Source organism: Anoxybacillus sp. ST4 (genome assembly GCF_019448545.1).
GTDB classification, from domain to species: Bacteria; Bacillota; Bacilli; order Bacillales; family Anoxybacillaceae; genus Anoxybacillus; species Anoxybacillus pushchinoensis.
On the sequence record NZ_JAHZOE010000012.1, the window covers coordinates 1 to 54,269 of the forward strand.

A 54,269-nucleotide genomic window follows, 5' to 3' on the forward strand; every position below is an offset into this window, starting at 1 on the left:
TCCGCCGCTAACGATTCAAAAGCAAGCTTTTGAATCGTCCGCTCGACTTGCATGTATTAGGCACGCCGCCAGCGTTCGTCCTGAGCCAGGATCAAACTCTCCATAGAAAGTTTATCTCTCTAGCTTCATACGCTTTTCGCTTCGTTCAGTTTTCAAGGAACATCTTTGTCGTTTTTCGCGACTTTTTTAATTTAGCACATCTCATTTTCGATGTCAAGAACACTTTTTATCGCCACATCACGGCAGCGACGATTTTAAATATACCATCTTCTTTTTTTAAACGCAACTACTTTTTTAAAATTTTTTATGTGTTTTCCAAACATGTATGCCCCGATTCCAATGACAATAAGAAGCGAACCAATTCCTTGCGTCAAATAAACTTTTTCCCCTAACCATATATACGCTAACACGATGGCTCCAATTGGTTCGAATAAAATAGCAATCGACACCATAGCTGCATTTACCCATTTGATCGCCCAATTAAAAAGTGAATGACCAAACAATGTTGGGATTATAGCTAACAAAATGAAGCACCACCAGTCGCGTTCATCGTACGAAAAAAATGAATAGCGAAATAATGCTACATATACACTTAATACTATTGAAGCGATTCCATAAACGATATACGTATATGTAATTAAAGAGAGTTGCTTCCGCAAATGTTGACCAACTAGCCAATAACCTGTTACCATAGCACATGCAATTAATGCAAGCAGATCGCCGTAAAGCGCTTCACCGCTCACCCGAAGATCCCCCCATCCGATGATTACACTACCTGAAATGGCGAGTATCGCACTAACCCATTCGTTCATCGCTATCTTTTCCTTAAAAAAGAGAACGCCACCAACAAAAGCAAATAACGGCTGCAATGTAACTAAAACAACTGAGCTTGCGACAGATGTATAACGAAGCGATTCAAACCAAAGGATAAAATGAAATGCAAGCAACGTTCCAGATAATAATGCAAATCCCCAATCTGTTTTATTCATCTCTTTCGTTTCTCTTGTATGTTTGGTCAGGAACAACGGGGTCATGAAAACAACCGCAAAAAAAAGACGATAAAATGCTATAACAGCTGATGGAGCATCTGTAAATTTTACAAAAATAGCTGAGGTAGAGATTGAAAACGCTCCGATAAGTAATGCAACGTATGCCTTCATGCTCTTCATCCTTTCGAATATACTTATGAAAAGGGGGAATGTCTTATGGACGCTCACGTGCTTATGAAACTCGGAATTTCCGCTGTCCTCGGACTTATTATTGGCTTAGAACGAGAACTAAAAAGAAAACCCGTTGGCCTTAAAACATGTCTTGTCATTTCGATTGTAAGTTGTTTACTAACTATCGTTTCGATTGAATCGGCATACACGTTTCCAAAAGCCGCTCATATTAACATGGATCCGCTGCGTCTCGCTGCTCAAATCGTATCAGGTATTGGTTTTCTTGGGGCCGGCGTTATTCTCCGGCGTGGAAATGATAGCATTTCCGGTTTGACAACCGCTGCGCTTATTTGGGGAGCAGCTGGTGTCGGTGTTGCTGTTGGAGCAAACTTTTATATTGAAGCTATTCTCGGTGTTATCTTTCTTATCGCTAGCGTTGAGCTCATCCCGCTTGTAACAACCGTCTTCGGACCAAAACAACTGAGAGAAAAAGAACTTTCTGTCAAACTGATTGTATTAGATGCAACAAAAATTTCAGAAGTAATCGACGCTATTAAACAAAAAAATATTCGCATCAAAACTGTGCGCATTAAAGATTTAGACAACGGAAATCACTTTGTTGAGTTAAAGGTATCCGTTGATCAAAAGCGGGCAACGACAGATGTATACGAATTTATTCATCAAATTCCTTCTATTCGGGGCGTCGATGTTGAGAATATTTAACTTGAAAATGATTATCATTTAGATTAGTATATATGATGATACTTACACTTAAAATACATTAGGTGGCGAACTACATGTCCTTTATTTTCAAAAACATGGAGCTTTGCTTTCTTATGCGTCAACTCTCAATGGAAGACGAGTTCACTTTTCTTCATTCATATCGCGTTACAAAAATCGCTTTATCTTTCGCGTCATTTTTAAAGTTGACAGATCAACAAAAACGTGAGCTTCAATTCGGAGCACTTATTCACGATATTGGCAAATTATATGTTCCTGCTCACATTTTAACGAAAAAAGGGAAACTATCGAAAGAAGAATTTGATGAAATGAAAAAACATCCTTTGTTCGGCATACGGGTACTACAAGATTACCATGTTTCAACTGAAATTTCTCACATCGTCTTATATCACCACGAACGCTGGGATGGGAAGGGGTATCCAAACAAACAAAGCGGAGAAAATATTCCCTTTCTCGCTCGGCTCGTGTCTTTAGCCGATTCACTCGAAGCGATGACCGGCATTCGCCCGTATCGCACATCACTCACATGGGAAGAAGCTTATGAAGAGATAAAAAAAGGGGCAGGCACACAATTCGACCCACGATTAACCACTTCTTTTTTGTTATGGATGGAAAATCACGTGATTCCTATTGAACGAAATACAGAAACAATCATGCAAACGATCTCAATCATCTCATAACATCCATTGACGAAAAAGCAAAATGCTTTTACAATGAAAGCGAAAAGGGGCATTAGCTCAGTTGGGAGAGCGTCGTGCTGGCAGCGCGAAGGTCACCGGTTCGAGCCCGGTATGCTCCATAGAAAAAACCCTTGCCACGCAAGGGTTTTTTCTTTTACTCTTCCGTCAATTCCTCCACTGGAACGGTATGGCGTTCATGTTCCCTCCCACGCATATGTACGGTGGCTGTTCGGCTTGCTTCATCGTACCCATCAATCCAAACAGATTGACCGTGATAACATACACGAATATCATCTGGGGAAGAAACGATTTGCTTGATGCGATTTATATCCAATTTCATTCCCTCCTTTCGTTTATATCGTTTGTTTTTGTAGAAAAAATATGTAAGAAACGAGATTTTCTCGTCTACAATGATAAAAACAGGAGGGAAAATACATGAGATGGTACGAATTTCTCGCTTCATATTGGCGGCTTTCTCCGCTCGCGCGCATCATACTAACAATTACAACGATCATTTGTTTATTTGGGATTGTCATTCATATCGTGGAGCCAAAAACATTTTCAACAACATTTGACGGAATATGGTGGGCGCTCATCACAACAACAACTATCGGTTATGGGGATCTCGTTCCGAAAACTGTCGTTGGTAAAGTTGTCGCCATCGCTCTCATTTTGCTCGGCACCGCGTTCGTCTCAGCTTATTTTGTTACGCTATCTGCGAAGGCCATTTCAAAAGAAAACGCTTTATCAGCTGGGGAGCTCCCTTACACAAAAGGTCAACATATTATTTTAGTTGGTTGGAATGAACGGATTCGCCAACTGCTCACACTCCTACCTCCCCATGTGCCATGCCTAGTCATCGACGAAACATTAAAACGTTGGGATGTGCCGAAGCACATTCATTTTATTAAAGGAAATCCGACCCACGATGATGTATGGAAAAGAGCGAACGTTTTCGACGCTCATACCGTCATCATTACTGCGAACCAACATAAAAATGAAACAGAAGCCGACTTAGCATCTATTGTCACTCTTTTGACAATTAAAGCACTCCACCCCGATGTATATACTGTTGTGGAAGTATTAACAACACCGCAAGTCGATAATGCAAAACGAGCGGGAGCCGATGCAGTTATTGAAACGAACAAATGGATCAGTTTTTTAATGACAAATTGTCTTTCAGCCCCAAACATATTAAACGACATGGAACAGTTGAAAAAACATCCGATCAAGCGTTTAACTGTTCACGATGAATGGGTCGGCATGTCATTTCATACATTGCTGACCGAGTTAAAAAAGGAGGGACTGTTGCTCATCGGCATTGCAAACGAGCAACAAGTGACGATCAATCCACAAGGCCATACAGCCATTCAAAAAACAGATGAACTCATTGTATTAATGTAATAACCGATCTTCTACATCTTTGACAAGCATCTTTGCCATCGATACATATTTTTCTGGTACAGTTGCATCGGGGTCTTCTGGTTCCGAAAACTGATTAAACGAGGCGCTCACATTTCCAACATGCACATTGTCATCTAATCCACGTTGATATTTATGACATAGAACGTAAGGACGCTTAAACTGAACTGTTGCCCCATACGAATCCAACTGTCCGTCTACAGCAACAAATGGGAGGCGTAAAAATTGATAACCAACATCGTCCGCCATTTTATAGTCGAACGAACCGTGATCATAATCCCAATTTCCACCAATAACATACCCAAGCGGTGTTAATTGTTGTTCCAACACATTTAACAAAAATGTTTTTCCTTCTAGTCTAGACGGAATTTCAATCATTTGTATCACTCCTCCTTTAGTTGTATCATACCCAAAAAAAGAGCTCTCCCTGCACGCAGGGAAAGCTCTTTTAAATTTAATTATTTCAATCGCTTTTCAAGCTCTGCCTTTTTCTCTTCGTATCCTGGTTTACCGAGCAAGGCAAACATATTTACTTTGTATGCTTCTACCCCCGGTTGATCAAACGGATTCACACCAAGTAAATATCCGCTCATCGCGCACGCCTTTTCAAAGAAATAAACGAGGTAACCAAACGTATACTCATCTAATCGCGGTAATGTAACAACTAAGTTCGGCACGCCCCCATCTGTATGAGCCAACAACGTTCCTTCAAACGCTTTTGTGTTGACGAAGTCAACTGTTTTTCCTGCTAAGTAGTTTAAGCCGTCTAAATCATTGTCCTCTGCTTCAATCGTTAACTCATGGCGTGGCGTTTCTACTTTTAACACCGTTTCAAACAAATCGCGACGACCTTCTTGCACATATTGCCCTAAAGAGTGAAGGTCAGTTGAAAAGTTTGCTGAAGCCGGGAAAATCCCTTTCTGATCTTTTCCTTCACTTTCGCCAAATAATTGTTTCCACCATTCTGCAAAATATTGCAATGCCGGTTCATAGTTAATGAGCATTTCAATTGTTTTCCCTTTGTTGTAAAGCACATTTCGCACCGCAGCGTATTGGTAAGCAATGTTTTCTTCTAACTCTGATTTACTGAAATCTTCACGTGCTTGCGCAGCACCTTTCATCATCGCTTCAATATTCGCTCCGCTTACTGCAATCGGCAATAAACCGACAGCTGTTAAAACAGAGTAGCGTCCTCCAACATCATCTGGGATAACGAACGTTTCATATCCTTCTTCCGTCGCTAACGTCTTTAATGCCCCACGAGCGCGATCAGTCGTCGCATAAATGCGCTTGCGTGCCTCCTCTTTTCCATATTTCTCTTCAAGAAGCTTACGGAAAATACGGAAAGCAATCGCTGGCTCCGTCGTCGTTCCTGATTTTGAAATGACGTTAATTGAAAAATCTTTTCCTTCAAGTAAATCCATCACGTCGCGCATATATGTAGAACTGATGTTGTTGCCGACAAAAATAATTTGCGGCGTTTTCCGCTTTTCTGCCGGAAGAGCATTATAAAATGAATGTTGCAACATTTCGATTGCCGCGCGAGCACCTAAATAAGAGCCACCAATTCCAATAACTAACAAAACATCAGAGTCTTCTTGAATTTTTTTTGCTGCTTGTTGAATGCGGGCGAACTCCTCTTTGTCATACGCAACAGGAAGGTCAATCCACCCTAAAAAGTCGTTGCCTTGTCCTGTTTTCTCATGAAGAGCATGGTGCGCTACTTTCACTGCGTCACGCAAATACGTTAATTCATGTTCACCAAAAAACGATAACGCTTTCGAATAATCAAACTGAATATGCGTCATGTACGTTTCCTCCTCAAAGATGGTATCCTCTTTCACTTTAGCGAAACAAACAAAGAGAATCAAGTTAGCAAAAAACATGTAAACGGATTCATTTTGACATTTTTCGTACGTTACAAAGAAGCTTGTAAAATCGCCATGACGTCACGATGATCTAGCTTTTTAAAATTTCCAAATGGACCGAATGACATCGCCTTCTCCGCTATAGTTGGCAGTGAATGCTCACCAATGTTATAGTCTGCTAATCGGTGCGGTGCACCTAAACGATCCCAAAACGCGCGAAGTTTTTCGATTCCTTCTAGCGCAATTTCACGATCTCCTTTCCCTTCTGGATAAACGTCAAACACGCGAACAGCTAGCTGTTTAAAGCGTTCAACACGTTCATCAAGCACATATTTCATCCAGTTTGGAAATAAAATAGCTAGTCCACCCGCGTGTGGAATATCGTGCACAGCCGATACAGCATGTTCAATATTATGTGTTGCCCAATCCCCACGCAGTCCCATACGCAAAATTCCATTTAAAGCCATCGTTCCGCAATATAAAATTGTTTCGCGATGATCGACGTTTTCTAAATCTTCGATGAGTTTCGGCGCTGTTTCGATAACTGTTCGTAAAATCGCTTCACACATCCGGTCTTGTAACGGCGTGTTTGAGGCATGATGAAAATATTGTTCTAATACGTGCGACATAATATCAACAATTCCATATACTGTATGATCTCTCGGGACGGTTGTTGTATAAACAGGATCTAAAATTGAAAATTTCGGAAAGACAGCTGGACTGCTCCAACCGTACTTTTCTTTCGTTTCCCAATTCGTAATGACAGAATTGGCATTCATCTCTGATCCTGTCGCCGCTAACGTCAACACCGTACCGAGCGGAAGGGCGTGTTGAACCGTTGTCTTCCTCGAAATAAAATCCCATGCATTTCCATTATACAATGCTCCTGCCGCAATCGCTTTCGCACAATCAATGACGCTTCCACCGCCAACAGCTAAAATAAAATCAACCTTCTCTTCACGACATATATCAATCCCTTTTTGTACAGTAGATAAGCGTGGATTTGGCTCAACCCCGGCCAACTCTGTCCACGACTTATTCAATGAACGTAAAATAGATACGACATCATCGTACACACCATTCTTCTTAATGCTTCCTCCACCGTATACGATTAAAATGCGCTCATATGGAGCAAGCTCTTTCCTTAATTGTTCAACTTGCCCTCTACCGAAAATTAACTTTGTTGGATTATGAAAAATAAAATGTTCCATCCAACCCCCTCCTTTTTTTTCATTATTTCTAAAATAAACAAATAAGTAAAGAAACTTGCATTTTTTCTTTCTTTATCATGCATACTTCATAAATAATAATCCATTCTATAAATGAATACGATGTTTTGAAGGAGGATGAACATGAGTACGTTACAACGAATCGCACTATTGCTTACTGTTATTGGAGCACTGAACTGGGGGCTCATTGGCTTTTTCCGCTTCGACCTAGTAGCGGCCATCTTTGGGGGACAAGCATCTGCGTTTGCTCGTATTGTTTACGCCCTCGTTGGGATTGCGGGGCTAATCAACCTCGTATTACTGTTTAAACCGACCGAAGAAATCGGACGTACAGAACCAAAAATGTCTAGAACATAAGCAAACAACTCACCGGTCATTCGGTGAGTTGTATTGTTTTTTCGCTTCGGCAATCCATTTTTCTAGTTGAATTTTTAACGGCTGGAATCCTAACGGGGTTTCAATATTTGTCGCATCATGATCGACATCCCGTAACGATAAGCTAATCCGTTTTGTTCTTTCATCAACGGCAATAATTTTTACGCGCACACAATCCCCAACGTCCACATAATCATAAATATTTTTTACATATCCATCGGTTATTTCTGAAATGTGAATTAATCCTTGTGTCCGTTCATCGAGCGATACAAATATGCCATACGGTTGTATGCCTGTCACAATACCGGTAACGATCGCACCTTCCTTCCACTCCAATTGAAACACTCCTCGTTTTTTGAAAAATTGTAACATAATTCGCTTAAAAAGTGTTAATTTTGTACACGAGTACAAATAGGAACATGGTATGATAAATATGTACATGAATTTTTGAGAGGTGGGAGAATAAATGAGCGCAATTGGTGAAAATATTCGCATGTATCGAGAACAGCGAAATATGTCACAACAAGAATTAGCGTTGAAAGTACGTGTAGGGGTAGCAACAATTCAAAAATATGAATCAGGTGAGCAAATTCCTGATACACCGACAATTTTAAAACTTTGTACTGCACTTGATGTACCTGCATCTGAATTGTTAGAACGTGCCGACCTGTCCAATTCCTCCGTGGTCGATCCTGAAATCGAATATTTAATTAAAGAAATCGGCATTAAGCGGGCAAAGCTCATTTTACGAAAAGCAAAAGAATTTAGCGAAGAAGACTTTTTACGCGTCATGCAAATGTTGTATGAGCTCAAATACAATAAAGAAAGCTGACAGCTGCGTCAGCTTTCTTTATAGCCGTTCAACAAATCGCTTCATGCGTCGGATCGCCTCTTGTAATTGTTCAAGCGATGAGGCATATGAACAACGAATATACCCTTCTCCGCTCGCCCCAAACACGTTGCCCGGAACGACGGCTACTTTTTCCTCTAGCAATAAACGCTCGGCAAATTGTTCTGACGTCATGCCTGTCGATTGAATAGATGGAAATGCATAAAACGCCCCACCTGGCATATGACATGAAAGGCCGAGTTCATTTAATGACTGAACAAAAAAGTTGCGCCGTTGTCGATAGCTCTTTTTCATCTGTTCGACATCATCTGCTCCATTTCGCAACGCTTCAATAGCGGCATATTGCGCCATTGTTGGCGCACACATCATCGTATATTGATGAATTTTTAACATGGCTGTAGCTAAATCTTTCGGTGCAGCAATAAATCCTAGCCGCCATCCCGTCATCGCAAATCCTTTCGAAAAACCGTTAATTAAAATGGTTCGCTCTCGCATATGAGCGATCGCAGGAAAACTTGTATATTGTTCGTCGTAGCATAACTCCGCATAAATTTCATCCGAAATGACAAGCAAATCATGCTTTGCCACAATGCGAGCAATTTGCGCAAGTTCTTCTGCGTTTAGCACCGTTCCTGTTGGGTTATTTGGTGAGCAAATGATTAATGCTTTTGTTTTCGGAGTGACGACTTGTTCAATTTGCTCAGGTTGTAGCTTAAATTGATATGTTCCACTCGTTTGAACCGGAATCGGTACGCCGCCAGCTAATGAAACAAGCGGGGCATATGAAACGAAGCTCGGCTCAACGACAATCACTTCGTCACCTGGATTAACAATAGCGCGAAGGGACACATCGAGCGCTTGGCTTGCTCCGACCGTCACAATCAGTTCATCTACCGGATCGTACGACACACGAAAGCGACGTAATAAATAATCGCTAATTTCTTTTCTCAACTCCAATAAACCAGCGTTTGCTGTATATGACGTATATCCTTGTTCTAATGATAAAATACACGCTTCGCGTACACCCCAAGGCGTAATAAAATCAGGCTCACCAACCCCTAGCGAAATGACCCCTTCCATACTTGCCGCTAAGTCAAAAAAGCGACGAATACCGGATGGCTTGAGGCGAGAGACCGTATCAGATAAGTACGATTTCGTTTTTTGCATCACGGAGCCACCACTATTCTTCGATCTTGGTCACCTTGCTCGAATACGGTACCGTCATGTTTATATTTTTTTAAAATAAAGTGGGTCGTCGTTGAAATAACAGAATCAAGCGTCGATAATTTCTCAGAAACAAAATGAGCAATTTCAGACATCGAACGACCCTCGATGACGACAGATAAATCATAGGCGCCGGACATCAAATATACAGATTTGACTTCTGGGAAGCGATAAATACGTTCAGCAACCTCATCAAATCCAACACCCCGCTTCGGCGTCACTTTTACATCGATCATCGCTGTCACACCTTCGTGCCCATCCACTTTCCGCCAATCGACAATCGTTGCATACTGCACAATGACTTTCGCCTCTTCTAATTTTTTGATGATCTGTTCGACTTCCGGAATGGAGAGCGAAACCATTTTTGCGATTGTATCCATCGGCAACCGAGCATCTTTCTCTAACAGTTCAACAATTTCAATTTCTTTTTCAGTCAATTTCACATCAATCCCCCCTACGATAAATTTTCACACAATTTAGAAAGAAATGCACGCGTTTTTTCCAAAAAAATGAGCAAGACGACATCGCCTGCTACTACGGTTTTTTGATGACACCGCAAGCGATTCGTTTGCCCGCATTTCCTGCTGGTTGGGACATGCCGTCATCTTTCCCTTCATGAACGACAATAGATGTCCCATCTTTTGTGAACAGGCCGTTCTTTTCCTCCGATAAATCTACATTTGGTGCCATGAGCTGCACTTTTACCGTTCCATCTTCTTTCACAATTAAATTCGGCAAATCACCCGCGTGTGCTCCCTCTGGATGAAGGAGGCCGTGTTTTTTTCCTTCTGGGTTAAAATGCTCACCCGCCGATTGAAACTGCGGCGGCGAACAGGCTCCCTTGTCATGAATATGAATCGCATGCTCTCCGGGTGGCAACCCTTTTAAATCAATGTCTAGTTCCACACCTTTCGGCTTCTGTGACAAGCTAATCGTGCCGAGCGAGTCACCATCCTCATTAATCATATGAACATTAACATGTTTTACTTGTTCCTCTACACAACCACCGATAAGCAATAAACCAATACATACGATGACTTGACGCACAATAAGCCCTCCAACTACATATTTACAGCTTATTATGCCCTTTTTTTGTCCGTTTAGTCATCGATTCGTTGTTTTTGGAGCTGTTCCTCTAGTTGTTTTGCTTTCTCTTCTTGGCGTTTTGAAACTTTTACAATTACCTGCATCGTCAATACTGCAGCAATAAAAAACGCTGTGAACGAGATGGCAGCCGGAATGTATTCCGTTTTGTCTTCTGGAAAATATAGAAACAATCCAAATATGATGTGAACCATACGATCAACCTTTCCTCATATCATCTTGCTAATTATATCATAAAGGCAATTGTATCACTTCGCAAAAAGGAATATAATTGGATTCGTAAATAAAAAAGGGGGGCGTGTTCGTTTGAAAAACGTCGTAATCCACAAAGTTATCACATTTGTATTCACGGAGGCGCAATTGAGGGGGTATTGGAACGAACAAAAACAAAAAATTCCATTCGAATCTTTAACAAATGAGCAGTTGATGGTGTTAGCTGAAGATATGCTAGCGAACTCTTCTCATAGCCAACTTGAACAACATATTTTAGATCACGGTTGGCGCGTAAAAGAAGAGACAGAAGGACAAGTGGTCGCAGAGGACGACTCACGCGAACATGTGCATGTCGAAGTCGTTGATACAACGAAACAAGGGTCTCCATCAACAAAGTTATTTATCGACCGCTTATCGCAAATCGAATGCGCAAAATGCGGATTTTCTTTTTACATCCGCAATGTAAACGCTGACACAGCACATTTAACATGCCCAAGTTGCCTTCAACCATTAAAATGAAAAAAGAAAGGAATGACAGATCGTGCATGAGGCAATCAACCATGAAGTAAGTAACTTCCAATATTATGCAGCTATTGCGATCTTTTTGGTCACATACGCCATTATCATTTCAGAAAAAGTGAATCGCGCTGTGATTGCTTTATTAGGTGCCGCCTTTATGATCATTTTCGGCATCGTCGATTTACATCAAGCGTACACTCATCACATTGAATGGGGAACGATTACACTTTTAATCGGCATGATGATTCTCGTAAGCATTACGAGCAAGTCTGGATTTTTTCAATATGTAGCAGTAAAAGCTGCGAAAGTGGCCAAAGGGAGCCCTATTCACATTTTAGTGATTTTGTCATTACTCACAGCTGTTCTTTCTGCATTTCTAGATAATGTAACTACGGTGTTATTGATTGTTCCGGTTACATTCTCAATTACACGTATGTTAGAAGTTGACCCTGTTCCGTTTTTAATTTCTGAAGTACTTTTTTCAAATATCGGTGGAACAGCGACAATGATCGGAGATCCACCAAATATTATGATTGGTTCTGCAAATAAACATTTAACATTTAATGACTTTTTATTTCATTTAGGTCCCGTTGTTGTCGTGATTATGGTTGTTATTATTTTTATTTTGTATATTTTTTATCGCAAAAAGCTTCAGGCCAATGCTGTGCTCATTGAACGACTCATGAAAATTGATGAAAAACAATACATTAAAGATGCTGTGCTATTAAAAAAATCCGTTTCAGTCCTTGGGTTAACTATTTTAGGTTTCACCCTTCATTCCGTCATTCACGTTGACGCAGCAGTCGTTGCGATGACAGGAGCTGTCATTTTAATGCTCATCGGGGTAAAAGAACATGATTTAGAAGAAGTATTTGCCTCTGTCGAGTGGACAACCATTTTCTTCTTCGCTGGATTGTTTACGCTCGTTGGAGGACTTGTAGATATTGGTCTCATTAAAAGCTTGGCGGAAAAAGCACTAGAGGTGACGGGTGGCGATATTCATTTTGCGTCTTATTTAATTCTTTGGGTATCTGGAATCGCATCAGCAACCATTGATAATATTCCGTTCGTTGCAACAATGATTCCGCTTATTCAAGATATGGCTGTTGGCATGGGGCTATCTCCAGACGCTGCGCAAATCGATGTATTATGGTGGTCGTTAGCACTCGGTGCTTGCTTAGGTGGAAATGGGACGTTAATTGGCGCATCAGCAAACGTCATCGTTGCAGGAATCGCCTCACGTGAGGGACATGGATTTAGTTACTTCGATTTTCTAAAAATCGGAGCGCCGCTCACGCTCGTTTCATTGCTTATTTCACATGCTTATATTTTCATTCGTTACTTTTAAAAACGCTCGTCTTTGAGCGTTTTTTTCTTTCTGTCATATACTGCTTGCAAGGAGGGAAAAAATATGTATCCAAACGTTGATATTACACAATTTACTCAATCCGCAAAGTCGGTACAAAAACTGCTAAAAGATGCGGCGGCCATTTCTACAAAAATTGCAAACGATCCTATCTTTGCGAAGCAGTTGATGGAAAAAGCACAACAATCGAAACAAGAAGACGTGCAAAAACAACTTCAATCGATTGGTATCGAATCTGAAATGAACATTTCGTTCAATCCAAATACGATTCATATTACACTTTCCCCAAAAAAAGGCGAGTCGCCTTGTTGCCAACTCACCTTTTTTCTTTACTGGCGATAATTCGGTGCCGCCATCTGTTTTTCACCAATATGTGCCGCATCGCGCAAATCATATCCATCATCCGTTTCACTAACGTGAATAATATCTTCTTTCGCCCCTAATCGATTTGCGCGAAGCAATTGTTCTTCTTCTCTCATTATGATCCCCTCCGCACTGTTATATTGTGCAAATTCATTTCATTTATGTGTTGACATATTTTGTTTTATCAGCTACGATTTCGTTAACAAATAAAAAAAGGAGGTTAACAAATGCGAGCGAAAGACTTAACATTCATTGCCATGTTCGCAGCATTCATGGCGATCGGAGCAAACATCACCTCATGGGTTCCTTTTCTCGTTATCGGGGGCGTTCCCATTACGCTACAAACCTTTTTTTGCGTATTAGCCGGGGCGATTCTCGGGGCAAAACGCGGCGCGATCGCGATGACTGTTTATATGCTCATCGGACTGTTTGGTGCGCCTGTTTTCGCGCGCTTTAGCGGAGGGTTCTCGTCCATCGTAACCCCGACGTTTGGATTTATCCTTTCTTTTATTCTTGCGGCTTACGTCACTGGATTGCTTGTTGAAAAAAGTACAAAACGTTCGATGACGCAATTTATTACAGCAACTATCATCGGCATGATAATTAACTATGTTGTCGGAACAAATTGGATGTACATGGCATTTACATTATGGGCCGATGCACCGGAAGGATTCTCATACACAATGGCATGGAGCTGGATGCTCGTTCCACTTCCAAAAGATATTATTTTATCGATCGTTGCTGGCATGATTGCACCGCGCATTTACAAGGCGTTAAACGACCATCAAACATATAACAAATATGTCGCCTAACTAAGGAAAAGGAAGTTCGGTTACAGCCCGACTTCCTTTTCTTCTTTCTTTATATATTGTTGCCGAAACACTTGCATCGATTCATTTTCATTCAGTGCAATCATCTCTTGCTCCGATAATGTCCCATCTCCGCGTTGGACGACATATACGTTTACTTTTTTCTTTCCCCAATGCTTATATACATCATCTACTGTTTCATAATATAGGTCAATTTTATGGCCTTTAATCGCTGAACCCGTATCAGCAACGACGCCATATCCGTATCCTGGAATAAATAAAATTGTTCCAATTGGGAAAACATTCAAATCAGCGGCAATCGTTGAGTATAAATCACGCTTCACGCGTACACCCGAATATGTAATTCCATAACTCGGGTGATCGGGCGTTTTTCCCGTTGACTCTACTCCAGCCGTATACCCTGTCGCTACAACAGTGACGGACGGGTATTGCGACCAATCGAAAGCCTCTTCTAGCGTTAATGATTCATTCGTCGTTTGTTGTGATGATAGTTGCGTCACTCGTTTTTCATTTTTACGAAAACGATCTGCTACATATTCATACGTATGTGTTGAAAATAATGATTTGAACGAGAAAAAAGAAAAACGTGAATGGGATAACCAATCGGATAGCGTCTTCGCTTCAACGCCCGATATGGATTGAAATGTCGTCATGAACGCACATAGAAACAATACAACCATGGTCGTTCGTCTTAACCATTTTATGCCCATTTATTCACTCCTCCCACGGTTGTATTTCTTTCCAATAACGAAACAAAATATACATCACCGGGAAAAGAAATAAAAAACCTCCACGATCGTGAAGGTTTAAAACATACGATATCCTTTTTTTCTTAACGTCTGAATCACGACACCAGAAACGATTGCTCCCACAATACCGCTACTTAAAATGATTAAATCCGCGCTCGCTAGCGATCCGATTCGTTCCTTTACATGAGCAAAGGAGTCGGACGGATTTGTCACGTAGTCAATCAAAGAAATTTGATCAATCCAAAACAATAAAACGAACGGGCTTAATATCGCCATCGTCCATGTCGTTCGTAAAATCATGTTTAATAAAAAGCCAATACCAAAAAATAAAACAAAAAATAACAAAATTGAAATGAGTAAAACCGGAATGCCCATCTCCATGCGTTTTCACCTCCAATACACCATTTTAAGTGTACTGAAAGCGAAAACATGAGTCAATTATTGCTTCATCGCCATTTCATTTTTTTCTATTCCTGTTCCTTCGCAATGATGGCACGTTTCGGAACCGCCAACTGCAACATGCACATAACCGTTTCCTGCACAATACTGACACGTTGTTTTATTCATATTCCTCACCCTTTTTCTTAATTTTCAGATAATTATACATAAAAAGAAACGATTTGTAAAGAAAAAGGGGCGAAAAATTGCTTCGCCCATTTTTATAACAACTTAAATTTTCCTTTCTTCGCGACGAGTGTCGGACCACCGATTAAGAAGAGCGCACGGTTGTCGATTACTTTTTTCATCACGCTCGCCTTTGCTCCCCAAATTTTCTTACCAAATACAACACCAATCGCATCATCGTGACCGAGCGAACATACCGTTCCTTTTAAAACAGGTTTAAACGGTTGCAATTCACCTTGACCGCGAATGAGCACAGCTAAGTTTTTCGCACAAACTTCTCCTTGCTGCATAGCAATTTGAGCGGTTGGAGGATATGGACGATTTGTTTCTTCGTTAATAATTAACGCACAGTCCCCGACAACGAATACATCTTCATGTCCCGGTGCTCGCAAAAACGGATCGACTTTCACGCGACCGCGCATCGCTTCAAAGCCAGATTCATCAATAACGCGGCTTCCGCGCACTCCAGCTGCCCATACAACTGTTCCAGCCTTAATTTCTTCCACTTGATCATCTTTGCTAACGATAATGCCTTCTGGTGTGCACTCTTTAATCGCTGTACCGATTTTAAATTCAACACCTTTTTTCTCAAGAACGTTCACCGCATATTCAACAAGTTCTGGGTCAAAGCCAGGGAGAACGGTCGGCGCTGCTTCGACACAAATAATGCGAACTTTATTTGGATCAACATCGTATTCACGGCAAAGCTCTGGCACGCGGTTTACAAGTTCACCTAAAAACTCGATGCCTGTAAATCCTGCGCCGCCAACGACAATCGTCAAGCGCTCATCGCGCTTCTCTTCTTCTGTGCCATATGTTGCAAATTGATATTCAATATGCTCACGAATTTGACGAGCAGCATTGACGTTGGCAATCGAGAAAGCATACTCTTTTAGCCCTTTAATTCCGAACGTTTCAGACTCAAATCCAAGCGCAACGACTAAATAGTCATACGTTAATGGCTCATGATTTTGGAGCAACACTTGTTTTTCTTCGAGGTTGATTTTTTCAACCGTATCTTGAATGAATTTTACTTTACTTTGATCAATAACATCAGCAATCGCATAGCGAACGCGCTCATGGTGCAACGTTCCAGCAGCAGCTTCATGCAGCCATGTTGATTCATAATGATAATCATGTTTGTTGACAAGCGTAATGCTTGCTTCGTTGACGCCAATCATTTTTTGTAAACGCGTCACAGTCATTAATCCACCATAACCTGCACCTAATACAACAACATTTGGCTTTTTCAAGCGAATCACTTCCACCTTTTCTTATTTTTTTTAGCTTGTGCTTTTTGAACGATTTTTATCGTTTAGAAAGTTTGTGAATTTATTCACGAAATAGACCAAAAAAATACAACGTTTTGTAACAAAGTTGTCATTTCTACGTTAACATCTTATTCTTTTTTTCTCTCTTTTTCAAGAGTTATTTGTTCAATTTTTGGCCATAATTTTTATCGAACGCATGTCGAAATTTTCAAAACAACAACAGCGTGTAACCATTTTTTATGGTATGATAATACGTGAGAATTTACGTTTTAGGAGGAATGAACGTGAAAGAAGATCGCAAAGTGTATGATATTACTATTATTGGTGGTGGTCCTGTCGGCCTGTTTACAGCATTTTACGGTGGCATGCGCCAAGCGAGCGTTAAAATTATCGAAAGCCTTCCACAACTTGGCGGCCAGCTTTCTGCGCTTTACCCAGAAAAATACATATATGATGTGGCAGGTTTCCCGAAAATTCGCGCCCAACAACTAATCGACAACTTAAAGGAGCAAATGAGCAAATTTCATCCAACTGTTTGCTTAGAACAGTCTGTTGAAAAGTTAGAAAAACTGGAAGATGGTACATTTAAACTAACGACAAATAAGGAAATTCATTATTCAAAAGCGGTCATTATTACTGCTGGAAACGGGGCATTCCAACCTCGCCGATTAGAACTCGAAAGCGCCGTACAATATGAAGGAAAAAACTTACATTACTTTGTTGACGACTTGAATAAGTTTGCTGGTCAACGTGTACTAGTTTGCGGTGGAGGAGACTCTGCAGTTGACTGGGCGCTTATGCTCGAGCCGATCGCGAAAAAAGTAACAATTGTGCATCGTCGTGATAAATTCCGCGCGCATGAACATAGCGTCGAAAATTTAATGAATTCATCTGTTGATGTAAAAACACCGTTCGTCCCTGTTGAATTAATCGGAGATGAAAACGGTATCAAACAAGTTGTTCTAGAGGAAACAAAAACGAAAACGCGTGAAACAATCGATGTCGATGCAGTCATTGTCAACTACGGGTTCATTTCATCGCTCGGACCAATTAAAGAATGGGGCTTAGAAATCGAGAAAAACTCTATTAAAGTGAATTCCAAAATGGAAACAAATATTCCGGGTGTGTATGCTGCAGGCGATATTTGTACATATGAGGGAAAAGTGAAGCTCATTGCTTGCGGATTCGGTGAAGCACCAACAGCTGTCAACAACGCAAAATCATATATCGATCCAAGCGCAAAAGTACAGCCTCTTCATTCTACATCGATGTTTGAATAAGAGAAAAAGGCCTCTATATGGGGCCTTTTTAACATTCCTCAGGCGTACCAGCATGTGTTGCCGTACGGAACGATGAACCACAACCACATGAAGCGATCGCGTTCGGATTATGAATCGTAAATCCCCCACCCATCGCTCCTTGCTCGTAATCAATCGTCGTTCCTTTTAACACAAGTGCACTGTCCTTGTCAATCAATATACGTAAACCGTCTTGGTCAAACTCGTAATCATCTTCACGCTTATTATGATCAAACCCCATCGCATAAGACAAACCGCTACATCCTCCACCATAAACACCGACACGGAAATAAGCGTTTTCTTCTCCGCTTTCCTTCATCATCTGTTTCACTTGCTCAACCGCTTTTTCTGTCAATACAACGATTTGTTCCATCACTCACCACTCCTTTTAATAATAGTATACACCTGTACAAATCGTTTCTGCTCCTCCACGCATAAAAACATCGCCGTTTTCTTTCCACGTAATATACAAATCTCCACCAGCCAAATGTACGACCGTTTCTTCATTTCGTTTCGTTTTTCCATTCAACACTGATGCTACAACGGCCGCACATGCTCCTGTACCGCACGCTTGCGTCACGCCAGACCCTCGCTCCCATACACGAAAATGAAGCTCGCGGTCATTGACCACTTCTACAAACTCGACATTAATTCCTTCTGGAAAGCGAGCATCTTTTTCGATGATCGGCCCGAGCGTCGTAACTGGAGCTCGCTCAATATGATCAACATAAAACACCGCATGTGGGTTGCCCATTGATACACCCGTCATGTAATACGTATGCCCCGCAAACTCGATCGGTTCATTAATGACCATGTCTTTTTCTTTTCCAACCATCGGTATTTCTTCGCGAGATAACCGCGGTCTCCCCATATTCACTTCCACGCTGCTTACCTTTCCATTTTCAACGAAAAGGCGCGCTTCAACAAGACCTGATAACGTTTCAATCGCAAATTGTTCATCGCGAACAATTCCATGCTCATATGCGTACTTTGCCACACAACGCAATCCATTGCCACAGTTTTTCCCTTCTGATCCATCGCTATTAAAAATACGCATTTTAACGGGAGCCACATCGGATGGACAAATTAAAATGAGTCCATCCGAACCGATTCCTGTGTGTACATTGGCCACACGTCTAGCAATATCGGGTAACTCCTCTTCTAATAAACGTTCTTTAAACATATTCACATAAATATAACTATTTCCTAATCCATGCATTTTCGTGAATGAAAAACTTCTCATATTACGCCTCCACCATATATGTTTAATAAAACTATACATCGTGATGATAAACGTGACAACTTTTTTACAAATAAACAAAAAGTCACAAGCAATAACGGAAACATATAGTATAATGTTACTATCAATCATATAAGGCGGGGAACACCATGGATATTTTATATGATCGTAACGTCACGTGTCTCGTTTGTAAACAAACATATACAACGAAAAAAGTTCGTTCACGTTTCATTCGTCCCATTCAGCACGATACTGACTTTTGTTCACATTACGCGAGCGAAGAAGCAAATCCGCTTTTATATTATGTACACGTTTGCCCTCATTGTGGATTTGCAGCAACAGAAGAATTTTCGACATATTTCCCCCCTCGCACGCTTGAGACGATCGAACAACATGTACGCGCCAATTGGCGTGGGAAAAATTACGGTGGAGTGCGCACATTTCGTGATGCAGTTGATACATATAAACTTGGCATTTATTGTGCAACACTGAAAAAAGAAAAGCATATCGCGATTGCGGGGCTTTATATGCGCCTTGCATGGTTGTATCGGTCGAAGCAAAAGCATGAAGAAGAAAAGCGATGTATGCGTTTCGCACTCGAACAATACGTTGCTTCTTATGAAGCAGACGACTTTGTTCATACGCATATGTCCGAAGTACGTTTATTGTACTTAATCGGAGAACTGTATCGCCGACTAGGCAATGAAAAACAAGCAATCATTTATTTTTCCCGTGTTATCGCAAGAAAAAAAGAAACGATTGAAAAAGGAATTGTCAATATGGCCTACGACCGTTGGCAAGACATTCGCGAAGAAAAAAAGGGGGCGCAATAGCCCCCTAAAACATTGGATTTTCCTCAATATATGCATAAATCTTTTCAACAAGTTGCTCAGCGTCTTCTGCTGTCACAATCTCTCCATTTACCATCGCAAACAACATGTTCGCGCATTTTCCACAATAGCCTAAACACCCATATTCGATAATATCTAAATTTGGATCTTTTTCAAGTTGCTCTAGCGCACGTTGTGACCCATTTGCTAAATTGCTTATACAAAACTCCACGATTGGTTGTAGCAATGTGTTCACCTCAATCTTACTATTGTAGCACATTTACAAAAAATCATGTAATATTCACATATAAAAATCATCTTAATTAGTCACGTTTTTCGAAAAAATGTTGTTATTTTGTCACAATTTCGCTATACTTTTAATGGTCGAATTTTATCAAAAGGGGAAAGCTTCCATGAGAAACCTCGTGCTACTTGGTGGCGGATACGGAAATATGCGTATACTACTCCGCATACTTCCAAATTTACCAGAACATATTCGTGTTACGCTAATTGATCGCGTTCCATATCATTGTTTAAAAACAGAGTATTATGCTTTAGCTGCTGGAACGATTAGTGACCAGCACATTCGCGTCCCATTTCCAGAACACCCTCGCCTATCGTATATATTCGGCGAGGTAAAAAAAATTGATTTACATCATGAAGTCGTCCATCTTCAAGACGGATCGTGTATCCCATACGACGATTTAGTCATCGGGTTAGGCTGTGAAGATAAATATCACGGTGTACCTGGTGCAGACATTTTTACTTATAGCATTCAAACTATCGATAAAGCAAGAGAAACGTATCAAAAGTTGAACAATCTCCCACCGCATAGCATCGTTGGAATTGTCGGTGCTGGATTAAGCGGTGTAGAATTAGCAAGTGAACTCATTGAAAGTCGTCCTGATTTACACGTAAAATTATTTGACCGTGGCACGCGCATTTTGTCTATGTTCCCTGAACGATTAAGTCGTTACGTCGAGCAATGGTTTCATTCACACGGTGTCGAACTCATTCGCCAATCGAACATTACAAAGGTTGAAGAACATACGCTGTATAATCACAATGAAGCGATCCACTGCGACGCCATTGTATGGACCGCCGGCATCCAACCGAATCGTGTCGTTCGTGAACTTAACGTCGAAAAAGATAGCCAAGGGCGTGTGTTACTTACGCCACGACACCATATTCCGCATATGGAAAACGTATATGTTGTTGGAGATTGCGCAAGTTTGCCGCACGCTCCGAGTGCACAATTAGCTGAAGGACAAGCAGAGCAAATTGCTCAAGTATTGCAAAAACGTTGGAAAGGTGAAGAACCGCCGAGCGAATTTCCGCCAATTAAATTAAAAGGTGTTTTAGGATCGTTAGGGAAAAAACACGGGTTCGGCCTCGTTGCTGATCGTCCGCTGACTGGACGCGTCCCACGCCTCCTGAAATCAGGCGTACTATGGATGTATAAGTACCATAACGGATATTGAGATGAAGGGCGAATTACTCCGCCCTTTTTTCTATCGCTTCATAAATGTTTTTTAATTTTGGATTCCCTTCATCAACCATTTCTCCATCAATAACAACAACCGGATAAAATAAATCTTCGTCGATTACTTTTTGCGCAAATTGACGCTTTTCATCGTCTTCCGGTGGCGAAAAAATATCAACATAAACGAACTGAAACGCACGATTCGGATATTTTCGTGAAACTGCAGCTTGAATCCATTCATACGTATCTTTTGATGACGGGGCACCGACACAAGAAGCACAAACTGTATCCGCTCCGTACACACATATTTCAATCATATTCATTCTCTCCCCTGGAAAAAAGTTAAGTAACGTTAATAGATTTTTTTCATCATGATGATTATAATAAAATTAGTGAAAGGAGTCGATGAAAATGGCAGATCAAGATATTAAACAACAAGTGCAAGAAGTATTAGATAAACTTCGTCCATTTTTACTTCGCGATGGCGGAGATTGCGAATTAGTCGATGTTGAAGACGGTGTCGTAAAACTTCGTCTTCTTGGCGCTTGCGGAAGCTGCCCAAGCTCAACTATTACATTAAAAGCTGGTATTGAGCGGGCATTGCTTGAAGAAGTTCCTGGCGTCGTTGAAGTAGAACAAGTATTTTAACGACAAAAAGGGGGTCCAAAAACGTTGGACACCCTTTTTCCGTTAGGAAATGTTTATTTTTCTAACGCCATTTTATATACGCAACTACCCGTTGTCTCTACGGACAACATACGTACGTCATCGTGAGGGAATGCCGCTTGTAGGGCATCATATACTTCTTTTCCACACCCTTGTTCAGCAAAACAAAGTACAGTCGGACCTGCGCCGCTTAATGCGACACCGAATGCTCCACTCCGCTTCGCCACGACACGCACTCGTTTCAATTCAGGTACGAGACGTTTCCGATATGGCTGGTGAAAAAGATCCGCATCCATCATCTCACCTGCCAGTGACCAGTTTTGTGTCAGCAATGCGGCAACGAGCACATTTCCGACCGCACTCGCCTCTACTGCCTGCGCACGTGTGAACTCACTCGGAAGAACGGTACGTGATTTTTTCGTCTCCAGTTCATACGTCGGAATGACCGCAATGAGATCTATCGGGATGTGCGGAACGTGCACAACATGCGTACGTTCTTTTACATAGCTACCAATTACTAACCCTCCATATAAGGAAGCGCCAACGTTATCGGGGTGCCCTTCATATGTGGTAGCTATTCTCATTTTTTCTTCTTGCGACAAACTGAGACGTCCAAGCTCATTGGCCAACTCAATAGCTGCCACAATCGCCGCAGCACTACTTCCGAGACCGCGTGTAAAGGGAATGTTGCTTGACACAAACACGCGGCAAGGAGGGAGCGTAACACCATACTGACTCGCCAGCTCATTTGCTACTTGATAAATTAAATTGCTTTCCCCAGTCGGAATACTTTTTACTTCATTTGTTTTCGGGACGAATTCCCATGTTGTTGCACGCACTACCTCTAACGTTAAATGAAGCGAAACAGCTAATCCGATCGAATCAAAACCGGGTCCGAGGTTGGCAGTACTTCCCGGCACAACAATTTTTAACATTTCACCGTCATTCATTGGAGAACAGCCCCTTGAATGTGAGCAAACACGACTTCCTCATCATTTGGCAGTACAGTCGGTTGAACGTTCATCGCTTCCATCGCTACATTCGGATCTTTCAATCCGTTTCCAGTTAGCACCGCAACAATACGGCTGCCTTTTTTAATTTCACCGCTTGCCACTTGCTTCATTACACCAGCTATCGATGCACACGAAGCAGGCTCTGCAAAAATTCCTTCTTCGCGCGCAAGCAAACGGTACGCCTCCAAAATTTGCTCATCTGTTACCTCATCGATTTTTCCACCTGATTCGTTGGCAGCTTGAACAGCGTATTCCCAACTAGCTGGATTACCAATGCGAATCGCCGTTGCAATCGTTTCAGGATTTTCAATTACTTCATTTCGCACAATGGCAGCTGCACCTTCAGCTTCAAAACCTCGCATTTGCGGCAATTTCGTTCCATGTTTTTCATGAAACTGTTTAAACCCTTTCCAATACGCCGTAATATTTCCCGCATTCCCAACTGGAATGGCAAGAACATCAGGCGCCTCCCCGAGTTGCTCACAAATTTCAAAAGCGGCCGTTTTTTGTCCTTCGATCCGATACGGGTTTACTGAATTAACGAGCGTAACCGGAGCCATCTCACTCAAACGGCGTACCATTTTTAATGCATGGTCAAAGTTCCCTTGAATTGCAACGATTTCTGCACCATACATGACCGCCTGCGCCAACTTTCCGAGCGCGATTTTCCCATCAGGAATGATAATAATGCAGCGCATATTTGCTCGTGCAGCATAAGCTGCCGCTGCTGCAGACGTATTTCCTGTCGATGCGCAAATGATTGTATCGCTTCCTTCCTCTTTTGCCTTCGCCACCGCCATAACCATTCCGCGATCTTTAAACGATCCTGTTGGGTTTGCTCCTTCTGTTTTAACGTATAATTCCACACCGAGTTTTTCTGATAAGTGAACAAGCGGGATAAGTGGTGTATTCCCTTCATGTAACGATAACATCGGCGTCTTGTCTGTGACCGGCAAGTAGTCGCGATAATGATGTAACAATCCCCTCCACATTACAATGCACCTTCCCCTTCTACTCGATAAGAACTTTTCACTTCTTCTACAACTTCTAAATCTCTCAACTGCTGTAATACATCACGATAGTCTTTTAACGATGCTTGGTGTGTAACGAGAACAATTTCGGCTAAATCTTTTTGATTTAATGGCAATTGTAAAATTTTTTCAAAGCTCACTCCTCTTTCCGAAAAGAGCGATGTAATTTTTGCAAACGCCCCGACTTGATCTTTTACATGAATGCGTAAAAAATACTTCGAATATATTTCGCTATCTTCTTTTAACTGCTTATCGTATTGTGGAGTGACTGCACTTCTTCCATTCACACCAAGACGCATGTTTTTCACGACAGCAACGAGATCAGATACGACAGATGTCGCTGTCGGCAAACTGCCTGCCCCTGGACCGTAAAACATCGTCTCGCCAACCGCCTCACCGTAAACGTAAACCGCGTTATATTCATCGTTTACCGACGCAAGCGGATGCGTCTCTGGCAACAACGTCGGCTGTACACTAACTTCGACTTTATCGCCGTCTCGATGGGCAATACCGATTAATTTCATCGTATAACCGAGTCGTTTGCTATAGTTTAAGTCTTCTTCCGTAATCTCCGTAATCCCCTTCACGTACACATCTTGCAAATCGATGTTCATCGAAAAACCAAGTCGAGCTAAAATCGCCATTTTTCTTGCTGCGTCTAACCCTTCAACATCCGCCGTTGGATCGGCTTCGGCGTAACCGAGTGCCTGCGCCTCCGCTAATACTTCATCGTACGCGCGGTGGAATTTGCTCATCTTTGTTAAAATGTAATTCGTTGTACCGTTAACAATTCCCATCATTTTTGTAATTCGATCAGAAGCTAACCCATCTACGAGGCTGCGCAAAATCGGAATACCGCCAGCTACGCTCGCCTCGTAAAACAAGTCACAGCCATGCTCAGAAGCAACGGAAAGTAATTCTGTTCCATACAATGCCATTAAGTCTTTATTCGCTGTGATGACATGCTTCCCATTTTTTAATGCCGTTAGTATATATTGACGCGTCTCTTCGACGCCTCCCATCACTTCAATGACAACATCAATGTCCGGATCATGAATCACTTCTTCTACATTTGTCGTTAATACCGCCTCCGGCAAAGCGACATCTCGCTTTTTATCGCGGTCGCGAACGGCAACCTTTTTAATTTCTACAGGGCAACCGACTTGATGCATTAATTTATCTTGATGGTTTTTAATGATTTTAACAACACCACTACCAACCGTCCCTAATCCTAATAATCCGACTGACACGCTTTTTACCATCTTCCCCACCTCTTGTTTTTCTGTAGTGAACATTTGTTTTTATATAGTAGACATTATAGAACATCTCCATTTCATTTACAATCCTTATTTTCACTATCGTATCATATGAAAACGTTTTATGTTTAAAAATTTTCTAAAAAAATAAAAAAAGAGCCTATTGGCTCTAACGCACAGGTGTATATGGTTCTTTTCCTTCCAAGACGGCCATTACATTGCGGCAACATACATGCATCATTGCATATCTCGTTTCTTTCGTCGCACTTCCTATGTGGGGGAGTGCAACAACATTTGGTAGTTGCAGAAGCGGATGATCAGAACGAATCGGCTCTTGTGCGAACACATCTAACCCTGCGCCGGCAATGCGTCGATGAATTAACGCATCATATAGCGCTTCTTCATCAACGATCGCCCCGCGTCCTGCATTAATAAAAATGGCTGATGATTTCATTTTCGCAAACGCGGCACGGTTAAACAATTGATACGTTTCGTTCGTCAACGGAGCTAAACAGACGACAAAATCAGATCGCATCAGCAATTCATCAAAAGAACAATACGTCGCATCAAGCGTCTTTTCTGCCTCAATATTTCGCGAACGATTATAGTACAGCACGCGCATATGAAATCCTTTTGCTCGATGTGCAACAGCCTGACCAATTTTCCCCATGCCAACGATTCCTATCGTTTTATGGTGAACATCCGTTCCTGCAAGTAAAAGAGGGCTCCAGCTTTTCCATTTCCCCTCTTTAACAAACTCGGCTGCTTCAATTAATCGTCTCGCTGTTGCTAGCAGTAAAGCAAATGTTAAATCTGCTGTCGTTTCTGTTAACACATCAGGAGTGTTACAAACGATAACTCCATATGTTTTCGCTGCCTCTACGTCGATATTGTCGTAGCCGACCGCTACATTTGCCACTACGCGAAGCTTCGGACTTTGCTTCAGCAGCTCCTCATCAATGCGATCAGATAACATCGTAATTAACGCTTCTGCCTTGCTCGCCTCCTCAAGCAATACGTCGCGCGGCACAGCGATGTCCTCATGCGGCCACATGTTCACATGATATTTGTCACATAACGGAGCAACAACATCGTCTGGTAGTTGTCTCGTAATAAAAACGTACGGTCTCCCCATAACCTCGACTCCCTTAAACATACTTTTCACTTTATTTTACCATATTTATAACCAATCGAGCCGAGGAATAGCTATCGTCGTGATATCATGGAAATGCCGAAGTTTTTGTTCGTATCCGTCGATCTCTGCAAATATTTGTTGCAATAATTGCCCATCACGCCCATGTTGCGATCCGTAGTAATTTTCAATCGCTTGGAAATAGTGGATTGGCATTAATAAACGGGCATAAATCATACGCCATGAAAATCGGCTAAGCGATTGAATATGCTCATACGTTTGTAAAAAGTGAACAACTTCTTTATCTTCTTTTTTTAGCAACCATTGTGTTCGAATCCATTCCGACAGATCTCGACTCGCATGGTCAAATACCCAATCTGTCGGCACTTTTCCATCTTTCCACGTTTGTAAGGAGAACTGCTCATGGCAAATAGTTGGCATGTCGCTACGCATCGGAACTTCATCTAACTGTGTATCAACAACATATTGAATGGCATTCTCGGTCAAACCTAAATAATATGGAAACGTCTCAATAAACTGCTTATCCACCTCACTTTTTTCAGATGATTTCACTTGCAACTCCCAAAACTGCTCAAGTTGATCGATGCGCTGCCCCCACAGTTCTCCCCATTGCCCAAATCGACTTCGCGATGACACCGCATACGGATATGTGCGTCCGCGCTGATGAAATAAGGCGAGTTGTTGGGCGACATCCTCTGTTTTCATTCGGCTTTCTATTTTCCACACGCTCACTCGTTTTCCTTGCAACGTTCCAACAAACTGACCTGTTTTCGTTGGGAGCAACGTCGCAACCGTTTCATCACCTTGTGCTCGCATATACATCGCCATGTAATATAATTGCTGTATGTCGCTTTCTTTCTCATTTGTTGGCACGGCGACATATATATCGTTTCCACTATGAATCATGAAGCGTTCGTCTACTGGCTTGATCTGATCAATACGAAAATAATAATCCATGCACATCCCTCCTTCTTTCATGTATATGTTTAAAAAATACGTATAAACTTCATATGAGAGAGGAAATACACGCACGTTTCATAAAAAGAGCACATACATTGTAAAAAATAAAAAAAGAAATAGGTGAAGTGGATGGAGGAAAAGAAAATAGGGAAAATGGAGCAAATTGCGCGACAATGGCTTGCTGATCGAGGTGTAACAATCGAGCATATCGCTGAGCTCGTTTATTACTTGCAATCGAAATATCATCCGGATTTGAAAATGGATGAATGCATTCATAACGTCAACCGAGTCATTGCGAAACGCGAAGTACAAAACGCCCTATTCACCGGCATTCAACTCGACATATTAGCAGAAAAAGGACTGTTACAAGAACCACTGCAATCGTTTATTGAAAAAGACGAAGGGTTATATGGGGTGGACGAAATTTTAGCTCTATCCATCGTCAACGTATACGGTTCCATCGGCTTTACAAATTACGGATACATTGATAAACAAAAACCAGGTATTTTAAAACAACTAAATGATAAATCGTCCGGTCAATGTCATACATTTTTAGACGATATCGTCGGGGCAATTGCCGCTGCCGCTTCAAGCCGTCTCGCTCACCGCGCAGCCCATGTCGAATAAAAAAGGTGCCTTAATTTGGCACCTTTTTTATATACGTTCCATCCACTCTTTTAACGAATCGACAACATATGTTGGTTGTCGATCGTACGTTTGCAACATCTCCTTTGTCGTTACACCCGTATGAACGAGAAGCGTATCCATTCCTGCGTTCATCCCCGCCATAATATCGGTGTCATAATTATCCCCAACCATTAATATTTCTTCTTTTGGAACACCAAGTACTTCAAGTGCTTGCTCCATAATAATTTTTTCTGGTTTGCCAATAAAAATAGGCTTTGTTTGTGTCGATACAGCAACAACAGATGTGAGAGAGCCATTCCCAGGTAAAAGCCCGCGCTCGGTCGGAATGGCGATGTCTCCGTTCGTCGAGATAAACATCGCCCCGTTGCGAACAGCTAAACAAGCGATTGCTAACTTTTCATAATTAATGCTACGATCAATGCCCATGACAACCACTTCAGCATCTTCGTTCGCAAATGTAAAACCTTTCTCCTCAAGCGCTTGACGAATACCATCTTCTCCAATGACATAAACAGAAGCGTTTGGCTTTTTTTCATAAATGTAATTGGCAGTTGCTTGACTTGTCGTAAATACTTGATCTTTCGTTGCCGGGATATCAAATCGACGCAGTTTTTCTGCCACCTGTTCTGGCGTACGCGAAGAATTATTCGTTACAAACAAATATGGAATTCCTTTTTCATGAAGACGATGGACAAATGCGCATGCTTCTTCAATCCGTTCTGTTCCACGATACATTGTACCGTCCAGATCAATTAAATAACCTTGGTATGCTTTCACTTTCGCCACTCCTTTTGACAACTTGCACGTTCAAACTTTAACGCAAAACAAATGCACTTGTCAAAGAAGGAGCAACGAATGTCAACGATTGTTCATTTTTTTCGTTTAATATGATAGCGGCACGCATCATCGCCGTCCGCTAAACACGTCTTCGGTACAATGTCTGCCTCATGAATAAGCGTTTCAAACAGCTGTCGCTCACATTCACAAGCAATCGGATACGCTCGAGCTACTTCGGCAATAGGACAGTTATGTTCGACTAGCTCAAACGAGCCGTCATCATGCTGTAATAACTCCGACATATACCCTTGCTCGTTTTGAACTGCAACGAGTTCTTTTATTTTTTCATCAAACGATTTATCGCCGAGCTGCTGCTCATACAACTTTTTCATCCGTTCTTGCCGGTTTTGAAACAACTCGACTACCATGTGCTTGCCGCCCATTTGTTCCAAATCAGCTAAAAAGTCAAGCATCGTTTGCTGATAATGGCGGGGAAACCGTTGGTGTCCTTTAACACTTAATTGATATACGTTTGTCGGCCTTCCCATCGGTTGACGAACGAGCGTCGATTCAATAAGCTCTTCTCGTTCAAGTGCGGTCAAATGACGGCGTACAGCCATTTCTGTAATTCGAAGTTGCTCCGCCATTTCACCGACCGTTAGTCGCTTTTGCACTTTTAACATATTCAAAATTTGTTCTTTTGTGGAAGAGGTTTTTTTTCGCATCATTTTTCACCCACTTCCATTTTACACGATTTACCCCTATACACACAATTTTTAAACATTTTCGTTTAAAAAGGCAGACACAGGGCCGAGTTCGTTCTGTAAATACGAGCGAATAGAAGGAGGGAACGATTGGAGAACATGTTTATAACGTTGTAACACCTCCAACAATTCGGCATGCGGTACGTCGATATACTGTTGAACAAGCTTTTTACGAAAATGGATGATTTGTTTTAATGCCTCGCCTTCCTCAGCGGAAACAACACGTTCATCAACTAAAATGTCAATGATGTCCTCATAACTTCCCGGATCGCGCATAATAAAACCGTCGATCATCGCATTTCCCACATCAATGATCGATTCAATGATGACGTGTCCGATACGCTCAAGAGCGAGCTTTTCGATCGGTGTGTGAAACGATTGTTCGACATAGCGAACAGTTTGCTCCATATATGTTAATGTTTTTTCGATTTTTTGACGATCGACAAAATACATCTCCCATCTTCCTTTCTGACTTTTTCCTTTATTGTAGCATAGCGCTTTCTTTTACACATCTAACATATTTTTGATAAGATGAAGAAGCAAACAAAAACGGATGGAGGATTTTATATGGAGAGGTTCTTTTTATATGATGAGACAGTTGATACGAAAACCCGGTTCGTCAGCTTCGTTGGCAAAGAAGAGCGATTTGACTTAGCGATCGTCCAGACAGACCGCTTCTATGGAAAAGTGCTCGTACTCGATTTACAAAGCAACCGATATGCCATTATCGGTTCAGATGACTTGCAACAACCGGGATATATTGAACATGTATACCATTTAAACGAAGAAGAGGCAAACGAATTGAGAAGTTTTTTACATGAAATTGTCGGTTAAGTGGAACGCTATGCAAAAAAGAAAGGAAGAGCGTACATGGCCGATGAAACATACCATGATTTTTCAACAGTAGAGGCGAGAAAAAACTTTCTCGTTCCAGAGACGCTGCCAGAAGGCCCTTATGGCGCCCCGCGTGGTGAACATGAACCTGTTCAAAACAAAAGTACACCTTGGCAAGAAGGACAACGATACTACAGTGCGTTTAATTACGAATATAAATCGCTTCACCAAAATATTCCGCGCCAAGATCCCGGGGCTCATCCGGTACATGATGACCCGGATGAAAATGGGCAACAACCATACTCATGAAAAAATAGGTCAGGCGTCCTGACCTATTTTTTCACCTTTCGCAATACAAAATACGCACAACCAAAATTACAATATTCAAACAAATATTCAGATAACGTACTTATTTTCGTATCATATGTCGCCTTTTGATTGTGGTCGTCAAAAAAACCACGCAAACGAAGTTGATTGTATCCCCAATCCCCAACAATGTAGTCATATTTATTTAAAATGTCTGTATAACGTGCCCGAAATGCTTCTTCATTAAAACCGTTGCGTACATTTTCTACAAGTTCGTAGCACGTATTATGAATACAAATCATCGTCCTCACCTCTTCTTTCCATTTCTATCATAAAACATGTCTTTCCCCCAAGCAATGACCATTATGAATTGCTAAATAAAACGAATAATAAAAAAGAAGGGGGGAGTTGCTTTGCGGAAAACATGGATCATCACAGGAATAAGCGCCATCGCTTTATTATCGGGGTGCGCTGGAAATGAATCGACGTCTTTGTATGAAAAAAGCGGAACGACGATTAACGTTCGCTCACGAAACGATTTATATAACGAGCATGGTGTGCGAAACGGACTTGATTCACGTCTAACAAATTTCGGCTACGTCCGTCATCAAAAAAGCCCCATCCCAGGGGACACAACACAATATGCAACCATACCTGTATTAAACCGTGAAAATGTCGCTGATTTAATTAGCAAATTGTGCACACAACTTCCAAACGTTTATGATGTCGGAACACTCGTTACAGATGATACTGTCTTTGTTGTTTACAAAACAGACAGTACGAACCGATTCGAAACGGCCGATCAAGTGAAAAAAACAGCCATTTCTGTCGTGCCGCGTTATTATCACGTGTATGTTTCGGATAATCCGCGCATGTTTCAAGATATTGAACGCTTTGGCCGTTTAGATGCAAATAGTCAAAATGTCGATCAAGTTTTACAACAGACAATTAACGAAATGCTTAAATCGCCTCAAGGTAAAAAAATAAGTAGTGGCGAAAACGAAAACGGTTTGCAACGCGAAGAAATGAATATGATGCAATAAGAAAAAGGATGTCCCGCTCAAACGAAGTGGGACATCCTTCATCATTCACTCCGCTGCCTTTGCTGATTGCACTTGTTCATCGGCGTGATAAGAGGAGCGAACGAGCGGACCAGACTCACAATGACTAAATCCTTTCATTAACGCAATTTCTTTTAATTCCATAAACTCGTGAGGATGGTAATATTTTTCTACTTTCAAGTGTTTCTTTGTCGGCTGTAAATATTGACCGATTGTTAAAATATTCACACCGACCGCCCGCAAATCATCCATCGCCTCCAAAATTTCTTCCTTCGTTTCTCCAAGACCAACCATTAAGCTTGATTTTGTTGGGATATCAGGCTGCATTTCTTTTGCGCGGCGTAAAAATTCAAGCGAACGTTCATACGTTGCGCGTGCACGAACACGTGGAGTAAGACGACGGACGGTCTCGATATTATGATTTAAAATGTCAGGGCGTGCATCCATTAACGTTCGTAAGTTTTCATATACGCCTCCCATATCCGACGGCAACACTTCGATCGTCGTTAACGGATTTTTTCGGCGAATGGCACGCACCGTCTCCGCAAATACAGCTGCTCCCCCATCTTTCAAATCGTCGCGAGCTACCGCGGTAACGACAACATGTTTTAAATTCATTAAGCGAACAGATTCAGCTACACGCTCCGGCTCTTGCCAGTCTAACTCAGTAGGCAATCCTGTTTTGACGGCACAAAAGCGGCAAGCACGCGTACATACGTCCCCTAAAATCATAAACGTTGCCGTTCGGCGAACAGCCCAACATTCATGAATATTTGGGCAACGCGCTTCTTCGCATACAGTATGCAACTGTTTTTCACGCATCATTTTTTTCAAGCCCGTATAATGTTCATTTGTATTTAACTTTATCTTTAACCATTCTGGTTTGCGAAGGTGCTGTTCTTTTGTCGACATCATTTTCACGCTCCACTCGTTAATATACATTACTCATTATACGAGTTATTGCTTTACAATACAAAACAGTTTGTTTTTCCAACATTTTTTATTTATGAAAACAGTCGATTACCCCAAACTAATGATATGAACTTCGGAGAAAGGAGCAAGAGTGCGTGAGAACATTATGGTGCATCATCTTTCTTCTTTTCGTGCCGTTTCAAGCATTTGCAGCTGCACCAAATGATTTATATGACAAGCGAATGGAGCTTTATAAAAAAGCGGAAGCCATTTCATTTATTCCGTGGTATTATTTTGCAGCAGTCGACCAGTACGAACGTAGCATTCGGCAAGCGCGGCGCGACTTACCAAAGCCGACAGGAGTAATTAGCATTTATATTCCTCCAGAACGATGGTCAGGGCCGCTTAATTTTAATCAAGAAGATCAAAATCCATTCACAATTAGCCAATTCGGTGGAATGGGTATAGATGGAAATGGAGACGGTTTCGCAGATCGAACAAATGATGAGGACGTTTTATTTGCTTTTGCGCGTTTTTTACGGTCATACGGAACAGATCATACGCATATAAAAATGGCGCTATGGGATTATTATGAACGAAGTAAAACGGTCGATATGATTTTAGGGAAAGTAAAGTTATATAAACATTTCGGAACGCTCCAACTCGATCAATACGCGTTTCCCATTCCGCACCGCTTTGAATATAGTTATCGAAGTACGTGGGGAGATGCACGTGGGTGGGGAGGGCGCCGCATTCATGAGGGAACAGACATTTTTGCTCACTACGGCACGCCGGTTCGTTCTACATGTTATGGCATCGTTGAATTAAAAGGTTGGAACAAATACGGTGGTTGGCGCATCGGTATTCGCGACATCAACAATACGTACCACTACTTTGCACACTTAAACGGATTCGCCAACAATTTAGAAGAAGGATCTATTGTGGAACCTGGTATGCTTATCGGTTCAGTTGGAAGCTCTGGTTATGGGCCACCCGGAACGTCAGGTAAGTTTCCACCTCATCTTCATTATGGGATGTATAAAGATAATGGCTATACAGAATGGTCGTTCGATCCATATCCTTATTTAAAACAGTGGGAAAGACAAGAACGAATGAAAAAGAGATGAGGCATTTTGCCCCATCTTTTTTTATGACTGACGGCTCTTCTTCACTGCATGAGCGACGCTAGCGAGAAATCCACCCCAAATGACGACCATACCGACAAGCATCATAACGAGTGCACTTGTTTGCATTAGCTCGAAACCTCCTTATCCGCCGGAACAGAAAGCGCTCCGTCTTTCCAACGCTTCACTGAAAGTACAAATCCGAGAACGATGACAAGCGCCGCAATCGTCCATCCGTATTTAACAACGAATAACGTATCGTATCCTCCATAATTTTCTTTCACGTTCGTTTTAATGCTATCGAACATCATATAGCCTAGTACAATCGGTGTAATCACAGAGAGCGAAACTTTCCACCACGCACCTACCATAATATCTGATACGCTGTTTGCATGTGTTTGAAGCGCATTGAGTTGTTTTAACACCCATGCGATAACAATCACTTCGATTAGACCGACAAGTGCAACACCGAAGTTATTAATAAAATAGTCGACAACATCTAAGAAATATAATCCACCGTTTGTTGCAAACACGAGCGCGATTAACGCCGCTAATCCGCCGCCACCAAGAACGGCTTTCGTGCGAGAAATACCAAACTTTTCTTGAACTGCCGCTACATATGTTTCCGAAATGGAAATGAGGGATGACAAACCAGCTAACGTTAGTGAAAGGAAAAATAACACGCCGAAAAATTCATTAAACGCTGGAAATTGGTTAATAATTTGCGGGAAGACAACAAACGCTAACCCGACGCCCCCTTTAACGACTTCACTCACTTCTACACCTTGTTGGTGAGCTAAAAAACCGAGTACGCTAAATACACCAATACCGGCTAACAGTTCAAATCCTGAGTTTGCAAATCCTGTAATAAAGGCGTTGTTTGTAATATCTGATTTTTTCGGTAAATAACTTGAATACGTAATCATAATAGCAAATGCAATCGACAAGCTAAAGAAAATTTGACTGTATGCAGCAACCCATACTTTTCCGTTCATAATTTGATCCCAATTTGGCTTAAAAAATGCGTTCAATCCTTCAACTGCACCTTCTAGCGTGACCGCGCGAACGACGATAATAAAGAATAAAACAACGAGCGTTGGCAAGAAAATTTTATTCGCTAACTCAATTCCTTTACGAACCCCTTTATATAAAACAGCTAAGTTAATGACCCACACGAGAACAAGCGGAATAAGAACAGCTGGAACTATGCCTCCGAATGTACCTGGCGTTTCTGCTAATTTTAAATACTCACCGAATAAGAAGCCTCCTGTATCTTCTCCCCACTTCGATGTAAAAGCGAAATACGTGTAAGACATCGCCCAAGCAATAACGACGGAGTAATACGTCGAAATAACGAATGAAATAAGTACTTGCCACCAACCGATCCATTCCGTCCCTTTGCTTAAGCGAGCAAACGTTAATGGCGCTGACCCTCGATACTTATGCCCGAGCGTAAATTCCAATATAAGAATTGGAATACCTGCCGTTAATAAAGCGAATAAGTACGGGAAGAAGAACGCTCCTCCACCATTTTCATATGCGACAGCTGGAAACCTCCAAATGTTTCCTAAACCAATTGCCGAGCCGGCCGCTGCCAAAATAAAACCAGCACGCGTACCCCATTGTTGACGACTTTCCATAGATAAATGACCTCCTTAATCCATTTTTATCTTTACAGAGTAACAGACGAATAAGTGCAATACCACCACCTTGTTCGATTATTTTAATTTTTCAGACTTTTTTGTTTCGTTTAGTTTTAAGTATAACAATGGACAAGCCTTTTGTCAAAATAATATTTTAAAAAATAAAATTTTCAGAATTTTTTATTGTTGAATAGGAAGTTCAATCGACGTATTTCCTTCCCCTCCCTGATTGTAAAATTGCGGAACTTCGCCTTGAATAATTTGGATAGCGACAGGAATGTCGTTTTGAATCGTCGCTGTTTTCGTCGCAAATGGAATAATAATTTGCACGTTCACTTCAATATGAATTGCTATTTCTATTAAAGCATTGTTAATCCCAAATGGACGAATATTTTTGTTGACATCCGAATGAACGTCCCCAATGACGTAAAAACGAACCGGTATACGCGGACCTAAATTTCCTAATAGGACATTGTTTGTTGCTTGTCCGAGAGGGATATAATAAATAATCCCTTTTTCCTTTTCCGTTTCAACTTGCACGTCTGGAAACTCAAGCGCGGATAGTTTTCCTTCCGATGCTGCTTTTAAATTTCGCTGTACGCGGTTTGTCGTTTTTGCTAATACACGATTGACTACTGTTGCATTAAAGTCAATAGCAGAAATTTTTCCTTGCCCATCTTTTTCAATGTTAATGAAGTTTTCGACGTTGAAATCGTCCTCAGCAATTTGTTGACTAATGGCATTGTTTATCACTAAGTTCGCTAGGCGACGCGTTTCTTTCTCGGCGATCGCCATAAGCGTCGGTTCAATTCCTCTATTAATGAACCAAAGGCTCGCAACAGTCGAAACAATAAAAAAAACGAACGTGATTAAAAAAATATAACGGACGGGTAGCGGTTTTCTTCTTTTACGCAATTGTTGATACAACAAAAATCCCCCCTCTCACGCTATATGTATGCGGTCGAGCAGGGGATTATTATTTTATTTCATGAGAAGCAAGGCGTCTTTTCCTTTCATTCCACGTGAGATACCTAGCTGTTCGGCCGCCAATGTCACCGACTCAAGCGGCGCTTCTAACAGCTGGTCAATCGTTCGCACTCCTACTGCTCTTCCTGCGATAATTCCTCGGTCGCGCAATTTATTGTTTAATAGCGCCACATCTAATGCCCCGCACATAATATATCCTGTATCGTTCGCAACAGCTAACAACGTCGTTTTAGGCAACTGAACAGAAATTGCTGTAAACGGTTTTCCGTCAATCCATAACGGTCTAACCTCAACCATACATTTCACGCTCCTTTCCTTTATTCAATGTATGAATAAAAGAAAGAACGGTGCCTATCATGGATACATGTTTTTTAACTTCCATGCAAGCACATCTCGCAACATTTCCGGCATATAATATTGTTTTTTTGCACGATATATTTCTGGATACAAATGACCGAACGTAAACATATCAATCGTCGCCACCGCATACGTTTTTTGCTCATCGATTGGCTGGTCGTGAATAAAAATGCGGCGCACATGTTCTTGACCATCAATTAGCTGTTCTTTTTCAATTGTGATGCGATCATATGCCATTTGTCCCATCACTTCCCCGCGGAATCCGAATCCTCTCACACGCAACTGTTTCATCTGTTCTGTTTCCGCTTGTAAAATGACTTCTTTCAGTTCACTTCCGCGCAAATATACTTTGCACGGATTAATCGGATGCGGACAAATGCGATGAATGTCCCCTCTCGTTACGACACCTTTTGGGAGCGAAGCAAGCAACACACCTGCATTCACCATCGCCACATCACCTTCACACCATTCGTTTAACGCCTTCGCCAGAAGCGACGCGAATGGGGATGGTGAAAACCAGTCAATATGTAAAGTTTCAGGCAAATAAACAACTGGCTGTGCCAATGCGTTCGTCGCTTGTTCGACCATATGATGTAATTTTTGTTTTGTTTCCATACATTCTTGTTCAAGAGCATCGATATGTTTCACATATGCACGTGCATCAACTTTCCGGCTTTTTGTATCAACCGTCAACGTCACACATCCGACGTAATGCGCAAATTTCCCAGCCCCACAAAGCAACGTGTTGTTTACACGTTTTCCGCATTCAAATACATGATGCGTATGCCCTCCTAAAATTGCTGTCAGTTGCGGAAACAGATGAGCCATTTTTTCATCATCACTTATCCCTAAATGAGATAACAAAATGATTGCATCCACTTTTGCCGAAAGTTCATCAATGAGCTGAGCGACGGTAGCGAACGGATCAGCAACGCGCCATCCGAGCAGCTCATAAAACGTCTGAAATGGGACGGTCACTCCAATGAAAGCTATGCGCGCACGTCCGAATGTCATAATGATATACGGTTTCATCCAACGGGGACGCTCTCCGTTTTGATAAAAAACGTTTGCGACGAGCACAGGAAAGGTAGCATGCTCGTACAGCTTATCTAGTTGTTCATGACTTAGCGTAATTCCTTCATTGTTTCCAATTGTGACGGCATCGTACGCCACATCGTTTAAAAGGGCGATATTAGCTTTTCCATCCGACGCTTCTGTGATCGGATGAAATCGATCAATAAAATCACCAATATCTAGCAAAACCATATGTTCACTTTGTTTTTTATGCTCGCTTCTTTTTTTTCGTAAATAATGCACTACTTTTGGCCAATGTTCAAAATGGCTATGCACATCGTTTGTATGATAAATATGTATCATCTCTTTCAATGTTTGCAACACACCTTTCCCTCTACTAGCCAAGTCCTTGCACGATTAAACGAACCCCAAGTAAAATGAGCACGATCCGCAGTAGCGTCACAACTGTTTTTCCTTTTAGTCTCCGATTAAGCCATGCGCCACATTTTGCACCGACCCATACGCCCGGGATGAGCGCAAACGCAAACGTCCATGCGACATTTCCCATCCATACATGTGTCGATGAGCTAACAATGGATGACAAAAAGACGATAAACATCGATGTCGCTACCGCCACATGAGGAGGAAATAAAAACAATAACATCATCGCAGGCACCATGAGCGAACCGCCACCAATGCCAAAAAACCCGCCGACAAAGCCAACAACAAACGCAATGAGCGTAGCGATGAACGGATCATATCCGTATGTCACTTCCTCTCCTTCGTTCGTGACATACGTGCGCACAACAGGAAACGTTCGTGTTGCACGCGGTGAAAAACGCGATTGAAACATAAGCAAAAATGAAACAGCAATTAAAAACAGTCCAAAGTAAAGCGAAAAATGATGCATATGAACATGTTGATTTACCCATGCCCCTAACATGGCGCCCGGCCCACTGCCGATGAAAAAAAACAAGCCGCTTTTATAGTCCACCATTTTATGCTTCATATATGTTAAAGTTGACGACAATCCATTAAAAATAATTACAACAAGCGACGTGCCAACCGCGACTTGTGGTGAAATGGCCGGCAACATATGAGCTGCACTTAAAAAAAGAAGCGCTGGAACGATAATGACTCCCCCTCCTAAACCGACAAGACTGCCGATCGTTCCTGCTAAAAAACCAATAATTAAAAGAAAAAAGTACTCCATGTTCATCCCCCATTATGAAAACAAATCGAGCTGTCTCGGTGCTAAATTTGTATATTCAATTTGAAGAAACTGCAACAGCTGTTTCGCATTATCAGCCGCATCACCACCCGAATTGTTGTTAAATAATACGTAAATATGTTCACATTTTGTTTGTAGCATTCGAATATGTGTCGCCCATTGTAACAGTTCTTGCTCGTTATATCGGTACAAATAACGAATGGCACGCCAATTTTCATCATCGCGTTTATTCCAACCAGCGACATTTCGTCCGTGTAGACGAATAAGTGTTTTATGCTTGTCTGTTGGATAAAGAACGGTCGGAACCGAACCTTCCCCTGCTTGCGGTTCATCACAAATGCTATGAATCCATCGCTCTTCTTCCATGAAGCGCAGCGTCTTTTCATAAAAAGGCGGAGAAAACCACGATTGATGACGAAATTCAAGCGCAACGGGCACATCTTTCATTCGGTCACGACACCAACGCAAATAACGTACATGCTCTTTTTTGCAGTCAAACCAAGGTGGAAATTGAAATAATACCATCGCCAGTTTCTTCGCTTGCTGAAACGGCTCAATCGACTGCAAAAATGCGCTAAACATGTCATCTTTATTCGCATACGGGATGTCGCCACGCTGATGTCCCGTCATTCCTTGATACGCTTTGACGATAAATTGAAACGAAGACGGCGTTTCCACAATCCATTTCTCTACATTTTGTCGTGGTTGAATGGCGTAAAAATACGCATCGACTTCAACAGTTGGAAAATGGGCAGCATACGCTCGCAACTTATCTTTTGCTGCTAGACGAGATGGATATAAACGGTCATGGTCGCCCCATCCCGTTAATCCGACATAAATCATATTCATCACCTATATTCATCTTACCATAACATACAAAAAAAGCCGATGATCCGCTCTATGCAGATCATCAGCTATGAATTATCCAATACTACCTTCCATTTCAAACTTAATGAGACGGTTCATTTCAACCGCGTATTCCATTGGCAATTCTCTCGTAAATGGCTCAATAAAGCCCATGACGATCATTTCTGTCGCTTCTTGTTCGGAAATGCCACGGCTCATTAAATAAAATAGTTGTTCTTCCGATACTTTCGATACTTTTGCTTCGTGTTCAAGCGAAATGTTGTCATTTAAAATTTCATTATATGGGATTGTATCAGATGTTGACTGATTATCCATAATGAGCGTATCACACTCGATGTTAGAGCGAGAACCGTCCGCTTTTCGCCCGAAATGGACAATGCCGCGATATGTTACTTTTCCGCCTTGTTTTGAAATGGATTTAGAGACGATCGTCGACGACGTGTTTGGTGCTAAGTGAATCATTTTTGCACCAGCATCTTGATGTTGACCTTTACCTGCAATCGCAATCGAAAGCGTCAAACCGCGCGCCCCTTCTCCTTTTAAAATGACGGCTGGATATTTCATCGTTAATTTTGAACCGATATTTCCGTCGATCCATTCCATCGTTGCGTTTTCTTCGCATACGGCGCGTTTTGTAACGAGGTTGAAGACGTTGTTTGCCCAGTTTTGAATCGTCGTATAACGACAATATGCTCCTTTTTTCACGATAATTTCAACGACCGCACTATGCAGTGAGTTTGTCGTGTAGACAGGCGCTGTACAGCCTTCAACGTAATGAACGTGCGCCTCTTCATCGACGATGATGAGCGTCCGTTCAAATTGCCCCATATTTTCCGAGTTAATGCGGAAATATGCTTGCAATGGCGTATCCACTTTTACACCTTTTGGAACGTAAATAAATGAACCGCCAGACCAAACAGCTGAGTTGAGGGCTGCAAATTTATTATCTGTCGGTGGGACGACTTTCGCCCAATGCTCGCGGAACAACTCCTCATTTTCTTTTAAAGCAGAGTCTGTATCTTTAAAAATAACACCGAGCTTTTCTAAATCTTCTTTCATGTTGTGATATACAACTTCCGATTCGTATTGTGCGGATACCCCAGCTAAATATTTTTGTTCCGCTTCCGGAATACCGAGCTTATCAAACGTCGCCTTAATTTCTTCAGGCACTTCATCCCATGAACGACCAGACTTTTCTGATGGCTTGACGTAATACGTAATTTCATCGAAATCTAAACTGGATAAATCGCCACCCCATTGCGGCATCGGCATGCTGTAAAAAATATCTAAAGATTTCAAGCGAAATTCAAGCATCCACTCTGGCTCATTTTTCATGCGTGAAATTTCTTCAACAATTTCACGCGTTAATCCGCGCTCAGCGCGGAATACAGATACGTCTTTATCGGCGAAACCGTACTTATATTCACCGATTTCTGGCATTTTTTTCGCCATCTCGTTCGCCTCCTTGTTTTATGACTATCCTTGCTGCTCATTCAACCCTTTTTCCATCGCTTTCCATGCTAACGTTGCGCATTTAATGCGTGCCGGAAACTTCGATACCCCTTGAAGCGCTTCAATGTCGCCTAAATCGATCGAATCATCGTAATCTTTTCCTTGCATCATATTTGAAAAAATAGTCGACAGCTTAAACGCTTCTTCAATCGTTTTTCCTTTAATCGCCTCCGTCATCATCGACGCAGATGACATCGAAATGGAGCAACCTTCTCCTTCAAACTTAGCATCAACAATTTTCCCATCTTCTACTTTCAACGTTAAGTGAATACGATCTCCGCATGTCGGATTGTTCATGTTAATATCGACGTGCTCGCCTTCCAATACGCCGCGATTTCGCGGGTTTTTGTAATGATCCATAATGACTTGCCGATATAACGTATCTAAATGGCTATTAAAAGACATAGCTAAAATACTCCTTCGTTTTCTTTAATGCTGAAACGAGTATATCAATTTCTTCTTCTGTGTTATACAAATAAAAACTTGCCCGTGCAGTCGCGGTCACGTTTAACCATTTCATGAGCGGCTGTGCACAATGATGGCCAGCTCGCACCGCAATGCCTTCCGCATCTAAAACAGTGGCAACATCGTGTGGATGTACCTCATCGATATTAAACGTCACAAGCCCTGCCCGTTCTTTCGGACCGTAGATGGTTAATCCTTCAATAGTGGAAAGTTGTTCAAGCGCATATTGCGCCAAGCGATGTTCATGTTCGGCAATATGATGTAAACCTACTTGCTCAAGAAAATCGATTGCCGCCCCTAACCCGATCGCTCCTGCGATAATCGGCGTACCCCCTTCAAACTTCCACGGGAGCTCCTTCCATGTTGACTCATACAAGCCGACAAAATCGATCATTTCCCCACCAAATTCCACCGGCTCCATTTGCTCAAGCAAATGTTTTTTGCCATATAACACGCCAATGCCTGTCGGTCCGCACATTTTATGCCCAGAAAACGCATAAAAGTCGCAATCGAGCTCTTGTACGTTCACTTTCATATGCGGCGTGCTTTGTGCTCCGTCAACGACCATGACAGCGCCGTGCTTATGGGCAATTTGTGCAATTTCCTTCACCGGATTGATTGTGCCGAGCACGTTTGATACGTGCATGACCGCAACAATTTTTGTGTTTGGCGTGACTGTTTGTTCTACATCTTCTAAACGAATCGTTCCGTCAGGCTGAAGCGGAATATATTTTAATGTCGCACCTGTTTGTTTAGCCACTTGTTGCCACGGAATGATGTTACTATGGTGCTCCATATACGTAATAACGATCTCATCGCCGGGGCGGACGTTCGCTCGTCCATAGCTAGCTGCCACGAGGTTAATCGCTGTTGTTGTCCCGCGTGTAAAAATAATTTCTTCCATCGAAGCAGCACCGATGAAGCGGCGCACTTTTTCGCGCGCCCCTTCGTATGCGTCGGTTGCCTTCGTACCGAGCGTATGCACACCGCGATGAACGTTTGAATTATATTGACGATAATAATTGTCGATCGCCTCAATGACTGGCAATGGCTTTTGTGACGTCGCCGCGCTATCTAAATAAACGAGCGGTTTACCGTTTACTTGTTGATCTAAAATCGGGAATAGTTGACGAAGTTCTTTTACGTTCATCACTTAACTTTCCTTTCGATCACTTCAATTAATTGTTTTTTCACACGCTCAATAGGAATTTCATTAACGACAGGTGCTAAAAAGCCGTGAATAATTAATCGCTCAGCTTCTACTTTCGGAATGCCGCGGCTCATTAAATAATATAGTTGCGTCGGATCAACACGACCAACAGATGCGGCGTGGCCTGCTGTCACATCATCTTCATCAATTAACAAAATCGGGTTCGCATCTCCGCGCGCTTTTGGACTTAACATGAGCACGCGAGACTCTTGTTCAGCGTTTGATTTCGAGGCACCGTGTTCAATTTTTCCGATCCCGTTGAAAATTGATGTCGCTTCATCTCTCACGACACCGTGCTTTAAAATGTATCCTTCCGTATGCTTGCCGTAATGAATCACGCTCGTTGTAAAGTTTTGCACTTGCTCACCGCGGCCCACAACGACCGTTTTCGTATCGCCAAGCGACCCATCACCAATGAGGCGCGTCACGTTTTCTGAAATCGTATTCCCGTCATTCATTAAGCCGAGCGCCCACTCAATGCGCGCATGACGACCTGTGATTCCGCGACGGTTCACGTACGTTGTCGTCCCTTTCGCTAAACTATCGACCGCACCGAAAAATACGTGAGCATCGTCAAGCGCAAACACTTCCGCAACGATGTTGACGATCGCTTCCGAACGTTCGCATGTTGAAATGTAGTTTTCAACGTACGTCACTTTACTTCCGACATCGGCAACAATAATGACGTGGTTAAACAGCGCTTCCGCTTTTTCATGCACATATACCGCCTGCAAAGGAACGTCGATTTGAACGTGCTTTGGCACATATACGAACACTCCACCGTTGACAAGCGCCGCATGAAGGGCAGTAAGACGGTGCTCATTTACTTTGACGCCGTCCATAAAATATTTTTGTACAAGCTCGCTATGCTCGCGGACAGCTGTTGCTAAGTCTGTGAAAATAACACCTTTTTCTTTTAATTCATCAGCAAGCGATACGTATGCACATGTATGATCACGCTGAACATATACGTTTTTTTGCTCCTCAGCTATATCGATGAGCACTTTTACTTGTTCAGGTAGCTCTTCTAGCGAAGAAAGCGGCGCGCTCTCAACGAGATGAGCAGAAAATTGTGTGAAGTTCCAACGATCGATTTTCGTTTTGTCTGGCTTCGGTAATGGCAATTGTTCCGCTTGCGCAAGAGCTTGTAAGCGAACGTTTAAAAGCCAGTCCGGTTCTCCGCGCCCTTCAGAAAATGAGCGCACATACTGTTGGTCGAATGGTAGTTTCGTCTCAATCATCCTAAATCCTCCTAACGCTTACGCTTCTTGCTCAACGACTTCATCTTCAATGCCTAGCTCTCTTTTAATCCAATCATATCCTTCTGCTTCAAGACGTTGTGCTAATTCTGGACCGCCTGATTTTACGATACGTCCTTGCATCATGACATGTACGTAATCTGGTGTAATGTAGTTTAACAATCGCTGATAATGCGTAATGATTAAACAGCCAAAGTCGCTATTGCGCATGTCATTTACACCTTTTGCGACAACTTTTAATGCATCGATATCAAGACCTGAATCAATTTCATCTAAAATAGCAATTTTCGGCTGCAACATCATAAGTTGTAAAATTTCGTTCCGCTTTTTCTCCCCGCCCGAGAACCCTTCATTCAAGTAGCGGTGAGCCATATCTGGATTCATTTCTAAAAACGCCATTTTTTCATCAAGCTGACGAATGAATTTCATTAATGAAATTTCATTTCCTTCTCCACGACGTGCATTAATCGCTGAACGAAGAAAATCAGCATTCGTTACACCGCTAATTTCGCTCGGATATTGCATGGCTAAAAAGAGACCAGCACGAGCACGCTCATCTACTTCCATTTCTAATACGTCTTCACCGTCTAATGTAATGCTCCCTTTTGTTACTTCATATTTTGGATGGCCCATAATCGCCGCCGATAATGTCGATTTTCCCGTTCCGTTCGGTCCCATGATCGCATGGAACTCGCCGCCTTTAATTTCAAGGTTAACCCCTTTTAAAATTTCTTTCCCGTCAATTGCAACGTGAAGATCTTTAATCGTTAATGTTGCCATAAAAAAATACCTCCAGTTTCACTTATGTTCATAAAAACGTAATTCTCACTTTATTCTCATTACAATTTTATAACAGATGAAAAGTATTAGCAACCTTATTGCAAGCATTTTGATACTTTTTTGTTTCAAAAGTTTGCTCGTTTTATCACATATGTAAAAAAGGTAGGGAACCCCTACCCTTTAATGCATGCGAGTAAATTCATCGACACATTGTCGAACGAGCGTAACGGACTGGCTCATCGTCGCCCCTCCAGCTAAAGCAGATGCGACAGCACACGCTTCAAATATTTCTTTCTCTGTCGCCCCTTCATCGATGCACCCTTTCGTATGATAAATGGTACAATATTCATCTTGTTTAGCGACACTAATCGCTAGTGCGATGAGCTGTTTTTCTTTTTTTGATAGCTCCCCTTCGGCGAAGCAAGCTTCCGTAAATGCGTTAAACGCTCGTCCAACATGAGGCATTTGTTGTGTGAACGTGCCTAACCCTTGCTTATATTCGTGTAAACATTGTTCCATCGACATATGCACTCCTCCTTCCTTTTTATCATGCGTCGTTTTCGAGAAAATATAAAAGGACGCCCGAATGGACATCCTTATTTCGTTGCTGGAATAACAGCACCATTATATTTTTGTAAAATGAAGTCTTGAATTTCCTTTGATTGCAACACTTCAACAAGCGTCTGAATTTCTTTACGGTTTTCGTCACCTTTACGAACCGCGATAATGTTCACGTATGGGTTGTTTCCTGGCGATTCGACAGCGATCGGATCTTTTGCTGGATCTAAACCGGCATCTAACGCATAGTTGGCGTTAATTAATACCGCATCTCCTTCATCATTTTTATACACTTGCGGAAGCAATCCTGCCTCAACATCCGCTTCAAATACTAAATTTTTCGGATTTTCAACAATGTCATCAATTGTTGCTTTCGTCTTATCGACACCTTCTTTTAATCGAATTAGTCCTTTTTCTTCAAGCATCGATAAAATACGACCGTGATCAGCAACAGAGTTACTCATAATGATTTTTGCACCGTTTGGTAGCTCTTCAAGACTTTTGTATTTTTTTGAATATACGCCAATCGGCTCAATATGAATACCGCCTGCATTCACAAAGTCATAGCCATGTTCTTTCATTTGAGCTTCTAAATAAGGAATGTGTTGGAAATAGTTTGCATCTAACTCTTTATCCGCTAATGCTTTGTTTGGTAACACGTAATCTTGGAACGTCACAATTTCTAGTTCAATTCCTTTTTCTTTTAAAATTGGTTTTGCTTTTTCTAAAATTTCTGCATGTGGTACGTTTGATGCACCGATGACAAGCTTGTTCGCTTTTTCCTCTGCACTTTCATTGTTTCCGCAAGCAGCGAGCGCGAAAACGATCATGGCAGCAACAAGTAAAGAGAGCCATTTTTTCATTTGTTTTTTCCTCCTTTTATCGTTTATCTATTTTAGAAGTGACAAAGTCACCAACAAACTGAATGATAAAGACGATGACTAAAATGAGCACTGTTGCAACGAGCGTCACATCGTTATTGTTACGCTGGAATCCTTCCAAATAAGCTAAGTTCCCAAGCCCCCCAGCACCGACAACTCCCGCCATCGCCGTATAGCCAACGAGAGCGATCGCTGTAACGGTAATTCCAGATACAAGGGCAGGAAGCGCTTCAGGGAGGAGCACTTTCCAGATGATTGTCGTTGTCGTTGCTCCCATCGCTTTTGCCGCTTCAATAACCCCTTTATCAATTTCACGAAGCGCAATTTCAACCATGCGCGCATAAAATGGAGCCGCTCCAATAATGAGCGCCGGCAGTGCCGCATTGGCACCAAGAATCGTACCGACAACAAACTTAGTAAACGGGATGAGTAAAATAATTAAAATGATGAACGGGATCGAACGGAAAATGTTAACAAACGATGCGATAACGCCGTTAATGATACGATTTTCCCATATGTTTCCCTTTGACGTTAAAAAGAGTAACAATCCAAGCAAAATGCCGAGCACAAACGTCGCCGCAACTGAAATAGCTGTCATATATAACGTTTCCGCTGTTGCCGCCCATATTTTATCCCAAACGACGTTCGGAAATAGCTCATTCCACATTCGCCAACACCTCCACTCCAACTTCTTGCTGGCGAATAAAAGCGAGCGCTCGCTCGATTTCTTCATTCGCACCGTCTAAATGAACGAACAACACCCCGTATGAACCGTGATGCGTTTGCGAAATTTTCCCTTGCAAAATGTTCACGTTCAAATCAAATTGTCGAATGATGTGCGTGATGAGCGGTTGCTCAGCTGCTTCGCCGACAAATGTAAGCTGTACAACTTTTCCATTTGGATATCGCTCAAGAAGATGCAACATCGCTTCTTTCGTTTCTTCCGGCTCAGTTACTTGTTGAACGAAACGCTTCGTAATCGGCTGCTCCGGCTTACGAAACACGTGAAGCACTTCACCCATTTCAACGATTTTTCCGTTTTCCATGACCGCTACACGATCACAAATTTTACGAATGACGTGCATTTCATGGGTGATTAATACGATCGTTAAACCGAGACGTTTATTAATGTCGACGAGCAAATCTAAGATGGAATCTGTCGTTTGTGGGTCGAGCGCTGACGTCGCCTCGTCGCACAACAACACTTTCGGATTGTTCGCTAACGCGCGTGCAATGCCGACGCGCTGCTTTTGTCCTCCGCTCAATTGCGACGGATACGCGTCTTCCCTTCCTTGCAGTCCGACAAGTTGAATTAGTTCATCAACGCGCTTCATTCGCTCCTCTTTCGGGACGCCGGCAATTTCGAGGGGGAATGCAATATTTTCGCGCACTGTTCGCGACCAAAGTAAATTGAAATGTTGGAAAATCATGCCGATTTGCTGGCGCGCTTGTCGCAATTGTTTTCCGCCAATTTTTCCGATCTCCTTGCCATCGACGATGACTTCGCCGCTCGTTGGCTTTTCTAATCCGTTTAATAACCGAATGAGCGAACTTTTTCCTGCACCGCTATAGCCGATAATGCCAAAAATTTCTCCTGCTTCAATATGCAAGTTCACACGATCAACAGCGGTCACATGTCCACTTGCTGCTTTGTACACTTTTGTTACATTCGATAATGTAATCACGTTGCTGTCACCTTCCTTCCATGAAAAAAGCCTTTCTGCTCAAGAGAACAGAAAGGCGCGAATCGTCCGTTCTGTCTCTTATCTCTCAAAGCAAACGCTTTGTGTGAATTGGCACCATTTCAGCAGCGCTGACGGTTGCCGGGTTTCATCGGGCACATCCCTCCACCTCTCTTGATAAGAGCGCTTTTAAACGCTTTATTCAGTTAACGTTTTAATATGTTTGAGGATCATTTTAAATTACAAAGGTGAGTATATCATCGAAAGAAGGACAGTGTCAATAAAAATTTTTCAACTATTTCCCCTTCATAATCAAGTGAACTGAATATATAGCATGAGAAACCACTACTCTTTGGATGTCGGACTACGAACAAACCCGCCGCTTTGTTAAAATGCAAAAGACTGACCCAACACGCATTAGCGTTTCAGATCAGCCTCTTCAGTTCAAAAAATGAAGTTAAACTTTCCAATTGCAGGCATACATAGTTACATGCCAAACGAACCCTTTAATTACACTCTTCTTTTGTAATTCTAATCGTTACATACACTTTATGAAAAGAGTCATAGTAGTCAGCTTGTGCAACACTAGATGTATACCATTTATCAACTAATTTTAAGTAAGAATCTGTATTCACTAAAGAATAAATTCCTGTAATAGTAGAGGACTTAGTGGTTAGATTTCGATCGTACGTAACTGTCATCGTCACTGTACCATACATACTCTGAACCGTTTTTGTTTCTTTATTTCCTCGGATAATAGTATCAAGTGGAGTAATTTTTGATTTTGAATTGCTTAATTTCGCTATTGAACTCCCTACTGCAGGAGTAACTATAATTGTTACATTACCCTCTTTATATACTCGTTTCGGGAGCGTACTAGCTTCAGTAGTAATTAACGATCCAAAAAACCCATCTAATAACAGAGTAACAGTTAATGCTAGGGTAGGGACTAAAATAAGCCTTCTAAATTTACTTTTCATTATTTTCTCTCCTCGCATAGTCCAATTGTAATGCTAGTTCTCCGCTACTTGTCCATAATGAGATAGACTTGTACATTAGCGTCAGTTAAACATCGGTATCATGAATATTAAATAGAAATTTTTATTTAGCTGATTACTCACCATAGGTATACCGTATTGTATAAAAATCAGACATTCTTTATTTCAACTTATACATTGCTTACACTCCTCCGCTTCTTCTCAAAAATTAGCTGATCAGCTATTTTCAATTTACCAAAAATAGAAAAGAAAAAAATCCGTATTTTCCGCCAATTTTTTGGCGAAAATCCGCCAATTCCTTTAAAACAAATGACAAAGTTTATTAAATGAAGTAGAATTTAGGAAAAGAGTAGAGAGGGAAATCGCATGACTATTCGTACATTGCTTGTTGATTCCGATCCTGTCTATTTGCTTGGTTTGGAAAAATTGTTGGAAAACGAAAGTAGCATAACGGTTGTCGGTTCTGTTTCTTGTATTGATTCACTAGAGACTCTCATACATATACATGTACCAGATGTCATTGTGATAAATGCGCATATGCACATAATAAAAGCATTTGACTGGATAAAAAATGCGAAGAAGACACACCCTATGATAAATGTCATTATGCTATGCAACTATCCACCACTTGCCTTATCTGCGTATGAGGCAGGTGTATCCGTGATATTATCAAAAGAAAAAGTTTCTACTCATTTGGCACATGCGATTCGCCACAGCAATGGAGGAGAGAGACTTCTTTTACTTGACAGTGAAGCTACATGTCACATGACAAGTTGTTTGACAAAAATTGAAATAGATATATTACAAATGTTAGCAGATGATAAAACAAGTGTACAAATCAGTGAACATCTAAATATGAGTAAACGAACGTTTGAACGGCACCTTTCTTCTATTTTCGAAAAATTGGGGGTTTTGTCACGAACAGGAGCGGTTGCTCAAACGCTGCGGTTACAACTCATAAAATGAAAGGTGCTAGTCGAAAAATCTAACTAGCACCTTTCATATTTACACCCGCGAATACATCGACCGTACCCCTGTCGCCGCTTCAATCGCTTGTTCTAAGTCTTCGATTAAATCATCGACATTTTCAATACCGACCGATAAACGAATCATATCTTCTGTCACACCGGATGCTTTTAAGTCTTCTCCACTTAATTGTTGATGCGTTGTACTTGCAGGATGAATAATTAAACTTTTTGCATCACCGACGTTGGCAACATGCGACCAAAGCTTAACGTTGTTAATTAACGTAGCCCCTGCTTCACGGCCACCTTGAATGCCAAAGACAACGACTGCTCCTGCCCCTTTTGGCATATATTTTTTCGCTAGCTCTTTTGCTGGATGATTGTCATGTTCAGGGTACAACACCCAATGGACTGCTGGATGGTTGTCCAAATACTCGACGATTTTTCTCGTATTGGCAATATGTTCTTTCATGCGGACATGCAACGTCTCCAGTCCTAAATTAAACTGAAACGCGTTGAATGGGCTAATCGCCGGACCTAAGTCACGCAACAATTGCACGCGCGCTTTGACGATATACGCCGCCGCACCGATGTCTGCGTATACGAGATTATGGTAACTTGGATCTGGCGCCGTAAACGCTGGAAACTTCGGCGAATTCCAATCAAATTTTCCACCATCGACAATGATACCACCTAACGTCGTTCCGTTACCAAGCAACCATTTCGTTGCCGAATGAATAACAATATCCGCTCCGTGTTCGATTGGCCGGCAAAGATACGGTGTAGCAAACGTATTATCAATAATGAGCGGAATGCCTGCTTCATGCGCAATTTCCGCAACCGCCTCAATGTCTAACACATGCAGGCTTGGGTTGCCAATTGTTTCGGCAAAAATCGCTTTCGTTTTCGGCGTAATGGCAGCACGGAAATTTTCTGGATCAGACGGATCGACAAAATGGGTCGTAATGCCGTATTTCGGTAACGTATTCGCAAACAAATTGTACGTCCCTCCATACAGCGTAGAAGCAGAAACGATATCATCTCCCGCTTGAGCGACGTTTAATATTGCCATCGTAATAGCAGCCATGCCACTCGCTACCGCTAAAGCACCAATGCCCCCTTCAAGTTGAGCGACACGCTCTTCAAACACCGTTACCGTCGGATTATGAATGCGCGTATAAATGTACCCAGCTTCCTTTAACGCAAACAAATTGGCCGCATGCTCTGTGTTATCAAACAAATACGCATTCGATTGATAAATTGGCACTGCACGCGCTTTCGTTACTGGATCCGTTTGCAATCCGCCATGAACAGCAATCGTTTCAAATTTCATCGTTTCTCCCCCTGAAATGATTTATTTATGAATATTTTGAATTTTAACACGATACATATTGCTCGTCAATGAACAACATCGTACGGTTTAGCAAGAAAAAAAATCGACTCTAACAATAAAATGTGGCGAAACGAAGCTGTGACGGACAATTCATTTAACCGAAGTTGTTGTTGGAGTTTTAACGAACCTTGTAATAATGACATCATCGCTTGTGTTGAACCACGAATCGTAATGATCCGTTCTCCACCACCCGTTTCGACACGCTGAATCCCTTCTTTCGAGACGCATAATAATACTTGTCCGCTTTCCCATTGCAATTGAATGTATATAGGTTCATTTGGCAAAATCGGCGCTAACATATGCATACAACCGCCCCCGCTTTATTTATTGTTGTATTCCCTTTTCCATACGGAGACCGTCTGTTCCTTCTACAATCGCTCGACAATTCTCTCTCTTTTCCGCTCATTTCCCAAGAAATATGTCGAAAGCTGGCTTATTCAGCCAGCTCCCTCAATGTTTCGTATAAATATGGAACAGAATGGAACGCGTATATTTTTTGTACAAGCTCGTCACGTTTGAAAACAAGTAAGCACGGAACACTTTCAATTTGCCATTGCACAGCTTTTTCGGGAACATAATTTAAATCGTGACGCTCAAAAGAAATATGCGGTAACAACTGTTCAAGCACATCGACCATACGACTTGCCACTTGACACGTGCCGCACAATGGCGTGAACATATAAACAACCTTCACAACGATCACACTGCTTTCTACAAATATTGTGCGTGTACATCAATATTTGCACTTAATAGTACAACAGCGATATGATGTTTCGGAGCTGCTGCCACTTCGCGATACATTTTATCGACGTATAAATGTTCAGCTTGTGGAAACTCGCGGCGAAGTTGACGGCGCAGTTTTTCTCCTGCTTCATCAGAATCGACTAAAATGTACACCTCTTTATCGTACAAAGCATCAATTAATTCATCAAGTTTGGCGGTGCCGAGCGTTCCGTTCGTACAAATAATTTCTACCGGTTCACTAATAATGCTCTCAATTTTCTTTTTATCTGAGCGCCCTTCAACAATAATTACTTTCTCTACCTCAACAATCGCCATCGTCATCACCTTGCACATTCATTTATGTATTATTATATTCGCTACCCGTCTCTTTTTCTCCTTTTATCAAATAGAAAAGGACAGCGATGTGCCGTCCTTAACACCAACCACCTTCTATGTCACAATCGACGTATTTCGCATATGGGTTTTCCGTCACTGTCACACTTTTTAACACGCGCCCACCGCGCTGTTCATATCCATGTTTCAGCTGAAACTCATTTGTTGCGCGCACAAATTCCCCAACGCATTCATTGTCGTAAAACAATTGAAAATTACCATGTTCATTTAATTTACCGATCACATCTTCGGTAATATCCATCATTTTTTGTTTTAACAAAAAAGACACCCCTGTGTTATAGGGTGCCCTATGATGTGTGTTTTACTCTTGATTAATCATTTGTTCGTATTGTTCAGCAGTAAGTAAGTTGTCCACTTCGCTCATATCACTCGGCTCAATAACGATCATCCATGCTTTGTCATACGGTGATTCGTTAACGTACTCTGGGTTGTCGTTTAACTCTTCATTAACTGCTACGACTTTTCCGCTAATCGGTGCATATAATTCAGACACAGTTTTCACCGATTCTACGCTACCAAACGGCTCATTTGCTGTCAGTTGCGCACCGACTTCTGGCAATTCAACGAAGACGATGTCGCCGAGCTCAGATTGTGCAAAATCTGTAATCCCAATGCGAACTGTATTGCCTTCCACACGCGCCCATTCATGTTCTTGTGAATAACGTAGCTCTTTTGGAACGTTCATCATTAACCCTCCAACATATTGTTTTCCCTTCCATCATACACGATTTTCGACACGATTTCACGATAATTTAAACATTTCATGATATTTTTGTTCGTCAAATCCAACAATGACTCGCTTGCCATCTGTGACGATCGGACGTTTAATTAACATTCCGTCAGATGCCAGTAGTTGCAACATTTCTTCCGTGTTCATCGCCTTTAATTTATCTTTTAACCCGAGTTCACGATACTTCATACCGCTCGTGTTAAAAAATTTTTTTACACCCAATCCACTTTTTTCGTATAACGTCCGTAACTGCTCTTTAGATGGAGGGTGCTCAACAATATGTATCGCTTGTACGGAAATGTTGTTGTCATCTAACCATTTTTTTGCCTTGCGACACGTTCCACATTTTGGATACCAATAAAACGTAACCATCTTCTCACCTCATCAATATATACGATAACAAAGCGAAAGTACCAGACGCATCGTCTGGCACTTCCATTATTACACAACATATCGTTCCGCTTCAATTAATGCTGCTGCCGCTTCACGTTTTTTCGCTATGACGTTGATTGGCGTATGACGTGTTAATTTACGCAATGCGGAAAGCATCATGCGCAACACGTCACCTTGTTCGACAGCGACGATCGTTTCTTTCGCATGCGCTTCAATTTCATAAAATGCTTCTTGGCAGAAAATTTGTGTGTACAATACTTTTT

The 54,269-nt window shown here is 41.8% G+C and carries 73 protein-coding genes, 1 tRNA gene, 1 rRNA gene and 1 riboswitch (1 of these 76 running past the window's edge); of the genes, 20 read left to right on the plus strand and 55 right to left on the minus strand.

Annotation, left to right across the window (positions count from 1 at the left end; genetic code table 11):
- A 16S ribosomal RNA gene (locus K1I44_RS08890) occupies nt 1–107 on the minus strand; the annotation flags it as partial.
- 147 nt (nt 108–254) lie between these two features.
- Nucleotides 255–1,160, minus strand: coding sequence for a DMT family transporter (locus K1I44_RS08895; RefSeq protein WP_219985955.1), 906 nt, complete (start codon nt 1,158–1,160; stop codon nt 255–257).
- A gap of 45 nt (nt 1,161–1,205) precedes the next feature.
- On the opposite strand from K1I44_RS08895, the gene K1I44_RS08900 reads away from it, so the two are divergent.
- The 3 genes from K1I44_RS08900 to K1I44_RS08910 all read left to right on the plus strand — a co-directional run bounded on the left by K1I44_RS08900 (nt 1,206) and on the right by K1I44_RS08910 (nt 2,700).
- Nucleotides 1,206–1,883, plus strand: coding sequence for an MgtC/SapB family protein (locus K1I44_RS08900; RefSeq protein WP_003398734.1), 678 nt, complete (start codon nt 1,206–1,208; stop codon nt 1,881–1,883).
- Between the two features lie 113 nt (nt 1,884–1,996).
- Nucleotides 1,997–2,581: an HD-GYP domain-containing protein gene (locus tag K1I44_RS08905; protein WP_255573348.1), complete on the plus strand. Its 585-nt coding sequence runs from the start codon at nt 1,997–1,999 to the stop codon at nt 2,579–2,581.
- Between the two features lie 46 nt (nt 2,582–2,627).
- A tRNA-Ala gene (locus K1I44_RS08910) sits at nt 2,628–2,700 on the plus strand.
- A gap of 35 nt (nt 2,701–2,735) precedes the next feature.
- Here the strand turns inward: K1I44_RS08910 and K1I44_RS08915 are convergent.
- The gene (locus K1I44_RS08915; protein ID WP_003398736.1) at nt 2,736–2,915 is read right to left on the minus strand and encodes an H-type small acid-soluble spore protein; all 180 of its coding nucleotides are present in this window, start codon (nt 2,913–2,915) and stop codon (nt 2,736–2,738) included.
- Nucleotides 2,916–3,016: 101 nt separating this feature from the next.
- Here K1I44_RS08915 and K1I44_RS08920 point away from each other — a divergent pair, with 101 nt between their 5' ends.
- Nucleotides 3,017–3,985, plus strand: coding sequence for a potassium channel family protein (locus K1I44_RS08920; protein ID WP_219985957.1), 969 nt, complete (start codon nt 3,017–3,019; stop codon nt 3,983–3,985).
- Here the strand turns inward: K1I44_RS08920 and K1I44_RS08925 are convergent.
- The 3 genes from K1I44_RS08925 to K1I44_RS08935 all read right to left on the minus strand — a co-directional run bounded on the left by K1I44_RS08925 (nt 3,977) and on the right by K1I44_RS08935 (nt 7,082).
- Entirely contained in the window at nt 3,977–4,381 is a 405-nt protein-coding gene (locus K1I44_RS08925; protein ID WP_003398738.1) for a YugN-like family protein, read from the minus strand. The two genes, K1I44_RS08920 and K1I44_RS08925, sit on opposite strands and share 9 nt — an antisense overlap.
- Before the next feature lie 80 nt (nt 4,382–4,461).
- Nucleotides 4,462–5,811 (minus strand): glucose-6-phosphate isomerase, encoded by a 1,350-nt coding sequence (locus tag K1I44_RS08930; protein WP_003398739.1) that lies wholly within the window; start codon nt 5,809–5,811, stop codon nt 4,462–4,464.
- 110 nt (nt 5,812–5,921) lie between these two features.
- Nucleotides 5,922–7,082, minus strand: coding sequence for an iron-containing alcohol dehydrogenase (locus tag K1I44_RS08935; protein ID WP_219985958.1), 1,161 nt, complete (start codon nt 7,080–7,082; stop codon nt 5,922–5,924).
- Between the two features lie 141 nt (nt 7,083–7,223).
- On the opposite strand from K1I44_RS08935, the gene K1I44_RS08940 reads away from it, so the two are divergent.
- Nucleotides 7,224–7,457, plus strand: a complete 234-nt coding sequence (locus tag K1I44_RS08940; RefSeq protein WP_003398741.1) for a DUF378 domain-containing protein — start codon at nt 7,224–7,226, stop codon at nt 7,455–7,457.
- A 9-nt stretch (nt 7,458–7,466) separates the two neighbouring features.
- On the opposite strand, the gene K1I44_RS08945 is transcribed toward K1I44_RS08940, so the two are convergent.
- Nucleotides 7,467–7,811 carry a CvfD/Ygs/GSP13 family RNA-binding post-transcriptional regulator gene (locus K1I44_RS08945; RefSeq protein WP_255573349.1) on the minus strand — a complete coding sequence of 115 codons (345 nt, stop codon included), beginning with the start codon at nt 7,809–7,811 and terminating at the stop codon, nt 7,467–7,469.
- Between the two features lie 130 nt (nt 7,812–7,941).
- On the opposite strand from K1I44_RS08945, the gene K1I44_RS08950 reads away from it, so the two are divergent.
- Nucleotides 7,942–8,307 carry a helix-turn-helix domain-containing protein gene (locus K1I44_RS08950; RefSeq protein WP_003398744.1) on the plus strand — a complete coding sequence of 122 codons (366 nt, stop codon included), beginning with the start codon at nt 7,942–7,944 and terminating at the stop codon, nt 8,305–8,307.
- Between the two features lie 18 nt (nt 8,308–8,325).
- Here the strand turns inward: K1I44_RS08950 and K1I44_RS08955 are convergent, their stop codons facing one another.
- The 4 genes from K1I44_RS08955 to K1I44_RS08970 all read right to left on the minus strand — a co-directional run bounded on the left by K1I44_RS08955 (nt 8,326) and on the right by K1I44_RS08970 (nt 10,847).
- Nucleotides 8,326–9,492, minus strand: a complete 1,167-nt coding sequence (locus tag K1I44_RS08955) for an aminotransferase (RefSeq protein WP_219985960.1) — start codon at nt 9,490–9,492, stop codon at nt 8,326–8,328.
- Nucleotides 9,492–9,992 carry an Lrp/AsnC family transcriptional regulator gene (locus tag K1I44_RS08960; RefSeq protein ID WP_003398747.1) on the minus strand — a complete coding sequence of 167 codons (501 nt, stop codon included), beginning with the start codon at nt 9,990–9,992 and terminating at the stop codon, nt 9,492–9,494. The genes K1I44_RS08955 and K1I44_RS08960 overlap by 1 nt, the downstream gene beginning before the upstream one ends.
- Nucleotides 9,993–10,083: 91 nt before the next feature.
- Nucleotides 10,084–10,596, minus strand: a complete 513-nt coding sequence (locus tag K1I44_RS08965; protein ID WP_003398748.1) for a superoxide dismutase family protein — start codon at nt 10,594–10,596, stop codon at nt 10,084–10,086.
- A 53-nt stretch (nt 10,597–10,649) separates the two neighbouring features.
- Nucleotides 10,650–10,847 carry a hypothetical protein gene (locus tag K1I44_RS08970; protein ID WP_219985961.1) on the minus strand — a complete coding sequence of 66 codons (198 nt, stop codon included), beginning with the start codon at nt 10,845–10,847 and terminating at the stop codon, nt 10,650–10,652.
- A gap of 112 nt (nt 10,848–10,959) precedes the next feature.
- Here K1I44_RS08970 and K1I44_RS08975 point away from each other — a divergent pair, with 112 nt between their 5' ends.
- The 3 genes from K1I44_RS08975 (at nt 10,960) to K1I44_RS08985 (ending at nt 13,093) form a co-directional block, all read left to right on the plus strand.
- Entirely contained in the window at nt 10,960–11,385 is a 426-nt protein-coding gene (locus tag K1I44_RS08975) for a hypothetical protein (protein ID WP_219985962.1), read from the plus strand.
- A 22-nt stretch (nt 11,386–11,407) separates the two neighbouring features.
- Nucleotides 11,408–12,733: an ArsB/NhaD family transporter gene (locus K1I44_RS08980; protein WP_219985963.1), complete on the plus strand. Its 1,326-nt coding sequence runs from the start codon at nt 11,408–11,410 to the stop codon at nt 12,731–12,733.
- A gap of 63 nt (nt 12,734–12,796) precedes the next feature.
- A complete protein-coding gene (locus K1I44_RS08985; RefSeq protein ID WP_003398753.1) occupies nt 12,797–13,093 on the plus strand; it encodes a YuzC family spore coat inner layer protein in 297 nt (98 codons plus the stop codon).
- Here K1I44_RS08985 and K1I44_RS08990 read toward each other — a convergent pair.
- Nucleotides 13,081–13,230, minus strand: coding sequence for a hypothetical protein (locus K1I44_RS08990; RefSeq protein WP_003398754.1), 150 nt, complete (start codon nt 13,228–13,230; stop codon nt 13,081–13,083). The two genes, K1I44_RS08985 and K1I44_RS08990, sit on opposite strands and share 13 nt — an antisense overlap.
- A gap of 111 nt (nt 13,231–13,341) precedes the next feature.
- Between K1I44_RS08990 and K1I44_RS08995 the strand changes: the two genes are divergently transcribed.
- Nucleotides 13,342–13,926, plus strand: coding sequence for a biotin transporter BioY (locus K1I44_RS08995; RefSeq protein ID WP_219985964.1), 585 nt, complete (start codon nt 13,342–13,344; stop codon nt 13,924–13,926).
- Nucleotides 13,927–13,946: 20 nt separating this feature from the next.
- On the opposite strand, the gene K1I44_RS09000 is transcribed toward K1I44_RS08995, so the two are convergent.
- The 4 genes from K1I44_RS09000 to K1I44_RS09015 all read right to left on the minus strand — a co-directional run bounded on the left by K1I44_RS09000 (nt 13,947) and on the right by K1I44_RS09015 (nt 16,579).
- Nucleotides 13,947–14,654 carry a 3D domain-containing protein gene (locus K1I44_RS09000; protein WP_003398758.1) on the minus strand — a complete coding sequence of 236 codons (708 nt, stop codon included), beginning with the start codon at nt 14,652–14,654 and terminating at the stop codon, nt 13,947–13,949.
- A gap of 96 nt (nt 14,655–14,750) precedes the next feature.
- On the minus strand, nt 14,751–15,074 hold the full coding sequence (locus K1I44_RS09005; RefSeq protein WP_003398759.1) for a YuiB family protein: 324 nt from the start codon (nt 15,072–15,074) through the stop codon (nt 14,751–14,753).
- A 57-nt stretch (nt 15,075–15,131) separates the two neighbouring features.
- On the minus strand, nt 15,132–15,260 hold the full coding sequence (locus K1I44_RS09010) for a YuiA family protein (RefSeq protein ID WP_003398760.1): 129 nt from the start codon (nt 15,258–15,260) through the stop codon (nt 15,132–15,134).
- 92 nt (nt 15,261–15,352) lie between these two features.
- Nucleotides 15,353–16,579, minus strand: a complete 1,227-nt coding sequence (locus K1I44_RS09015) for an NAD(P)/FAD-dependent oxidoreductase (RefSeq protein ID WP_219985965.1) — start codon at nt 16,577–16,579, stop codon at nt 15,353–15,355.
- Between the two features lie 293 nt (nt 16,580–16,872).
- Between K1I44_RS09015 and K1I44_RS09020 the strand changes: the two genes are divergently transcribed.
- On the plus strand, nt 16,873–17,868 hold the full coding sequence (locus K1I44_RS09020) for an NAD(P)/FAD-dependent oxidoreductase (protein ID WP_219985966.1): 996 nt from the start codon (nt 16,873–16,875) through the stop codon (nt 17,866–17,868).
- Between the two features lie 28 nt (nt 17,869–17,896).
- Here the strand turns inward: K1I44_RS09020 and K1I44_RS09025 are convergent, their stop codons facing one another.
- Together K1I44_RS09025 and dapF are read right to left on the minus strand one after the other, a co-directional pair.
- Nucleotides 17,897–18,259 carry a HesB/IscA family protein gene (locus tag K1I44_RS09025; protein ID WP_003398764.1) on the minus strand — a complete coding sequence of 121 codons (363 nt, stop codon included), beginning with the start codon at nt 18,257–18,259 and terminating at the stop codon, nt 17,897–17,899.
- Between the two features lie 15 nt (nt 18,260–18,274).
- Nucleotides 18,275–19,129: a diaminopimelate epimerase gene (gene dapF, locus K1I44_RS09030; protein WP_219985967.1), complete on the minus strand. Its 855-nt coding sequence runs from the start codon at nt 19,127–19,129 to the stop codon at nt 18,275–18,277.
- A 146-nt stretch (nt 19,130–19,275) separates the two neighbouring features.
- Here dapF and K1I44_RS09035 point away from each other — a divergent pair, with 146 nt between their 5' ends.
- Nucleotides 19,276–19,959 (plus strand): DUF2225 domain-containing protein, encoded by a 684-nt coding sequence (locus K1I44_RS09035; protein WP_003398270.1) that lies wholly within the window; start codon nt 19,276–19,278, stop codon nt 19,957–19,959.
- 4 nt (nt 19,960–19,963) lie between these two features.
- Here K1I44_RS09035 and K1I44_RS09040 read toward each other — a convergent pair whose 3' ends face one another.
- Complete coding sequence (locus K1I44_RS09040) at nt 19,964–20,203, minus strand: YuzB family protein (protein ID WP_003398271.1); 240 nt, start codon at nt 20,201–20,203, stop codon at nt 19,964–19,966.
- Between the two features lie 166 nt (nt 20,204–20,369).
- Between K1I44_RS09040 and K1I44_RS09045 the strand changes: the two genes are divergently transcribed.
- A complete protein-coding gene (locus K1I44_RS09045; protein ID WP_003398272.1) occupies nt 20,370–21,437 on the plus strand; it encodes an NAD(P)/FAD-dependent oxidoreductase in 1,068 nt (355 codons plus the stop codon).
- 13 nt (nt 21,438–21,450) lie between these two features.
- Here K1I44_RS09045 and K1I44_RS09050 read toward each other — a convergent pair whose 3' ends face one another.
- A complete protein-coding gene (locus K1I44_RS09050; RefSeq protein WP_091701035.1) occupies nt 21,451–21,756 on the minus strand; it encodes a YuzD family protein in 306 nt (101 codons plus the stop codon).
- 94 nt (nt 21,757–21,850) lie between these two features.
- On the opposite strand from K1I44_RS09050, the gene K1I44_RS09055 reads away from it, so the two are divergent.
- Nucleotides 21,851–22,087 carry a NifU family protein gene (locus K1I44_RS09055; RefSeq protein ID WP_003398276.1) on the plus strand — a complete coding sequence of 79 codons (237 nt, stop codon included), beginning with the start codon at nt 21,851–21,853 and terminating at the stop codon, nt 22,085–22,087.
- A 53-nt stretch (nt 22,088–22,140) separates the two neighbouring features.
- On the opposite strand, the gene thrB is transcribed toward K1I44_RS09055, so the two are convergent.
- The 5 genes from thrB to yutH all read right to left on the minus strand — a co-directional run bounded on the left by thrB (nt 22,141) and on the right by yutH (nt 27,515).
- Nucleotides 22,141–23,055: a homoserine kinase gene (gene thrB, locus K1I44_RS09060; RefSeq protein WP_003398278.1), complete on the minus strand. Its 915-nt coding sequence runs from the start codon at nt 23,053–23,055 to the stop codon at nt 22,141–22,143.
- Entirely contained in the window at nt 23,052–24,110 is a 1,059-nt protein-coding gene (gene thrC, locus K1I44_RS09065) for a threonine synthase (protein WP_003398281.1), read from the minus strand. Before thrC ends, thrB begins: the two co-directional genes overlap by 4 nt.
- Nucleotides 24,110–25,411, minus strand: coding sequence for a homoserine dehydrogenase (locus tag K1I44_RS09070; RefSeq protein WP_003398282.1), 1,302 nt, complete (start codon nt 25,409–25,411; stop codon nt 24,110–24,112). The genes thrC and K1I44_RS09070 overlap by 1 nt, the downstream gene beginning before the upstream one ends.
- A 163-nt stretch (nt 25,412–25,574) precedes the next feature.
- On the minus strand, nt 25,575–26,540 hold the full coding sequence (locus K1I44_RS09075) for a 2-hydroxyacid dehydrogenase (RefSeq protein WP_219985968.1): 966 nt from the start codon (nt 26,538–26,540) through the stop codon (nt 25,575–25,577).
- Between the two features lie 45 nt (nt 26,541–26,585).
- The gene (gene yutH / locus K1I44_RS09080; RefSeq protein ID WP_219985969.1) at nt 26,586–27,515 is read right to left on the minus strand and encodes a spore coat putative kinase YutH; all 930 of its coding nucleotides are present in this window, start codon (nt 27,513–27,515) and stop codon (nt 26,586–26,588) included.
- Nucleotides 27,516–27,647: 132 nt separating this feature from the next.
- Between yutH and K1I44_RS09085 the strand changes: the two genes are divergently transcribed.
- Nucleotides 27,648–28,145, plus strand: coding sequence for a phosphatidylglycerophosphatase A family protein (locus K1I44_RS09085; RefSeq protein ID WP_003398288.1), 498 nt, complete (start codon nt 27,648–27,650; stop codon nt 28,143–28,145).
- Between the two features lie 27 nt (nt 28,146–28,172).
- On the opposite strand, the gene K1I44_RS09090 is transcribed toward K1I44_RS09085, so the two are convergent.
- The 3 genes from K1I44_RS09090 to K1I44_RS09100 all read right to left on the minus strand — a co-directional run bounded on the left by K1I44_RS09090 (nt 28,173) and on the right by K1I44_RS09100 (nt 30,160).
- On the minus strand, nt 28,173–28,943 hold the full coding sequence (locus K1I44_RS09090) for a TIGR01457 family HAD-type hydrolase (protein ID WP_219985970.1): 771 nt from the start codon (nt 28,941–28,943) through the stop codon (nt 28,173–28,175).
- A gap of 92 nt (nt 28,944–29,035) precedes the next feature.
- Nucleotides 29,036–29,671, minus strand: coding sequence for a helix-turn-helix transcriptional regulator (locus K1I44_RS09095; protein ID WP_003398291.1), 636 nt, complete (start codon nt 29,669–29,671; stop codon nt 29,036–29,038).
- Nucleotides 29,672–29,719: 48 nt separating this feature from the next.
- The gene (locus K1I44_RS09100; RefSeq protein WP_003398293.1) at nt 29,720–30,160 is read right to left on the minus strand and encodes a DUF86 domain-containing protein; all 441 of its coding nucleotides are present in this window, start codon (nt 30,158–30,160) and stop codon (nt 29,720–29,722) included.
- Between the two features lie 114 nt (nt 30,161–30,274).
- On the opposite strand from K1I44_RS09100, the gene K1I44_RS09105 reads away from it, so the two are divergent.
- Nucleotides 30,275–30,541, plus strand: a complete 267-nt coding sequence (locus K1I44_RS09105; protein ID WP_003398295.1) for a DUF3055 domain-containing protein — start codon at nt 30,275–30,277, stop codon at nt 30,539–30,541.
- A 36-nt stretch (nt 30,542–30,577) separates the two neighbouring features.
- A complete protein-coding gene (locus K1I44_RS09110) occupies nt 30,578–30,850 on the plus strand; it encodes a hypothetical protein (protein ID WP_003398296.1) in 273 nt (90 codons plus the stop codon).
- 23 nt (nt 30,851–30,873) lie between these two features.
- Here K1I44_RS09110 and K1I44_RS09115 read toward each other — a convergent pair whose 3' ends face one another.
- Nucleotides 30,874–31,149 (minus strand): YutD family protein, encoded by a 276-nt coding sequence (locus tag K1I44_RS09115; RefSeq protein ID WP_003398297.1) that lies wholly within the window; start codon nt 31,147–31,149, stop codon nt 30,874–30,876.
- A 111-nt stretch (nt 31,150–31,260) separates the two neighbouring features.
- On the opposite strand from K1I44_RS09115, the gene K1I44_RS09120 reads away from it, so the two are divergent.
- Nucleotides 31,261–31,890 carry a YhcN/YlaJ family sporulation lipoprotein gene (locus tag K1I44_RS09120; protein WP_219985971.1) on the plus strand — a complete coding sequence of 210 codons (630 nt, stop codon included), beginning with the start codon at nt 31,261–31,263 and terminating at the stop codon, nt 31,888–31,890.
- Between the two features lie 45 nt (nt 31,891–31,935).
- Here K1I44_RS09120 and lipA read toward each other — a convergent pair whose 3' ends face one another.
- A complete protein-coding gene (gene lipA / locus K1I44_RS09125) occupies nt 31,936–32,850 on the minus strand; it encodes a lipoyl synthase (protein ID WP_370627985.1) in 915 nt (304 codons plus the stop codon).
- A gap of 125 nt (nt 32,851–32,975) precedes the next feature.
- On the opposite strand from lipA, the gene K1I44_RS09130 reads away from it, so the two are divergent.
- On the plus strand, nt 32,976–33,947 hold the full coding sequence (locus K1I44_RS09130; protein ID WP_219985972.1) for a M23 family metallopeptidase: 972 nt from the start codon (nt 32,976–32,978) through the stop codon (nt 33,945–33,947).
- A gap of 21 nt (nt 33,948–33,968) precedes the next feature.
- Here K1I44_RS09130 and K1I44_RS09135 read toward each other — a convergent pair whose 3' ends face one another.
- The 17 genes from K1I44_RS09135 to K1I44_RS09215 all read right to left on the minus strand — a co-directional run bounded on the left by K1I44_RS09135 (nt 33,969) and on the right by K1I44_RS09215 (nt 49,370).
- Nucleotides 33,969–34,073 (minus strand): methionine/alanine import family NSS transporter small subunit, encoded by a 105-nt coding sequence (locus K1I44_RS09135; RefSeq protein WP_003398304.1) that lies wholly within the window; start codon nt 34,071–34,073, stop codon nt 33,969–33,971.
- Nucleotides 34,073–35,584 carry a sodium-dependent transporter gene (locus K1I44_RS09140; RefSeq protein ID WP_219985973.1) on the minus strand — a complete coding sequence of 504 codons (1,512 nt, stop codon included), beginning with the start codon at nt 35,582–35,584 and terminating at the stop codon, nt 34,073–34,075. Before K1I44_RS09140 ends, K1I44_RS09135 begins: the two co-directional genes overlap by 1 nt.
- 183 nt (nt 35,585–35,767) lie before the next feature.
- A complete protein-coding gene (gene yunB / locus K1I44_RS09145) occupies nt 35,768–36,517 on the minus strand; it encodes a sporulation protein YunB (RefSeq protein WP_035045300.1) in 750 nt (249 codons plus the stop codon).
- Nucleotides 36,518–36,568: 51 nt separating this feature from the next.
- Nucleotides 36,569–36,871 (minus strand): YunC family protein, encoded by a 303-nt coding sequence (locus K1I44_RS09150; RefSeq protein WP_003398309.1) that lies wholly within the window; start codon nt 36,869–36,871, stop codon nt 36,569–36,571.
- Nucleotides 36,872–36,928: 57 nt separating this feature from the next.
- A complete protein-coding gene (locus K1I44_RS09155) occupies nt 36,929–38,317 on the minus strand; it encodes a bifunctional metallophosphatase/5'-nucleotidase (RefSeq protein ID WP_219985995.1) in 1,389 nt (462 codons plus the stop codon).
- Nucleotides 38,318–38,342: 25 nt separating this feature from the next.
- Nucleotides 38,343–39,158 (minus strand): sulfite exporter TauE/SafE family protein, encoded by an 816-nt coding sequence (locus K1I44_RS09160; protein ID WP_003398311.1) that lies wholly within the window; start codon nt 39,156–39,158, stop codon nt 38,343–38,345.
- A gap of 12 nt (nt 39,159–39,170) precedes the next feature.
- Complete coding sequence (locus tag K1I44_RS09165; protein ID WP_219985996.1) at nt 39,171–40,019, minus strand: DUF72 domain-containing protein; 849 nt, start codon at nt 40,017–40,019, stop codon at nt 39,171–39,173.
- A gap of 78 nt (nt 40,020–40,097) precedes the next feature.
- Nucleotides 40,098–41,495 (minus strand): Fe-S cluster assembly protein SufB, encoded by a 1,398-nt coding sequence (gene sufB / locus K1I44_RS09170; RefSeq protein WP_219985974.1) that lies wholly within the window; start codon nt 41,493–41,495, stop codon nt 40,098–40,100.
- 24 nt (nt 41,496–41,519) lie between these two features.
- Nucleotides 41,520–41,960: a Fe-S cluster assembly sulfur transfer protein SufU gene (sufU, locus tag K1I44_RS09175; protein WP_003398314.1), complete on the minus strand. Its 441-nt coding sequence runs from the start codon at nt 41,958–41,960 to the stop codon at nt 41,520–41,522.
- Nucleotides 41,950–43,170: a cysteine desulfurase gene (locus K1I44_RS09180; protein ID WP_003398315.1), complete on the minus strand. Its 1,221-nt coding sequence runs from the start codon at nt 43,168–43,170 to the stop codon at nt 41,950–41,952. The genes sufU and K1I44_RS09180 overlap by 11 nt, the downstream gene beginning before the upstream one ends.
- Nucleotides 43,170–44,471: a Fe-S cluster assembly protein SufD gene (sufD, locus tag K1I44_RS09185; protein ID WP_003398316.1), complete on the minus strand. Its 1,302-nt coding sequence runs from the start codon at nt 44,469–44,471 to the stop codon at nt 43,170–43,172. Before sufD ends, K1I44_RS09180 begins: the two co-directional genes overlap by 1 nt.
- Before the next feature lie 18 nt (nt 44,472–44,489).
- The gene (gene sufC, locus K1I44_RS09190) at nt 44,490–45,269 is read right to left on the minus strand and encodes a Fe-S cluster assembly ATPase SufC (protein ID WP_003398317.1); all 780 of its coding nucleotides are present in this window, start codon (nt 45,267–45,269) and stop codon (nt 44,490–44,492) included.
- Nucleotides 45,270–45,449: 180 nt separating this feature from the next.
- On the minus strand, nt 45,450–45,794 hold the full coding sequence (locus K1I44_RS09195) for a carboxymuconolactone decarboxylase family protein (RefSeq protein WP_171334890.1): 345 nt from the start codon (nt 45,792–45,794) through the stop codon (nt 45,450–45,452).
- 71 nt (nt 45,795–45,865) lie between these two features.
- Nucleotides 45,866–46,690 (minus strand): MetQ/NlpA family ABC transporter substrate-binding protein, encoded by an 825-nt coding sequence (locus K1I44_RS09200; protein ID WP_219985975.1) that lies wholly within the window; start codon nt 46,688–46,690, stop codon nt 45,866–45,868.
- A 16-nt stretch (nt 46,691–46,706) separates the two neighbouring features.
- Nucleotides 46,707–47,375: a methionine ABC transporter permease gene (locus K1I44_RS09205; protein WP_219985976.1), complete on the minus strand. Its 669-nt coding sequence runs from the start codon at nt 47,373–47,375 to the stop codon at nt 46,707–46,709.
- On the minus strand, nt 47,365–48,393 hold the full coding sequence (locus tag K1I44_RS09210) for a methionine ABC transporter ATP-binding protein (RefSeq protein WP_003398323.1): 1,029 nt from the start codon (nt 48,391–48,393) through the stop codon (nt 47,365–47,367). Before K1I44_RS09210 ends, K1I44_RS09205 begins: the two co-directional genes overlap by 11 nt.
- Nucleotides 48,394–48,468: 75 nt before the next feature.
- Nucleotides 48,469–48,574: riboswitch (SAM riboswitch) on the minus strand.
- A 322-nt stretch (nt 48,575–48,896) separates the two neighbouring features.
- Nucleotides 48,897–49,370 (minus strand): hypothetical protein, encoded by a 474-nt coding sequence (locus K1I44_RS09215; RefSeq protein WP_219985977.1) that lies wholly within the window; start codon nt 49,368–49,370, stop codon nt 48,897–48,899.
- 384 nt (nt 49,371–49,754) lie between these two features.
- On the opposite strand from K1I44_RS09215, the gene K1I44_RS09220 reads away from it, so the two are divergent.
- Entirely contained in the window at nt 49,755–50,354 is a 600-nt protein-coding gene (locus tag K1I44_RS09220; RefSeq protein ID WP_219985978.1) for a response regulator transcription factor, read from the plus strand.
- 39 nt (nt 50,355–50,393) lie between these two features.
- Here the strand turns inward: K1I44_RS09220 and K1I44_RS09225 are convergent, their stop codons facing one another.
- The 8 genes from K1I44_RS09225 to K1I44_RS09260 form a co-directional block, all read right to left on the minus strand.
- Complete coding sequence (locus tag K1I44_RS09225; protein ID WP_219985979.1) at nt 50,394–51,686, minus strand: O-acetylhomoserine aminocarboxypropyltransferase/cysteine synthase family protein; 1,293 nt, start codon at nt 51,684–51,686, stop codon at nt 50,394–50,396.
- Between the two features lie 65 nt (nt 51,687–51,751).
- Nucleotides 51,752–52,051: a sterol-binding protein gene (locus tag K1I44_RS09230; RefSeq protein ID WP_219985980.1), complete on the minus strand. Its 300-nt coding sequence runs from the start codon at nt 52,049–52,051 to the stop codon at nt 51,752–51,754.
- Between the two features lie 128 nt (nt 52,052–52,179).
- On the minus strand, nt 52,180–52,449 hold the full coding sequence (locus tag K1I44_RS09235; RefSeq protein ID WP_035045304.1) for a thioredoxin family protein: 270 nt from the start codon (nt 52,447–52,449) through the stop codon (nt 52,180–52,182).
- An 8-nt stretch (nt 52,450–52,457) separates the two neighbouring features.
- Nucleotides 52,458–52,805, minus strand: a complete 348-nt coding sequence (locus K1I44_RS09240) for a ribonuclease M5 (protein WP_003398331.1) — start codon at nt 52,803–52,805, stop codon at nt 52,458–52,460.
- A gap of 97 nt (nt 52,806–52,902) precedes the next feature.
- Entirely contained in the window at nt 52,903–53,151 is a 249-nt protein-coding gene (locus K1I44_RS09245) for a YusG family protein (RefSeq protein ID WP_219985981.1), read from the minus strand.
- A gap of 33 nt (nt 53,152–53,184) precedes the next feature.
- Nucleotides 53,185–53,568, minus strand: coding sequence for a glycine cleavage system protein GcvH (gcvH, locus tag K1I44_RS09250; protein WP_003398336.1), 384 nt, complete (start codon nt 53,566–53,568; stop codon nt 53,185–53,187).
- A 57-nt stretch (nt 53,569–53,625) separates the two neighbouring features.
- The gene (locus K1I44_RS09255) at nt 53,626–53,985 is read right to left on the minus strand and encodes an arsenate reductase family protein (protein ID WP_219985982.1); all 360 of its coding nucleotides are present in this window, start codon (nt 53,983–53,985) and stop codon (nt 53,626–53,628) included.
- Nucleotides 53,986–54,054: 69 nt separating this feature from the next.
- Nucleotides 54,055–54,269: the 3' portion of an acyl-CoA dehydrogenase family protein gene (locus K1I44_RS09260; RefSeq protein WP_003398338.1), read on the minus strand. 1,567 nt of this gene lie beyond the right edge of the window; only the last 215 of its 1,782 coding nucleotides appear in the window; the start codon falls outside the window, past its right edge — the gene reads right to left on this strand; its stop codon occupies nt 54,055–54,057.

Excerpts from the sequence above, each read along its gene's own strand:
- K1I44_RS08895 (WP_219985955.1), bottom strand. The coding sequence starts at position 1,160 with ATGAAGGCATACGTTGCATTACTTATCGGAGCGTTTTCAATCTCTACC.
- K1I44_RS08900 (WP_003398734.1), top strand. The coding sequence starts at position 1,206 with ATGGACGCTCACGTGCTTATGAAACTCGGAATTTCCGCTGTCCTCGGA.
- K1I44_RS08905 (WP_255573348.1), top strand. The coding sequence starts at position 1,997 with ATGCGTCAACTCTCAATGGAAGACGAGTTCACTTTTCTTCATTCATAT.
- K1I44_RS08920 (WP_219985957.1), top strand. The coding sequence starts at position 3,017 with ATGAGATGGTACGAATTTCTCGCTTCATATTGGCGGCTTTCTCCGCTC.
- K1I44_RS08925 (WP_003398738.1), bottom strand. The coding sequence starts at position 4,381 with ATGATTGAAATTCCGTCTAGACTAGAAGGAAAAACATTTTTGTTAAAT.
- K1I44_RS08930 (WP_003398739.1), bottom strand. The coding sequence starts at position 5,811 with ATGACGCATATTCAGTTTGATTATTCGAAAGCGTTATCGTTTTTTGGT.
- K1I44_RS08935 (WP_219985958.1), bottom strand. The coding sequence starts at position 7,082 with ATGGAACATTTTATTTTTCATAATCCAACAAAGTTAATTTTCGGTAGA.
- K1I44_RS08940 (WP_003398741.1), top strand. The coding sequence starts at position 7,224 with ATGAGTACGTTACAACGAATCGCACTATTGCTTACTGTTATTGGAGCA.
- K1I44_RS08950 (WP_003398744.1), top strand. The coding sequence starts at position 7,942 with ATGAGCGCAATTGGTGAAAATATTCGCATGTATCGAGAACAGCGAAAT.
- K1I44_RS08955 (WP_219985960.1), bottom strand. The coding sequence starts at position 9,492 with ATGCAAAAAACGAAATCGTACTTATCTGATACGGTCTCTCGCCTCAAG.
- K1I44_RS08970 (WP_219985961.1), bottom strand. The coding sequence starts at position 10,847 with ATGGTTCACATCATATTTGGATTGTTTCTATATTTTCCAGAAGACAAA.
- K1I44_RS08985 (WP_003398753.1), top strand. The coding sequence starts at position 12,797 with ATGTATCCAAACGTTGATATTACACAATTTACTCAATCCGCAAAGTCG.
- K1I44_RS08990 (WP_003398754.1), bottom strand. The coding sequence starts at position 13,230 with ATGAGAGAAGAAGAACAATTGCTTCGCGCAAATCGATTAGGGGCGAAA.
- K1I44_RS08995 (WP_219985964.1), top strand. The coding sequence starts at position 13,342 with ATGCGAGCGAAAGACTTAACATTCATTGCCATGTTCGCAGCATTCATG.
- K1I44_RS09000 (WP_003398758.1), bottom strand. The coding sequence starts at position 14,654 with ATGGGCATAAAATGGTTAAGACGAACGACCATGGTTGTATTGTTTCTA.
- K1I44_RS09005 (WP_003398759.1), bottom strand. The coding sequence starts at position 15,074 with ATGGAGATGGGCATTCCGGTTTTACTCATTTCAATTTTGTTATTTTTT.
- K1I44_RS09010 (WP_003398760.1), bottom strand. The coding sequence starts at position 15,260 with ATGAATAAAACAACGTGTCAGTATTGTGCAGGAAACGGTTATGTGCAT.
- K1I44_RS09025 (WP_003398764.1), bottom strand. The coding sequence starts at position 18,259 with ATGGAACAAATCGTTGTATTGACAGAAAAAGCGGTTGAGCAAGTGAAA.
- dapF (WP_219985967.1), bottom strand. The coding sequence starts at position 19,129 with ATGAGAAGTTTTTCATTCACGAAAATGCATGGATTAGGAAATAGTTAT.
- K1I44_RS09035 (WP_003398270.1), top strand. The coding sequence starts at position 19,276 with ATGGATATTTTATATGATCGTAACGTCACGTGTCTCGTTTGTAAACAA.
- K1I44_RS09045 (WP_003398272.1), top strand. The coding sequence starts at position 20,370 with ATGAGAAACCTCGTGCTACTTGGTGGCGGATACGGAAATATGCGTATA.
- K1I44_RS09050 (WP_091701035.1), bottom strand. The coding sequence starts at position 21,756 with ATGATTGAAATATGTGTGTACGGAGCGGATACAGTTTGTGCTTCTTGT.
- K1I44_RS09055 (WP_003398276.1), top strand. The coding sequence starts at position 21,851 with ATGGCAGATCAAGATATTAAACAACAAGTGCAAGAAGTATTAGATAAA.
- thrB (WP_003398278.1), bottom strand. The coding sequence starts at position 23,055 with ATGAATGACGGTGAAATGTTAAAAATTGTTGTGCCGGGAAGTACTGCC.
- thrC (WP_003398281.1), bottom strand. The coding sequence starts at position 24,110 with ATGTGGAGGGGATTGTTACATCATTATCGCGACTACTTGCCGGTCACA.
- K1I44_RS09070 (WP_003398282.1), bottom strand. The coding sequence starts at position 25,411 with ATGGTAAAAAGCGTGTCAGTCGGATTATTAGGATTAGGGACGGTTGGT.
- K1I44_RS09075 (WP_219985968.1), bottom strand. The coding sequence starts at position 26,540 with ATGGGGAGACCGTACGTTTTTATTACGAGACAACTACCAGACGATGTT.
- yutH (WP_219985969.1), bottom strand. The coding sequence starts at position 27,515 with ATGGATTATTATTTTCGTATTGATCAGATCAAGCCAGTAGACGAACGC.
- K1I44_RS09085 (WP_003398288.1), top strand. The coding sequence starts at position 27,648 with ATGGAGGAAAAGAAAATAGGGAAAATGGAGCAAATTGCGCGACAATGG.
- K1I44_RS09095 (WP_003398291.1), bottom strand. The coding sequence starts at position 29,671 with ATGATGCGAAAAAAAACCTCTTCCACAAAAGAACAAATTTTGAATATG.
- K1I44_RS09100 (WP_003398293.1), bottom strand. The coding sequence starts at position 30,160 with ATGTATTTTGTCGATCGTCAAAAAATCGAAAAAACATTAACATATATG.
- K1I44_RS09105 (WP_003398295.1), top strand. The coding sequence starts at position 30,275 with ATGGAGAGGTTCTTTTTATATGATGAGACAGTTGATACGAAAACCCGG.
- K1I44_RS09110 (WP_003398296.1), top strand. The coding sequence starts at position 30,578 with ATGGCCGATGAAACATACCATGATTTTTCAACAGTAGAGGCGAGAAAA.
- K1I44_RS09115 (WP_003398297.1), bottom strand. The coding sequence starts at position 31,149 with ATGATTTGTATTCATAATACGTGCTACGAACTTGTAGAAAATGTACGC.
- lipA (WP_370627985.1), bottom strand. The coding sequence starts at position 32,850 with ATGTATATTAACGAGTGGAGCGTGAAAATGATGTCGACAAAAGAACAG.
- K1I44_RS09135 (WP_003398304.1), bottom strand. The coding sequence starts at position 34,073 with ATGCAAACAAGTGCACTCGTTATGATGCTTGTCGGTATGGTCGTCATT.
- K1I44_RS09140 (WP_219985973.1), bottom strand. The coding sequence starts at position 35,584 with ATGGAAAGTCGTCAACAATGGGGTACGCGTGCTGGTTTTATTTTGGCA.
- K1I44_RS09150 (WP_003398309.1), bottom strand. The coding sequence starts at position 36,871 with ATGGTTGAGGTTAGACCGTTATGGATTGACGGAAAACCGTTTACAGCA.
- K1I44_RS09160 (WP_003398311.1), bottom strand. The coding sequence starts at position 39,158 with ATGGAGTACTTTTTTCTTTTAATTATTGGTTTTTTAGCAGGAACGATC.
- K1I44_RS09165 (WP_219985996.1), bottom strand. The coding sequence starts at position 40,019 with ATGATTTATGTCGGATTAACGGGATGGGGCGACCATGACCGTTTATAT.
- sufB (WP_219985974.1), bottom strand. The coding sequence starts at position 41,495 with ATGGCGAAAAAAATGCCAGAAATCGGTGAATATAAGTACGGTTTCGCC.
- sufU (WP_003398314.1), bottom strand. The coding sequence starts at position 41,960 with ATGTCTTTTAATAGCCATTTAGATACGTTATATCGGCAAGTCATTATG.
- K1I44_RS09180 (WP_003398315.1), bottom strand. The coding sequence starts at position 43,170 with ATGAACGTAAAAGAACTTCGTCAACTATTCCCGATTTTAGATCAACAA.
- sufD (WP_003398316.1), bottom strand. The coding sequence starts at position 44,471 with ATGATTGAGACGAAACTACCATTCGACCAACAGTATGTGCGCTCATTT.
- sufC (WP_003398317.1), bottom strand. The coding sequence starts at position 45,269 with ATGGCAACATTAACGATTAAAGATCTTCACGTTGCAATTGACGGGAAA.
- K1I44_RS09195 (WP_171334890.1), bottom strand. The coding sequence starts at position 45,794 with ATGTCGATGGAACAATGTTTACACGAATATAAGCAAGGGTTAGGCACG.
- K1I44_RS09200 (WP_219985975.1), bottom strand. The coding sequence starts at position 46,690 with ATGAAAAAATGGCTCTCTTTACTTGTTGCTGCCATGATCGTTTTCGCG.
- K1I44_RS09205 (WP_219985976.1), bottom strand. The coding sequence starts at position 47,375 with ATGTGGAATGAGCTATTTCCGAACGTCGTTTGGGATAAAATATGGGCG.
- K1I44_RS09215 (WP_219985977.1), bottom strand. The coding sequence starts at position 49,370 with ATGAAAAGTAAATTTAGAAGGCTTATTTTAGTCCCTACCCTAGCATTA.
- K1I44_RS09220 (WP_219985978.1), top strand. The coding sequence starts at position 49,755 with ATGACTATTCGTACATTGCTTGTTGATTCCGATCCTGTCTATTTGCTT.
- K1I44_RS09225 (WP_219985979.1), bottom strand. The coding sequence starts at position 51,686 with ATGAAATTTGAAACGATTGCTGTTCATGGCGGATTGCAAACGGATCCA.
- K1I44_RS09230 (WP_219985980.1), bottom strand. The coding sequence starts at position 52,051 with ATGCATATGTTAGCGCCGATTTTGCCAAATGAACCTATATACATTCAA.
- K1I44_RS09240 (WP_003398331.1), bottom strand. The coding sequence starts at position 52,805 with ATGGCGATTGTTGAGGTAGAGAAAGTAATTATTGTTGAAGGGCGCTCA.
- gcvH (WP_003398336.1), bottom strand. The coding sequence starts at position 53,568 with ATGAACGTTCCAAAAGAGCTACGTTATTCACAAGAACATGAATGGGCG.
- K1I44_RS09255 (WP_219985982.1), bottom strand. The coding sequence starts at position 53,985 with ATGGTTACGTTTTATTGGTATCCAAAATGTGGAACGTGTCGCAAGGCA.